Below are 56416 nucleotides of genomic sequence, written 5' to 3' on the forward strand. Positions count from 1 at the left end.
AGCGATTGAGAAATTATCAACAATAAATGCACCTAAGAATGCTGTCTCTGGCTCTCCATTCCATTGGAATGCCAACAAGAGTATTGAAGATCCTAGCCCTGCATAACATATAGGGGGCGACCATTTTGCTGCGGTTTCTTCCCCAGCAAGATCAACTAATAGCGTTCCAATTAACGCAAAAAGGACACAACCTTCTGGGAGGACTGCTTGGGCATTTAGTGAAAGGTTTAGTAAATCTCCAGGAGTTGCCATTACTTGGTTGGTTAAAAGAAGTGCACCCATGTAGGGCATTTTTTTTACAAGAGAAGACCAGCTTTTTCACTCTAGCGATGTTATGAATTATGCCTTAGTTATGACTATGGTCTATGCATTTTGGTGCTTGATGCGATAAAGATGAATAACAGTTATTTCTCCGCCTGTGGTGCAAACCTTGGTCATCGTAGAGAGTCCAACTAAGGCAAGAACTATAAAAAGCTTCTTGCCTAAAGACTTTCAAGTGATTGCTTCGATGGGGCATGTTCGAGATCTCCCTAAAGGGGCTAGTGAGATCCCAGCTGCTATGAAAAAAGAAAAATGGTCCAGAATTGGTGTTAATACTTCTGAAGACTTTGAGCCTTTATATGTTGTACCTAAGGATAAGAAGAAGGTGGTTAGAGAATTGAAGTCAGCTTTAAAAGATGCTAAAGAATTGCTGCTTGCGACTGATGAAGATAGAGAGGGTGAAAGTATTAGCTGGCATCTGCTGGAGTTGTTAAAGCCCAAGATACCAACTAAGAGAATGGTTTTTCATGAGATCACTAAGCAAGCAATAACTAAGGCTCTCAAAGAACCTAGAGATTTAGACATGGAGTTGGTTCATGCTCAAGAAACAAGAAGAATTCTCGATAGATTAGTTGGGTATACGTTATCCCCCTTGCTATGGAAGAAAGTTGCATGGGGACTGTCCGCAGGCAGGGTTCAATCTGTATCTGTAAGGCTTTTAGTTAAGCGTGAGAGGGAAAGAAGGGCCTTTAAGAGCGCAAGTTATTGGGACTTAAAAGTTCAGCTGCAAAAAAACAAGAGTGTCTTAGAAGCTCGTCTTATGACCGTTGCAGATCAAAAAATTGCAAAAGGGAGTGACTTTGACGAGAAAACAGGAAAGCTTAAAACTGGAAGCAAGGCAAACTTACTTAATGAGGCAGATGCAAAAGCCCTTGCTCAAGCTTTAGGGACCCAGAAGTGGAAAGTACTATCTGTAGATAAAAAACCAACTGTAAGGAAGCCTGTACCGCCTTTTACTACAAGTACTCTTCAACAGGATGCTAATCGAAAGCTCAGGCTTTCAGCACGTGAAACCATGAGATGTGCTCAAGGCTTATATGAGCGTGGATTTATTACATATATGAGAACTGATTCGGTTAATTTGTCTCAACAAGCAATCAGTGCTGCCCGCAAATGTGTTGAATTGCGTTATGGCAAAGAATATTTAAGTGAATCGCCAAGAAGGTTTGTTTCTAAGGCTAGGAATGCGCAAGAGGCTCATGAGGCGATTAGGCCTGCTGGAGAGACATTTAAGACACCAAGTGAATCGAATTTAACTGGAAGAGACTTGGCTTTATATGAGTTGATATGGAAACGAACTATTGCTAGCCAAATGGCGGAAGCCCGCTTAACAATGATGTCGGTTGATATAAGTGTTAGAGAAACTGTCTTCAGAGCATCCGGCAAAAATATTGACTTTCCAGGTTTCTTTCGAGCATATGTTGAAGGTAGCGATGATCCAGAGGCTGCGTTGGAAGGACAAGAGGTTTTGTTGCCGCCACTAGCAGTTGGGGATGATCTTATCCCTAAAACATTAGATGTGATTGGACACGAAACTAAACCACCTGCTCGATACAGTGAAGCCTCTTTAGTTAAAACTCTTGAGAAGGAAGGTATTGGCAGACCTTCTACTTATGCGAGCATTATTGGCACAATTGTTGATAGGGGATATGCCTCTTTAAATTCTAATTCTCTTGCTCCAACGTTTACAGCTTTCGCTGTTACGTCTCTTTTGGAAGAGCATTTTCCAGATTTAGTTGATACAACTTTCACTGCACGTATGGAATCGTCTTTGGATGAGATCTCTTCTGGTTCGATTCAATGGCTTCCTTATTTAGAATCTTTTTATAAAGGTCGCAAAGGGTTGGCTGCACAAGTTGATAAAAGAGAAGGAGATATTGATGGTAAGGCCTATAGGAAGGTTGATCTTGAAGGGATCCCTTGTACAGTCCGAATTGGCTCCAATGGACCGTGGCTAGAGGGCAAGAGGATTAATGAAAATGGCGAGGAAGTAGATGCCAAAGGTAATTTGCCAATTGATATTACTCCTGGAGATCTTGATGTAGATAAAGTCAAACAAATTCTTGATGGCCCTTCTGATTTAGGCATTCATCCAGAAACAGGGGAAAAGGTCTATCTTAGATTTGGCCCATGGGGACCTTTCCTTCAACTAGGGGAAGCTGTTGAGAAGAAAGATAAGCCTAGGAGAGCGTCTCTTCCAAAAGACGTCAGAACAGAAGAGATATCACTTGATTATGCTGTTAAGCTTTTAAGTTTGCCTCGAATATTGGGAGAACACCCAGATGGAGGAATAGTTGAAGCTCGAACTGGTCAGTTTGGACCTTATGTTGTATGGGATAAAGGTGATGGCGAAAAGCCAGATAATCGATCTTTAAAAAAAGAAGATGACGTCTATGAAATCAGTTTGAGAAGAGCTCTTGAATTGTTGTCAATACCTAAGCTTGGTAGAGGAGGACGAATGGCCCTTAAGGATCTAGGAAAGCCAAAAGGAGAAAAGGAAAATGTACACATTTATAATGGACCATATGGTTTATATGTAAAACAAGGTAAAACAAACGCCTCACTGCCTAAAGGTACGGAAGTAGATGAAGTTACGATTGAAGTGGCCATTAAATTATTAGAAGCTAAGAAATCAACTGGATCGAAGCCAAGAACAAAGAAAACAAGTAAAAAATCAATAACTAAAGGGAAAACCTCAAGTAAAACAAAAAAAAGTAATTTAACAGTACAGTCTCTTAAGAATAAAACAAAAAAATGAGAGGCTTTTATAGATATAGCCTAAACAAGAGCATGAAAATACTTTATTTATTGAGTTGCTTTATAATTGTCCAATCATGCTCAAACTCTCAATTAGGAAAGAAGCTAGCTAATAGTTTTGACTCATCTGAAACTCTAAGCTCTTTATCTATAGAAACAACTAACACTAGAATTAATAAAGATGATTTAACAATAGAAAATAATGAAAAATCAAATTCTCTTGTTAAGCAGATTTCCACTAAAAATAAAAAAACATACAATATTAGTAAAGAAAAACCTTCTCTATCGAAAACTAATAAAAATAAAAAAGTAAAAGCCACTTTTAATCGTAAAAAAACATTCAAGCCTCAGCCTTATAGAATAATCATTAGATTGTCTGGTGCAGACCCTTCTGCACCTTCTGAGTCAGTTACTAATGTATTAATAGAGGCGGGAGTGGATTTTGAGATTGAGAAAATAGAGCGTATTGATCAAAGGTCTTCTATTAAGGATTTATCTAAGAGGAGTTTCCTTTGAGGAATTTTAAAAAATCACTTCTTTCAAGACAATCAAAAGTACCTGTTTCACTTTCTAGAAAAGAAGCTATTCAATTAGTAGAAACTTCATATTTAACCGCAGCTTCTGCTTTGATTTGGATAGCACTTTATTATTTGCCAATAGGAGGCGCATTCTTTCGTCTTGCATTACCTTTGCCTTTGGCTTTATTGCAAGTACGGAGAGGTTCGTCTTGTGGCTTTGAAGGCACAGCTCTTTTGGTAATGCTTTTAATAGCTCTTATGGGACCGATAAGAGGACCTCTCGTGTTGTTCCCATATGGATTCCTCTCCCTTTGGCTTGGTTGGAGTTGGTATAGGAGAATTAATTGGTGGATTAGTTGGGGGGGCGGGGTGCTAATTGGGACGGTAGGTTTCTTTGTGAGAGTAGTTTTACTTTCTTTCTTGGTTGGAGAGAACCTTTGGGTTGTTATTACTAAAGCAGGCTTGCTTTTACTTGAAAGGATTATTGATATAGGCAATTTGAATTTGGTACCAAGTTTGTTTTTTGTGCAGATAGTTGCTTTGTTGTTAATTGTGTTTCAGGAATTGATTTTTGTTCTCACATTGCATGCTGTTGCTTACTGGATATTCCCAAAACTCAAAGCTTCTATCCCAACACCCCCTCGCCTCTTGGGCTTTTTAGTTTCATGGGAACCCATTTGAGTCAATTTGATTCTCAAGAGAAAGATTCCCCTTATTTAGGACTCCTCCCTAAAATGTGTATGGCATTTGGTTCAGGAGTATCGTTTCTAACATTGAAGAGATGGATGAATATATGGAGTACTTCAGCAAGTCGCATTAATAGTTTCTTAGTACTAGCTGGTTCAAAGACTGCAGAGATAGAAGGAATTTCAGCAGCTGGATCAACTAAGGAATCTAGACGTTATACAGCGCTAGCAGATGCAGAGCTTCTTCTTGAAGGACCATCAATCTCTAGGAAATGGCCACTGCCTCCTCTCCCTGCAGGGGTTTCCCCTGCTCTTATTACTCATGTTGCTTCACGCCTAATAGGTGTGAACACAGTTGTCCTTGGAGCAGGTCTTTCTCAAATTCCATCTTTTCATTATTTAGCAGCTGAGTCTCCTTCTCTTGGGCCTGCTGATTGCTTAACAACTGGCAAAGCAATGAATATCAACAGAGTGGAAACTCTTTGGGCAAAAGGGTTGAGTATTGGCTCACAATTGTCAAAGCCACTAGTGCTCTCAGAGTGTGTACCTGGTGGAACCACTACTGCACTTGCAGTATTGACCGGATTAGGTATTTCAGTAGGTGACCTTATTAGTGGTAGTAACCGCAACCCTCCAGTCCAATTAAAGAAAGAATTAGTTTCAAAAGGATTAAAAGCTGCAAATTTAGGAAACCAGCCATTCCCTAAATCCATACTTGCAGCGGTAGGCGATCCGTTTCAGCCTCTTTCGGTTGGGCTTTTATTGGGAGCAAGGCAGGCAGGTCAGCCTGTGTTGTTAGGAGGAGGAAGCCAGATGGTGGCTGTTTTAGCTGTTGCTTTAGCTGCACTTGACCCACTTTCAAGAGCAGAATTTATCCAAGATGTTTCTATTGCAACAACTTCTTGGCTTGTTAATGAATCGATTCCTGGAGATTCAAATCAAAGCTCTTTTCTTCAGTTAATTAAGCATATAGAAGATTTCTTTGAAGTTCCTCTTTTAGGACTTTCATCTGGTCTCCGATTTGACAGAAGCTCCAAGAAGGTTTTAAAAGATTATGAAGATGGCTTTGTAAAGGAAGGAGTTGGGGCAGGGGCATTTGCTCTTTTAGCTCAAATCAACGGGTTTAGTCGTGAAAAATTACTTGAAGAATGTGAATTAGCAGTTGATCAATTGCAGAATACTCATTAGATATATCTGTAATAGCTTTTGGGCCTAGATGGTGTCAGATATAACCCTAGGGAGAAGAGACTTTATCCGATTAAGTCTTTTAACTGCAGTATTGAGCTTAACTGGATGCTCTTTCTCTTCAGGCAGGCCGACTGTTGGCTTGGCTAAAGGCCTTTTGCCAAGAGAATTCTTACAGGCTTTGCCATCACCATGGAGATATGAACTTCTAGATGACTTCTCGGAAAATGATTTTCATAAATTAACTTTAAGAAAAAACCCAGATCTCATTGTTCTTGGAGACGGATGGCTTAGGAATTTTCCATATGAAAAATATCAGCCTATTCAGGCTGATATTTTATATAACAAGCTTAGCAATCAAGCGATTTCGTTCTTAGATAGTTTTAAGCCTACCGTCTCATCACGTCTCTTTCCAGTTGCCGTTTCGCCCTGGGTATTAATTTTCCGTGGCGGAGAGGAATTGCTTTCCAGAGCTGGGGAATCTTGGGAAACACTTTTGGACCCTTCTCTTAGAGGACAGGTAGTATTGCCAAGCAGTTCTAGGGTCATAATGGCTTTAGCTGAACGTATGGGGGATAAAGATGCATTGCGACGTTTAAGATCACAAGCTAAGAGTTTTGATGATAAAAATGGATTGAATTGGTTGCTTTCAGGTAGGGCAAAAGTTGCTGTATTACCCCTTCAGTTCTGTTTAAGCTCGCTTGCAAGTGATCCTCGCTTAACTATTGTTTTCCCAAAAGAAGGGAGCCCTTTGAATTGGACGTTGTTGATGCAATCGAATTCATCGCTTCAATCATTTCCATTGTCATGGATACAACAAACATGGAAAATGCCTTTATTACTTAAATTGCTATCGAGAGGCATTATGCCTCCAGTACCATATTCGGATTTGTCGATGGCTATCGAGTCTTTGCCAGAGAGATATCGGCTAATTTATCAGTCAGAAGAAAAGCTGAGTAATTGCTGGTCATTGAAACCGCTAACAAATGATGAAGAACAATTGCTTGAGACTCGTTGGCTAAACTCAGCCCCATAATCGCCGTTGTGGAACATCAGCTAATTGATTATGTGTTTCTTTCAGGAGCTCAGGTATCTTTAAGTTGTAAGGACATTTTGGCACGCATTCTCCACACTCCTCGCAAGAACGCGCATCATTTGCTTCCCACCAATGCCCCGCTCTGCCAATTAGATTATATCTTTCTTTAGCGAAGGTTCGCATATCAAGACCTATGGCGAGATTTCGTAGGCGTAAGATATCTGGTATTGGAACGTCGCTTGGACATGGGAGACATTTTCTGCATTGACCGCAAAATGTATTTCCCAATCGAAGCTTCTTGTTTTTATTTAAACGATCTATAGCTGCCTTTTCAGGCCCTTTTAGTGGGGTATTGGAATGGGTTAGCTTTTTGGCAAGGTGTAAGTCTTCCTTTCTCTTTGCTCCTAGAGTGAGAGTACTTATGCCTTTAGATAAAAGAAATCGATAAGCAAGTTGTAGAGGAGGATATGGAGAACAGTCCATAGTTAGAGTTTTACTAGGTGTATTTAAATACCCTCCCTTATCGGCAGGTGAAATAGCCATTACCCCCATGCCTTCTTTTAAGGCAGTACGTGCTAGTGGGATTCTTGTTTGGTCTAATAAATGTAGATGAAGACTGCAAAAATTAAATCTCTGACTTTCAATGGCTTTTCTGATGAGTGCATTGGAGCCATGAGAGCTAAAGCCTACTTGTCCTATAAAGCCTTCCCCTTGTGCCCATTTGAGTAATTCAGCTCCTTCCCCATTAAGTGCCCAGTCAAGATGCTCAAAAAGGTTTAGCCCATGAATTGCAAAATTATGAATTTTGGACATGCCTAACCGTGCCAAAATTCCGAGAAGTTCTTTTTTACCTTTTGAGAGTTGAATGCATGGAAGGATTTTGCTGGTTATTACCCAACCCCCTTCTGGGTGAATCCCTTGCTCGTTAAGTGCTTTTAGTGAGTCTCCTAATAAAGTCTCTGCTGGTCCATACGCAGGTGCCGTTTCTATATGGTTGATTCCTGCTAAGCATGCTTCTTTGAGGACATCATGCATTTGATCTAAAGAACCTAGAGCTCTCATAGTCCCCAATGTAAATAGGCTTACGTTGGGGCCTATACCAAATGAATTGCGCTTCATTTTTATTGTCTCTTCCATTAGCTGTAAATCAAATGATTCATACAAGAGAGGGCATGAATGGACTGCATATGACGTAGGATCTGTTAATTAATTATGACTAAGGATTCTTGTTTAGGTTTATTTAAATGTTTACAGGCCTGATTCAAGCAATAGGGACGATCCATCTTCATGGGAAGAGAGTATTGGTAAAAATACCTTCTGAATTTGATATGCCATCTCTTGGAGATAGCATATCGGTTGATGGAGTTTGCTTGACTGTATCAGCACTAACGAAGAACTCTTTCCTAGCTGATGTAAGTGAAGAGACTTTGGATAGAACTAGTCTTGGTAAAAAAGCCAATGAAAAAGCCTTTGTTAATTTGGAACCAGCACTTCGCCTTTCTGATCGATTGGGGGGGCATTTGGTAAGTGGTCACGTTGATGGCTTGGGTAGAGTTCTTTCCATCAAGGATTTACGTAATTCATGGGATTTGCAAATTTGCTGGGAGAATAATATTTTTGCAAAATATACTTGTGATAAAGCAAGTGTAGCTTTGAATGGTGTAAGTCTTACTGTTGCTAAAAGCAAAAAAGAAGATGATAGCTTTTCTATAGCTGTTATTCCTCATACTTGGGGGCATACTGCATTGCAATACTTAAAGGTAGGAGAAACTATTAACTTAGAAGCAGATCTTATGGCTAAGTATGCAGAAAGTATTTTAAATAAAGGTAATTATCTTTTTGACTCCTCTACTAAATCAAACGAGAAATACTCTGATATATCATCAGAGTGGCTGGTTGATAATGGGTTTTTATAACAAAACTTAGTTGAACAAAAGCCTCTTGCTACCTGATATAAATTTATTGGTTATTTAAGTTCAAGTTTTTTGCCACCAAGTGGAAGCAAACTTATTGCTCCGGAATCTTTTCTTATATCTATTCTAAATTCTTGACCAGGTTCTAATCCTAGTTTTTTTGTGTAGGCATGACCAATAAGCAGATTCCCATTTCCATGGACTTTGGTTCGAAACTCTGCCTGCCGTCCTCGGGATGATCTATTGCCTGGGCGGCCAGGACCATTTGAGCGAAGTTTAAATCCCTTTGCTTGAACTAATGCTCTATAGAAACTTTTGCGTAAAACCCTTCCGCTGGGCCCTACATAGCCACAACCTCTGGCTATCTCGTCCTCAGAGCATTTGCTTAATGATCTGGCTTTCTCGAGTAGTTCCTTGCCTACTAGCATTTAATAGATCTATTAACTTCTATTAATTCTGACGAATAAGTTCAATTGTGGCAATAAAGAAGATGATTTTCCTTCTTTTGTTATCAAGAATTCAAGATTAAAGTAGGTACAGGATTATGAATAAAACGACCCATATTCCATCAACGAAGTGCCAATACAGCTCGGCAGCCTCTAAAGGGAATCTATTTGAGTGGGTTATGCGACCAGCCGGAGAGCGAGCTTGCCACCAGACAATTAAAATCATTATTGTTCCTAGAGTTACATGTAAACCATGGAAGCCAGTTAATGCATAGAAAGTACTAGCGTAAAGATTATCGGTGAGTCCAAATGGAAGAGTGAAGTATTCCACCATTTGACTTGCTAGAAAAGCAAGCCCAAGGGCTGCCGTAACAAGAAGCCAAAATTGACATTTGTTTGCATTTTTACTTTCCAATGCTTTTCCAGCTCTATGAAAAGTTGCACTGCTTACTAATAACAAAATGGTGTTTAAGGTTGGTAGAGGTAGCTCCAGTTCATAAATGGCATCTGGTAATAGGGGGTTAACTGACTTGTAAGTTAAATAAGCTGCAAAGAAGCCAGCAAATGTCATCCCATCTGCAATTAGAAAAGAAATTAGACCAAATAATCTGTGATCGGAGTGTTCATGCTCTTGACCTTGTAGGGCTGATTTTTCTGATTCCTTGTTAGTTGGTGAAATAATTGTCATTGGTTTCAGCTTTCATTATTTGTATTAGAGGACAGCTTTCTCTTTTTACCGTAACCATATGGCTCATGTATGAGAGGGGCTTCGCCGATCCAGTTTTCAACTGGAGGAGGTGAACTAGTTAACCATTCTGGAGTTAATGCTTTCCAAGGATTATCTCCAGCATCTTTCCCTTTAAAAGCACTATAGATAACATTCCATAGAAATGGAATAGTACTTATTGCCATTAATAGAGCCCCAACACTGCTGATTTGATTTACAAAAGCAAACTGTGGGTCATACTCTGCTACACGTCTGGGCATGCCATTTAAACCGAGCCAATGCTGAGGAGCGAAGCAGAGATTAAACCCAATAAATGTAATTATAAAATGCACTCTTCCAAGATTCTCGTTAAGCATCTTCCCTGTGAATTTTGGATACCAATGATAGATAGAAGAAAATATTACAAATACTGAGCCTCCATAGACTATGTAATGAAAATGGGCGACGACAAAGTAGGTATCGTGAACATGTACGTCAAATGGCACTTGGGCCAAAGCTACCCCTGTAATTCCGCCTAAGACAAAATTTACAATAAAACCACATGAAAAGAGAATTGCACTGTTTAATGAAATACGTCCCCCCCAGAGAGTAGCTACCCAATTGAAAAATTTGATACCAGTCGGTACAGCAATAAATGCAGTCGCAATAGTGAAAAAGAGCCGCATCCATGGTGGAGTCCCACTGGTAAACATGTGGTGAGCCCAAACGACAAGCCCTAAAATTACAATCCCCATGATCGAATAGACCATTGTTGCATAGCCAAATAAAGGTTTTCGACAATGAACTGGAAGAATTTCACTTACTAATCCAAATGCGGGTAAAACCATAATGTAAACAGCTGGGTGGGAATAGAACCAAAAGAGATGCTGATAAACAATTACGTTTCCTCCGAGAGTTGGATTGAAAAAACCTGTGTTTGCAACAATATCGAAGCTGAGGAGAACAAGAGTCCCTGCTAAAACAGGAGTTGAGAGGACAACTAAAATGCTTGTTCCTAGCATTGCCCAGCAATACATAGGTAGTTGCATTAATTTCAATCCTGGTCTACGAAGCTTGAGAATAGTTGCTATAAAATTAATCCCACCAAAGATGGAGCTCCCTCCCAAGAGTAGAACGCTTATTATCCATATCATTTGACCAGCAGCTGGTGTTGTAATGCTTAGCGGTGGGTAGGCTGTCCACCCTGATTGAGCTGCTCCATTAATAAAGTAACTGCTGATTAGCAGCAATCCAGCGGGAGGTATCAGCCAAAAAGCAACAGCATTTAGTCGTGGAAAGGCCATGTCGCGTGCCCCTACATAGAAGGGGATTAAATAATTGCCAAAAGCCCCGTTAACGACTGGAACAATCCACAGGAAAATCATTATGGTTCCATGCAGAGTTAATACTTGGTTATATACATCCCTTGGCATGAAATCAGAAATAGGACTAGTTAGCTCTATTCGTATTGCTCCTGCAAATGCGCCCCCAATAAGATAAAAAAGAAAACCACAAACTAGATATTGCAGACCAATAACTTTATGGTCGAGACTAAAGCTAAAATAACGAAGCCAGCCAACTGGTTGAAGGCTTTGTGGGCTTTTGTTTGTGGATGGTGGCAGTGAAATACTCATAACTCCACCTCAGATTGTTTTGAGTTTTCTTTGAACCAAGCTTGATATTCTTCTGGCTCTTCCACAACAACGGTTGAACGCATCCCACCATGATAGGGACCACATAATTCAGCGCATATTATTGGATACCTTCCAGGTTTCGTTGGCGTGAAATTTAGGACTGTTGGTTGACCAGGTATGACATCTTGCTTTAAGCGAAACTCCGGAACCCAAAAAGCGTGAATTACATCTTTCGATTCCATTCTCATGCTCACAGGTTGACCTGCAGGAACATGAAGTTCTCCTGAAATAATCCCCCCCTCTGGGTAATTGAAGAGAAAAGCAAATTGCATCGCAGTTAACTCAACATTAACTAGAGATGAAGCTTTTGTATAAGCACTTTCTTTAGATGTTGTCCCAATTCCGCCCCATATTCTTTCTTCGGCGTGCATGGAATGTTGGCCATGTGCATCGCTTAGTGATTGCATGCCCCCCATCCTTTCATAGATGTCATAGCTGTAAAGACCGACAAATAAAACTACTATTGCAGGGATTGCTGTCCATAGAATTTCTAAAGGTAGATTGTCCTCTATAGGTAGACCATCTTCTGTTTCCCCTGGCTTTCGCCTAAACTGAATCAAGCTATATACGACCAAAGCTGTTATCCCAACAAATAATATTATCCCAATAACGAAAAGTACTTTAAATAGCTCGTCATAAATAGGAGCATTGGCACTAGCTACATCTGGTAAAAAATTGAAATTATCATTAGCCCATATGCTCGCAATAATCAGAGCAATACTAATCAATATTGTATATATAGCAGTTGGAGGCAGCAATAAAAGGGTCCATACATTCTTTTATTTAACTTATAGAAAATTACTCTTTTGCGCATCGACTTAAGCCTCTTGAAGAGCAATTCCTCATAATCACTTCTTTTTGCTATGTTTTCGATATTTTGCAAATATAGGCGAGTTGATTTGTGTCAGGAATGGGAGATTTTCTTAATTGAATTTATCTTGTACTTCAAAAAATATCGTGCCGTATTTTTTTTAACGGCTACGTTAATTACTAGGGTTCTTTTGAAATCTGGCTGAAACTTCTACTGGTTTTAATCCAAGCCTGCTTAAAAAACGTCTTGGGAAGTTGGCTGCTCATATTGTTGTAGCTCTAATTGCTCTTGTTGCCATTGGAGGAGCTACCCGAGTTATGGAAGCAGGCCTAGCCTGCCCTGACTGGCCACTTTGTTATGGCTCTTTTTTGCCTATGGGTAAAATGAATATAAAAGTTTTTCTAGAATGGTTTCACCGTTTAGATGCTTTTTTTGTTGGCCTAGCTATTTTGTTGCAATTTCTATTTTCGTTGATTTATAGATCATTTTTACCAAAATGGTTGCCATGGATAAATGGCTTGATTCTCTTATTAGTTGTTTTGCAAGGTGCTTTAGGGGCTGTTACGGTTTTTGACCTGTTGCCTTCCACCGTTGTTATGGGACATATGCTTCTTGCGTTAATTCTTGTGGGTTTAATGAGTGCATTGACTCAAAGATTACTCTCGGATTCTCGAAGGGAACCGCCTTCTTGGTGGAAACTTCTCAGTGGATGTTCTCTTATTGCAACGATTGCACAGTGTTTGATAGGAAGCCGAATCGCAACCACATGGACAGCTCAAAAATGTATTGCTAGTGGTGAGTATTGTTATTGGCTTGATTTTCATAGGGCATCAGCAATCCCAGTAGCCTTAGGTGTCATCTCATTTGCATCGATATCTATTTTTTTAGGAGGTTGGTTTCGTGCTCAATTGCCATTGAGTCTTTCCCTTTTATTCCTTTTGTCGATGCAAATATTTTTAGGAGTCTCTTCCCTTTCTTCAGGATTAACAGAGCCTTTGCTTAGAGTTTTACATCAAGTCATTGCTTCTCTGATGATTGCTTGTTTGGCAGCTCTTGGTTCTCGCATGCAAACTTCTCCACTTTCTATGCTCTCTGAAACACTTGAGGATTCTCCCTTGGAGGCCGTCTGTCATGGTTAGTTCAACTTCTCCAGTCTTATCAGTTTCACCTGATCGTAATCAAATAGTTCCTTCTAGAAAAAAAATAAAGCTACCTCCTTGGCTCGAGGTCGCTAAGCCTAGGCTGATTCCATTGCTTTTAGCTACGACTCTTGGGGGCATGGCCTTGAGCGAGGGTTGGCCTTTGCCTTCACCAAGGCTCGTATGCACTCTTGGAGGAGGAGCTCTCGCCGCTGCCGCTGCAGGGGCGCTTAACTGCCTTTGGGAACAAGAGCTTGATGGTCGGATGCAAAGGACAAGCTCAAGAGCATTGCCTTCAGGAAGATTGTCTTCTTCAGCTGTTTTTGCCGGAGCAATTTCCTGTACTTTGGCAGCTGCAGCATTGTTGGTTGGCGGTGTAAATTGCTTGGCAGCAGGCTTGTCATTACTTGGTTTATGTAGTTATGTGCTGCTTTATACAGCGTTCTTAAAACCCCGCACCTCTCAAAATATTGTTATAGGTGGAGTCGCTGGAGCAATTCCACCTTTGGTTGGCGCAGCTGCAGCAACAGGACATATAGGACTTAGTGGTTGGTGGCTATTTGCACTGGTGATGGTATGGACCCCCGCGCATTTTTGGTCTTTGGCAATACTCTTAAAGGATGACTATCAATCTGTAGGAATACCTATGTTGCCTGTAGTTAAAGGCGCTGTCTTTACTGCTAAAGCTATTTCCCGATATGGCTGGGCAACCGTTCTATTGAGTTGGCTTGGAATCTTTGCTTTGCCTGCAGGAGGACTTCTATATGGAATCTTGTTGATTCCTTTCAATATCAGACTACTCCAAATGGTTCAAAGATTGGCTGAAGACCCAGAAGATTTAAATCGAGCAAAGGGCCTTTTCAGGTGGTCTATTCTTTATATGTTTGGGATTTGTCTTTTACTCGTGCTTAGCCGCTTTTCATTGGCTGATCAGTTTCAAAATCAAGCAATTTATCTTTTTTCTAATATGAATGGAATTTTATCAATGCCTTAAAAAACAAATATTAATAGCATTTAAAATCGCTTTATTTGAATTTATTCTCTAGATTCTAAGTAGATTTAACTGGTCCCTTTTTTAATGTTCTTGGTTGAACTTCAGGATCTAGAGAAGTCGTATGGATCTGTACAGGCTCTCCAAAAGTTGTCTCTTGCAATTCCTCAAGGTTCACTTTTTGGTCTTCTTGGTCCTAACGGATCTGGCAAAAGTACTACTCTGAGAATTCTTTGCACTCTTTTAGAACCTGACGCTGGTGAAGTTACCGTGGCTGGTCATAATGTTTTGGTAAATCCTCGGAATGTCAGGAGTGAAATTGGTTACGTAGCACAAGAAGTAGCAATAGATAAGATTCTTACTGGAAGAGAATTGCTTCAACTTCATGGCGATCTTTACCATTTAACTAGATCTTATAGAGATAGTCGCATTAATGAGTTAATCAAAAGGCTTGATATGGAGGATTGGATTGATAGACGTTCAGGCTCTTATTCTGGGGGGATGAGAAGACGACTTGATCTTGCTTGTGGCTTAATGCATGAGCCTCAACTATTGGTTTTGGATGAACCGACTGTTGGTCTCGATATAGAAAGTCGCTCTACAGTTTGGTCGTTATTAAAAGATCTAAATGCTGAAGGTACAACAATTCTTTTGAGTAGTCATTATCTTGAAGAGGTTGATGAGCTTGCTGATCAGATGGCAATTATTGATTCAGGCAAAGTTATTGCAACAGGATCACCAGATGACCTTAAAAGCAAATTGGGTAATAACAGAGTTACATTGAAAGTCCAAGAATTTAGTAATCAAGTTGAAGGTGAAAGTGTCAAGGAATTAATTCAAAAGATAAAAGGTGTTAAAAATGTAGTTCTTAATAAAGCACAAGGGTATTCTTTAAATTTCTTTATTGACGATGCTGCATCTTTGCCCTCACTGCGTATTCAGTTGGCTGAAGCAGGCTTCGAGATCTTTGCATTATCAGAGAGTCGTCCAAGTCTGGATGATGTTTATTTGCAGGCTACAGGCAAGACACTTATGGACACAGAACTTGAAGTTGCGACTAAAAGAGATTTAAAGAAAGAGGCAAAACAAGCAATGAGATGAAGCCCTTTTGATTACCTCGGTAAGCAATTCCTACAAATTTTAGTTATTTTGCAATTCATGAAAACAACTCTTTCTGTCTCACAATCTTCAAAGAATCAAAAATCTAAATTTTTACAATTTTGTCAGGAAGTTTTTGCTCTGACTAGAAGGCTTTTTTTACAGTTGTTTAGAAGGCCTTCTACCTTGATTGCAGGGATATTGCAGCCATTAATATGGCTTATTTTATTTGGGGCTTTATTCTCTAATGCACCCATAGAGTTTCTTCCAGGAGAAATGGCTTATGGAAGATTCTTAGGGGCTGGAATAATCGTATTCACTGCATTTAGTGGTGCTCTTAATGCTGGGTTGCCAGTAATGTTTGACAGGGAATTTGGATTCCTAAACCGTTTGTTGGTTGCCCCTTTGCAAAGTAGAAGTTCAATAGTTGTTTCATCAGTAATTTATATATCTACAATTACTCTTTTACAGAGCTTCGCAATTATGCTTGCTGCCTTTTTCCTAGGCTATGGCTGGCCTGGTTATAGTGGAACTCTTTTGGTTTTCCTGACTCTTGTTATATTAGTTTTTGCTGTTACAGCAATAAGTCTTGGTTTGGCATTCCTTTTGCCAGGGCATATAGAATTGATTGCGGTGATATTTATAGCAAACCTCCCTTTGCTATTTGCAAGTACTGCTTTAGTTCCAATTTCTTTCATGCCGGGTTGGTTGGGCTGGCTAGCTGCAATAAATCCCCTTACCTTTGCTATAGAACCTATTCGAGCTGCTTATAGTAGTTCTTTTGAATTAGGCAGTGTTCTTATTCAAGCTCCTTATGGAGACATAACTGGCTATGAATGCTTGCTCTTTTTAATAGTTCTAACAATCGGATTATTTATTGTTATTCGTCCAATCTTAAATCGAAAACTAATTTAATCCTATGACTTCTACTAATACCAATGGAACTTCTTTCATTTCGTAAAAAGCAGCTTCGAAAACAGATTTCTGAAGCAAAAGAACTTGGTGAGCAAGATAAGTTCTTTGGGTTAAGAGCTCAATGGGTTCATCGTTATGGAATAGAAACTCTGGAAGAGCCTGAGCACTTAATTAAGATTCAAGAGATTCAGCCTTTAGAAAAGGAGCAGTCTTATGAGATTGAAACTTGTGATGAATACCAAATTCCAGAAGGAGATAATCAGTGTTTTGACTCAGTTGAAGAGGATTGCTTTGAGGGACTTACTTGCTTAAATAGTTCTCTAAATGAGCGGACTGTTTCTGATCAAAAATTAGATGATGTATTTACCAAACCTTCTTCTGATGCTTTGCCCCCTCCAATACCATCTTTAAATCATTTTCGAAGATGGCTGCCATCTGTAGAAGACGAAATGCCTAAGGCCTCTTAAATAAGGCTTACGCATTTTGAAAGTCTTTAAATCTTATTGATTTGGGTTGAAAATATTTACATCATTCCTGGCATGCCCATGCCACCCATGCCACCCATGCCAGGCATGCCCATGCCACCCATACCACCCATACCACCCATACCACCCATGGGATCTCCGCCACCATCGCCTCCAGCGGATGGTGGCTCAGGTTTGTCAGCAATGACCACTTCAGTTGTAATTAGTAGAGAGGCGATTGAGACGGCATCTTGAAGAGCTAGTCGGATCACTTTTACTGCATCAATAATTCCAGCAGACATTAAGTCTTCATATTCCCCCGTAGCGGCATTAAATCCTTTACCGAGCCTTTGAATTTCAGATACAACAACCTCACCATTTTCGCCAGCATTAATGGCAATTTGTTTTGCGGGTGCAGAAAGAGCTTTCTTTATTATCTCCACTCCTGTTGATTGATCACCACTTAATTTGCTTGCAAGTGTACTTAACCCTTCAGCTAAATTAATTAGAGTTGTTCCTCCTCCAGCAACAATCCCCTCTTCTACTGCTGCTCTTGTTGCATTAAGGGCATCTTCGATTCTTAATTTACGGTTTTTTAACTCCGTTTCCGTTGGGGCCCCCACTTTGATTACTGCTACTCCTCCTGCAAGCTTCGCAATACGTTCATTTAATTTTTCTTTATCGTAATCAGAGTCTGTTTGATCAAGTTCTCTCTTGATAGAGGCAACTCTAGAAGCTACTTCTTTTTCAGTGTCATCACTAGCCACTATTGTTGTTGAGTCTTTAGTAATGGTGATTTTTCTTGCTTTTCCTAAGTCTGATAAAGAAACCTTGTCTAAGCTCATGGCTTTGTCTTCGCTTATTAATGTCCCATTAGTTAAAACTGCTATATCAGCTAAAGCGGCTTTTCTCCTTTCACCAAATGATGGTGCTCGTACTGCAGCAACTTGAAGAACCCCACGATTTTTATTAACCACTAAAGTTGCCAATGCTTCCCCATCAACTTCTTCAGCCAAAATCACAAGAGGAGAAGAACTCTTCTGGACAGTTTCTAAAACAGGTACAAGATCACTGATGGAACTTATTTTTCTATCAGTAATTAGAAGTAAGGGATTCTCAAACTCGCAAATTTGTCTTTCTAAATCAGTAACAAAGTAAGGAGAGCTATAGCCTCTATCGAAGGCCATCCCTTCTGTTATTTCTAATTCTGTATTTAATGATTTTGATTCTTCAACTGTAATTACTCCATCTACGCTTACTTTGTCCATCGCTTCCGAAACCATTCTTCCTATTTCCTCATCTCCACCGGCACTAACTGTTGCAACTTGAAGGACCTTGTCCCCACTGATTTTCTTACTTTGCTTTTGAAGATTATCAACTATATGAGATACGGCTTTTTCCATCCCTCGACGGATTTCTATAGGGCTAGCTCCAGCTGCAGTATTTTTTAAACCTTCGTGAACCATTACCTGAGCTAATACTGTGGCAGTGGTTGTTCCGTCACCAGCTTTGTCTTTTGTTTTTGAAGCAACTTGTTCAATTAGCTTTGCACCTAGATTCTCAAAGGGGTTTTCAAGTTCAATATCCTTAGCAATAGTCACCCCATCATTAACAATGTCTGGAGCACCAAACTTCTTCTCCAGGACTACATTCCTGCCTTTTGGACCAATGGTTACTCTTACAGCATCAGCTAGAGTGTTAACGCCATTTTCTAGAGCGCCTCTGGATTCATCTGAAGATCTGATGATTTTGGACATTTTTCTCTGAACCTATTCACAATTTCCATTAACACTCTTACGAAAAGTTAGTTGTTAATAAGTGGGGAAATCCGAATCCTTTGATTTTTAGATTCAAATAGTGCTTTATGCGACTGGGCCGCTTAAGGTTTCAAGTATGAATGATTCAGGATCATTATTTTTCATATTGATGGCTGGCCTTGCAGCTACTATGACTTTGATTTATTTCCCTATGCGTTTATTTTTAACAGCAACTGCTAGAAGCAGGCGCTTAAAGCTTTTGCAACGTATCAGGCGGTTGCGAGATGAGCTAGGTCAGCCTATTGAGTGATAGATGGTGAACTGGTTTTAACACTTGAGAGAATTATGCTTTGGGGTGAGAAATTAGAGGTTGGTTTTATTTTTCTCGCTATGAGAATGACTTTGATAGAGCTTCAAAACTAAGTAAAATTTAAAACTTTTTATTCCTGAAATGTTTTGAGTTCCTTTGAAAAATAGAGATTTGCTTTAGGGTTGTCATCATCTTCTAACTAGCAAAATTCATCTCAAAGGATTGATGCAATGTGATTAGAAAGAAAATAATTGGTATTGGATTCGATGAATGTTTAGTTGGATTAGGCAAAACCTTACGAGCTTGCTTTTCAATAATAATGAGGTTTTCAAACGAGAAAGTTACATCTATAGAATATTATCTTCCTGAGACTTATTGGTATTACTATATGCTTAGCGTATTTCGCTTGGTGTGCAGACCAAAAACTAACCCATCACCATTCCCCCATCAACTTGTAATACCTGCCCTGTTATATAACTCGCTGCAGGATCTGCTGCTAGAAAAGCAACTGTTCCAGCAATATGCTCAGGAGTCCCAAATTTTCCTAAGGGAATTGCTGAAAGTATTTTTTCGGCGTCTAAGTCTTTTGTCATATCTGTCTCAATAAACCCAGGAGCGACTGCATTTACAGTTATTCCTCTGCTTGCAAACTCCTTAGCAGAACTCTTTGTTAAGCCTATTACTCCTGCTTTTGCAGAGGCATAATTGGCTTGGCCTGCATTTCCCATAAGCCCGACGACGGATGTGATATTGATAATTCTCCCTTTCTTGGCTTTCAGCATTGATCGTGAAACTGCTTTGGTGCATAAAAATACTCCAGTCAAATTTAAATCTATAACTGATTGCCAGTCTTCAGTTTTCATTCTCATTAATAGACCGTCTTTTGTGATTCCAGCATTGTTAATTAAAAGGTCTATTTGGCTACTTTTTTTTAAAATCGTTTCGACCAATTCATTAACAGCATCTTCATTTGCCACATTTGCTTGCAATGAATATGCTTCCCCACCATTTCTTTTTATTGATTCCACTACTTCTTCAGCTTTCTCTGGCGAGCTTGAATAGTTCACTACGACTTTAGCTCCTAAACTGGCTAGCTTTAGGGCAATTGATTTGCCGATACCTCGACTGGAGCCTGTGACAAGAGCGGTTTGACCCTTAAGGAGCGATGAAGAAGTCATGCGATGTTTTGTTTCCTTGATTGTGAAGATCAAAGTAGTTTGTACTTAACCTAATAAATTAGTTCAGTGTTGATTAACTTGAAAGGTTTTGCTGCCTTTCTTTAAAAGGAGCTAGTTTTGCATTTATTAATTGCTGCAGCTGGAAGTGGTAAAAGAATGGGAGCCAATTGCAACAAGCTGTTCTTGCAGGTAGCAGGCCGAGCAGTGTTGGCATGGACTCTTGATGCGGCCAAGCAAGCAGAATCAATCAAATGGATTGGTATTGTTGGTCAGCCTTCTGATAAGGATTTCATAAATTCCATTGTAAAAGAATGCTCTGTAGAAACTCATTGGATAGATGGTGGACAAACACGCCAAGAATCAGTACAGAGAGGATTAGCCGGTTTGCCTTTAGATGCGCAATATGTTCTTATTCATGATGGAGCAAGGTGTTTGGTAGAGCCTCAATTACTTGATAAATGTGCTCAGCTTGTTAAAGAGGGAGTCTCTGTAATTGCTGCAACTCCTGTGACAGATACTATTAAGAAAGTTTCTAAAGATGGTTTTATTTCCAATACACCTGATAGATCAAAACTATGGGCCGCACAAACTCCCCAAGCTTTTTCAGTTGATCAATTAAAGAGAGGGCATAAAAAAGCTCTTGAAAATCATTGGACGGTTACTGATGATGCCTCGCTGTTTGAGAAACTTGAATGGCCTGTCAAGGTCTTAGAGTCAAGTCCGTCTAATATTAAAGTCACCACTCAATTTGACCTTGTCATTGCGGAAGCGTTGATTTGCAAGAGGGTTCAAGACTAAGACGACCTTTGAAACCATCGAGTGTAGCTTCCCAACCCAGTGGTAAAGCTGCATTTCCACAGCAATGACCTACTGGTAAGTTTGCTATCACTGGAATATTGAGATCAAGAGAACGCTCTTTAAGAATTTCTGTGAGGGCAAAGTTTTGAGATGTATCAGTTCCTTCTTCTGTACAGTTTAGAAAATTCCCAAAAGCAAGTCCGGCAAGCTGTTGAAGCAGACCATTTACACGCCATTGAGTAAGCATTCTGTCGATTCGGTATGGAGCCTCTTCAACATCTTCGAGTATTAATATTGCGCCTTTTAAATCAGGCATAAATTGACTTCCTATTAAATGCGATGCGACGGTAAGGTTTGTAGCTATTAAAGGACCTTTGGATATCCCTTGGCTCCAAGGTTCTCCATAAAGATCAGGTACTGACTTGTTGAACAAAAGCGATCGCAATCGCTCTTTGCTCCATTCAGGTTCCTTTGCAATCGAATTCACTAATGGACCGTGTATTGCGCCATCAAACCCTGCTGATAGTCTTGCAAGAAGAACCGATGACAAGTCAGAGTACCCAAGGACCCAGCCTTTATCCCATGGCTGATTCCGTTCTAATAATCTTGCCGACCCCCAGCCTCCTTTCGCAAATGCAAGTAAAGGAGGAGTATTTGCGGAGTGAAGGTCATTGTATCTAACGTCATCTTCCCCAGCTAGATAGCCCCAATGCTTCCCAGCCTTAACTCTGTTTACACAGCTTAACCCCCAGCTTTTAAAGATGTCAAGACCTTCAAGTAGACGATCTTCTTCATTCACAGGGGAACTTATAGATATTGTATGTACCTCGTCTCCTGGTTGTAGACGCTTTGTGATTGTCTTTGGATTAATTCTAATCATTCACTAAAGACTTCCTAGAATCAAACCTGATAATATTAAACTACCAAGAAGTGTTTGATTCTTAAAATGCCTGCCGAAGCCTTTTGTAGCTGGTATTGATGCTTTTAATGAAAGAACTTCTCGTTGCATCCCCACACTTGCCAAAAGCCAGATAGGCCAAAAGACTAGATTTATTCCTTTGGTTAATGCACTAAGGCCAATTAGGATTGATGTGAGGGCATAGCATATTGCAACTGCTTTGAAAGCCTTTGGGCCAAGTGCAAGTGCACTACTATTAAGCCCTAATCTGTCGTCATCCTCTTTGTCGGCCATTGCATAGATGGTGTCAAAACCAAAAGTCCAAATCATTGTTGCCATCCAGCATGTTATAAGGGGAACCCCTCCGTTTAAAGAAGAATTGCTTGCAGCCCAAGGAATTAACACTGCAAATCCCCAACAGATGGCAAGGAGAGCTTGTGGGTATTTAAACCATCTTTTAGAAGATGGATAAAGAAGGATCGGCAGTAAAGAAATTGCTGATAGCTTTAAACATAGAGCTTGACTAGAGGGTGGTAGCAAGAATATGACTTGAAAGCTTGCGAAAAGCAGAACAGCCATAGCTATTAATGCAGTTGCTGTTGTTAAACTCCCATTGGCAAGGGGCCTGCTTTTTGTACGACTGACTTGAGAATCGATATTTTTGTCCCAAAGGTCATTAGCAATGCAACCAGAGCCACTAACGAGTATTCCCCCGAGGATTATCAGCCCAACTAAAGTATTGCTAGGCGGGGCTGATGGGTTTAACCACAGAGCCCATCCTGCCGGTATCAGCAGGATTATTCTGCCAGTAGGTTTATTCCATCTAAGAAGATTAACTAAAGATGAGAGAGTTTGATTAAGAGGGAAGTTTTTCACTTGCGAGTTGTTTTTAGAAAGGTTAATCAATAACTGCTAGATTCCTATTGATCCTGTTAGACCTGTTGTGTCCAAGAGCACTGTTGGAGTTACAGGTTTTACATCGCCTTCGCTTAATCAAGGTGAAAGTTTTCAAAGCAAGGATTCTCGTTTTAGGAATAATGAAAAAATTCGTAGAGTAGCAGCTATAGATATAGGTACCAACTCAACTCATTTAGTTATTGCATCTGTAGATCCTAGTTTGCATACATTTAGCATTGATTTAGCAGAGAAAGCTACGACCAGATTGGGGAATCGAGATAAAGACAATGGAGAACTAACTTTTAGAGCGAAAACAAGGGTTTTCGAGGCTCTAAAAAGGTTTAAAGAACTTGCTATCAGTCATAGAGTTGATGATATTCTTTTGGCCGCAACTAGTGCGGTTAGAGAAGCGCCTAATGGCAGAGAATTTTTGATTCAGATAAAAGAAGAGCTTGCTTTAACAGTAGAACTAATTAGTGGCATTGAAGAAGCCAGGCTTATTTATTTAGGTGTCCTGTCAGGGATGACCTTTGGTAAGCAACCTCATATTTTGATTGACATAGGTGGTGGTTCTACAGAGTTAATACTTGCAGATGATCAAGACGCAAGAGCATTGTCTAGTACTAGGATTGGAGCAGTTAGTCTTCAAAGGGATTTTGTAAGGCATGGTTCTCTTTCGATCTCTAGATTGAATTTCTTAAAAACTTTTATTCAGGGATCTTTAGAACCTGCTGTCAACAAAATTTCTTCTCGTTTGAAATCAAAGGAGTCTGCAGTATTAGTTGCCACTAGTGGAACAGCCTTGTCTATTGGAGCCTTGGCAGCATCGCAAGAACAAGATTTTGTATTAAGAAAACATGGTTACAAGATTTCCAAAGAAAAATTAGATGATTTGATTGAGAAGTTGTTAGGTATGACTATTGAGCAGAGAAGAAAGTTGCCTTGTTTAAGTGATCGGAGGGCTGAGATTATTATTCCAGGTGCTTTGATAATGCAGAAAGCCATGCAAATGTTGGACATAGAAGAGGTAGTCCTTAGTGAGAGAGCACTTAGAGAGGGTCTGGTTGTTGATTGGATGTTGCGAAGAGGCTTGCTTAAAGATCGATATAGCTTACAAGGAAGTATTCGTAAGAGAACTGTTATTCATCAAGTAGAAAGGTTTTCTGTTAATAGGGAACGTTCTGCACGAATTGCAAATAATGCACTTTCTATTTATGAAAACACACAAGGATCTTTACATAATGATTCTGGGATTGGGAAGGATTTGCTTTGGGCTGCAGCAATGCTGCATTTGTGCGGTCAGCATATTAATTTGAGCTCTTATCACAAGCATTCTTGGTATTTAATTCGTCATTGCGAATTGTTGGGATATTCTCAAGCGGAACATTTAATGGTTGCTGCAATTGCTCGCTATCACAGAAAAAGCCTTCCTAAGAAAAAGCACGATGTTTGGCAACTCTTGGAAAACAAGGAGGATCGGAAAATTGTTTCTGAAATGTCTTTAATTTTGCGGTTAGCATCTGCAATGGATAAGCGCCCTGAATCAGTTATTTCATCATTAAAAGTAAAGCAATCATCCCTTGAGATTATTTTTGAACTTACTCCCAAAAAAGAAAGTGACACTCTAGACCTTGAATCTTGGAGCTTAAACAATTGCAGCTCAATTGTTAAGGAATTAACAGGATTTGAATTGCTAGTTATAATTAAAACTCCAATTGCCTAGAATATATAATGCTTTAATGCTTATAGGAAAAGTCTTAAAGGTGAAATATTCTGTGGCATTAGTATTTCTATTCTCCTTTTTAATTCAATTTATCAGAGACTAATTCTCTACCATAACTCTTTGATTAACAGTTTTATAAAATTATTTATTTCTAAATAAATGTTTATGTTTATGATGATAAAGCTTTGATCTTTGATTATTGGATCTTAATGCTGGGCTGATTATATAAAGAGTAGTCCTAATCAACTTTTTCTTTCTAGATGTTAACGCCAAATCTTTTAAGGCAACTACTTTTATCCATTGATCTTCCCAAGTAACTCTATGAGCAATAGCGACTGGAGTATCTTCTGGGTAATACATCAATAGTTTCTCTTGTACTTCTTCTACATGTCTTGCACTTAGGTAAAGGCATATAGAGGCACCTGTTTTAGCAAGATTCTCAAGTTTTTCCTTTTGAGGAATACCGGTTCGCCCACTTATCCGGCTAAGTACAATTGTTTGTACGATCCCTGGAATTGTAAGTTCTTTTTTTAATTCTGATGCAGTCGCTTGATATGCACTTATGCCTGGTATTACTTCAACTTCTATTCCTTCTTCTGCTAAGCCACATATTTGTTCTGATATAGCACCATATAAGCAAGGGTCTCCATCGTGTAGGCGAACTACCTTTTTTCCTTGATTAGCTTTTCTAATAAGGAGTGAAAGGATTTCCTCAAGCGTTAAGGCACTGGTTTTAAATTTCTCGCAGTTTGAAGAGGTTAATTCTGCAATTTCAGGAGAAATTAGTGAGTCTGTCCAGATCAGCACCTCTGCTTCTTTAAGTCTATTTAAGGCTCTTAAAGTTAATAGATCAGGGGCTCCTGGACCAGCGCCAACTATTGATATTGGATTCATTTTCTTCTGCTGTTGATTTTACCCAGGATTGGCATTTTCCTTTTGCTTTTATATATCCACCAAAGGCCAAGACTGCCTAGGCAAATCATAAGAAAACTTATAAGTTGGGCAATCCGAATCCCTCCTTCGCAAAAAGGAGGGATTGAGCCTAGACAAAGCGGATCAGTCCTTAATCCCTCAATGTAAATACGGCCAATGCTATAGGCAAGTAGATATATGCAACTCAAAGCTCCTGAAGGTAGCTTAAGCAAGCCCTTTATGTTTAATCTGAAAAGAGAGATTAATAGAAAGAAAACTCCTAGATTCCAAATGGATTCATAAAGAAAAGTCGGATGAAAATAGATTTCATTAGAAAAAATTTCCGGCCTTGAACCATAGGGAATAAATAATTTCCAAGGTAGATTGGTTGGAATTCCAAAAGCTTCATTATTGAAAAAGTTACCCCAACGACCTATTGCTTGGCCCAGGGCTAGAGAAGGTACGAGAACATCTAGAGCATCCCAAAAAAATTCATTTTTAATTCTGCAGAAAATTAATAAGCATAGTGCGCCCATTATTAATGCTCCATGAATAGCAATCCCGCCATTCCATATTTCAAGAAAGGCCGGTATTGGAATATTTAAGCTAAATAGATTTATTGAACTCCAAAAGTTCAAGCCGCTATAATTTCTCCATTCAAAAGCAACATAATAAATTCTTGCTCCAATTACAGCACTTAAAATTAATACCGGCATTAAATCATTAAAAAAATCTTTGCGCAGATTTCGGTAATTTGCAAGATAGCTTGAAAGATTTAGCCCAATAAAAACAGCTATAGCTATAAGTATTCCATACCACCTAAAGATCAAAGGTCCAACCTTTATAAGGTCAGTACCTGGAGACCTTAAGGTCAATAGAATAGGTTCCATCTATATATGTTAATTTAACTTCAAATTCCTTTTGCGGCTTGAACTTTTTCTACTTGCTTTTTCTTAAGTACTAGAAGGATTTGAGTCAATGCAACTCCAGCAAAAAACACCATTAAGCCAATAACTCTAGCTGGACTTTGAAGCACTATTTCTGTGTCTAGTTGTCCAAAACCACCCACATTTGGGTCTGTAGTAAGAGCTGAACCTGCATTTATTGCTTCTCCCTCTTTTACTATTATGTTCGAACCAGTAGGGATTGTTTCGGTTATGGAGTCGCCTTCTTCTGTTTGAATAGTTATATTGGTAGACCCATCTTCTTCACTTTTAATTGATGATATGGTCCCTGAATTTGATGAAGTAAAAATTGTGTTATTACTTTTTTCGCCTGTGGGATAAACCTGCCCTCTACCTCTATTTCCACCTACGTTAATAGAATATTTTCCAAAGTGAATATCTTTATTTGTTGCGGGATCAGGTGAAAGAATTGGAAAAACTATTTCTTTATTTTGATCACCAGGTAAAGGTCCTACTAAGATAATGTTTTCTTTCTCTTCACTATATTGAGTGAAATATACACCTTTAGTTTCTTCTTTTATATTATCAGTCCATCGATCTTGTGGAGCGAGTTTAAAGCCATCTGGGAGCATAACTACCGCTCCTACTTGAAGAGGTACTTTGCTTCCATCAGCACCTATCTCTTCAGTCCCAGGTTTATAAGGAATCTTTACAGCGGCTTTGAAAACGCTATCTGCACCAACTGATTGAGGAACCTCGACTTGGGTTGTCATTTTTGCAAGATGACAATTTGCGCAAACTAATTTCCCTGTCGCCTCTCTTGGATTTTCATAATTTTGTTGCGCCCAAAAAGGATAAGCCCAGCTTTGAGATGGTGAGATAAGTAAGGTAAGCCCTATGATTATTGAGCTTAGAAAAAGAGAAAGTATGCTACTCATGATTTGGTTTTAATTAATGACTTAAAATGTAAGAGTTTGGCTAGAAGTTTTTATATCCACCATGGCTTCTCTCCTGTTCTGAAGTCTGTTTCTGTCCATTGATTTACAAATACGTTGTCTTCTTCAATTTCTATATGGGTTAAGGCTAATGAAAGCGGTGCAGGGCCTCTTACTACTTTCCCATTCGCATCATATTGGCTGCCATGACATGGGCAAATATATTTGTTTGCTCCACTATTCCATGGGACAACACATCCAAGATGAGTACAGATTGCATTGATTCCAAAATTCCCAATCGCTTCATCTCCTTCCACTATTAAATAAGTGGGATCACCTTTCAGGCCCTGAACAAGACTTCTGTCACCGGCTGGATGCTTTGCAAGCCAACTGCTAGCTGTTACTGCATTGCCAAGTTCATCTTTGGCTGTTGTTCCTCCGGTACCTCCTCCTGCTCTGAGAGGCATGAAAAAATTAGCCACAGGATATAAAGCACCTAATGCAACTCCTGTTGCTGTACCAAATGTAAGGAGATTCATGAACTGTCTCCTCCCCATTGAGGGCACATCGCTAGGACTCATTTGTGTCATGCCAGATGTTCAATCAGCTCATAATTGATTCCATTATGACCTGTAAAGGTACTTAAATGCTTTATAAAGAAGTTGATTTAAATATGATTGAGTTGATTTTGTGCACAATGATTTGCCAAAAAGTTCTTGTAATCCTTTGGAAGTAGAGGAGGTTATCAATTTCTTATTGAATAGATGGGGTGTTTTATATGAGTTCAAGCTGGTCGTAAAAGGTAAAAGTCTTTACCTGCAAATTATGTGGGGTTTTCTAGAACAACAATCTTTTCCTTTAAGCGAGGCAGAGTATCGAGAAAATCTTAGCAATACCCTTGAGATTATTAATAGGCTTGATTACATCTCTGAAGTCAGGCAATGGTTAATTAATTTGGAAGGTAAACCTCGAGTTGGTAGAGCTCTTAGTTTGCCTTTGAGGGGGGGGAAGTTTTTGGAGGAATTTGTTCTTTGAATTTTTCTGTAATTGCAACAAGCAAAACTCCTATAAGGAATAAAAATAAGATTGAACTCGCCAGTAACAACATAGTTATAGGATCAGTTGATGGGGTAATAACTGCACCTGCAATAGCAGATGAAATAAGAACCCATCTCCAAGCGGAAAGCATTTGTTTCCATTTCACAAGACCTAGAATGCCTAATAAGAACTGAAGTATTGGGACTTGAAAAGATAACCCTGTACCGAGCATTAGAAGCAAAACAAAATCCAAATACTTTTCAATTGACCACTGTGGCTCAACAACATCTGCTCCATAGTTGACTAGGAAATTCAAAGCTGCAGGTACAAGAGTTCTCCAAGAAAAAAATATTCCTAATATGAACAAAATTGCTGAGCAAGCTACTGCTGGTGCAATTAGCTTTTGCTCGTTTTTGGTAAGGCCTGGTAAAACAAAAGAGAGAATTTGAAAAACTATATAAGGCAATGCAATTATTAGCCCAGCATATCCAGCTACTTTTATTGATACAAATAGGAATTCACCTGGGGCAAGTTGAAGAAAACGAATTGAACCTGCAGGAGCTTCTAAAGCTTTAACTAAAGGCTTTATTAGTAAAAGAGATGAAAATGCGCAAAGAATAATGGCTATAAAACTTCTTAAAACTCTTTGCCGGAGCTCTTCTAAGTGACTAAAAAAGGACATTTGCTTGCCCTGGGGCGGCTCATTTATCATTTGTGAGCAGATTAAGTAAAATTAGCAAAGAAATCTTTTAATAAAAATAAATACTTAGAATAATCATATTTTCAAAAACCCCTTGATATTTTTTTAGCATATATATTTATCTGTTGATTTAGATAATTTTTTCCCATCATTAACAAAATATATTTTGACTTTTAAAGATCTCAATTTCTATTCAATGATGCTGGGGTTTTAGTAGGGTCGGGAAGAATAAAAGGAGGGCAGTCATTTAAAGAAGATTTGCCATAGTTGGCATACTCTTTATATCCACCCATTTTCCCATTTGTTTTCATTAGTGCACTAATGAAAACAAGTAGAAGAAATACAGTAGGTGCGCCTACAATTAAAGCAGCTCCGAAAATGTAGCCAACTAAAAACTCAGCAAAACTATGATTCCCTAGAAATTGATGAGAGCCAAGAATAAATTCAAACATTTAAAGTCCAGGATATGCATAAAATGATAAGTCATTTTATGCATTTTTTGTGAACTGCTCAAGATACTTTTCTCCGTTGGATGGTTCAGCCCATAAAACCTTGCCTTCTCTATGAGTTACCATCCCCGGCGCAGCTCCTTTGGGCTTGTTCAGCTTTGATGTAGGCACCATTAGTACTGATACTTTATTGTTTTGCTTTGCTTTGCTAAAGAAGGCAGCTAAATCAGCACAGATTTTTAAATCAGGTTCTTTTATAGTCCCATTGACTGCTTTTATAACCACATGGCTGCCAGGAGATTCTTGAGCATGGAACCAAACGTCTCCTTTATTGGCATTTTTGAGGCTAATTAATTCGTTTTGTCGATGGTTTTTCCCTATTTGAATTGTTAAACCACTTGGGCTTTTGAGCTGAAGTAAATTTGTAGAAGCATTATTGGATTTGTATTTCCTTTTGACGATTTGTTGCTTTGACAAAATGAATCCTTCTATATCTTCTTTGAGACTTTTAATGCTTTCTATCTTCTCACTCTGACTCTCATTTTTATTTTTGATAATATAATCCAAAAATAAATCTGTTTCATTGATAAATCTAAGCATCTCTTTATGATGATTAATTCTTTCCTTTAAAATTAATTTTGATCGTTTGAACTTTTTCGCTTGTGAATATAATTTTTGAGCCTCTTTTACTTTTTCTTTACTTGGCTTGCTTAAACAAAGTATTTCATCAGCTTTTGTATATAAAGATTTGATTTGATTAGTTTGGGAGTATAGCTTTACTTGTTCGATTAAGTTTTTTTCTTCGGCTTCTTTTTTTTTGCATAGAGCTTTTGAGAGAGTCTTAAATATTTGCTTGAGGGCCTTTGCCTCTAAATGATTTTTATAGTATTTGCCAAGTGATATACCTATTTTCTCGTTGGAAGAAGCACATAATGTTTCTTGACTCCATACTCGATAAGGACTAGGACCATGAAAAGATATGCAAAAGTTCTCTTCCTCTAAATCTTTCAACCACTTGTTCCAGCTGGAAAATAAATCCTCCCAATTTTTATCTGTTAAATCATTAATTTTTAGATTGATTAATTTTTCTGCAGAATATTTATCATTACTTGCTAATTGAAGTAATAGATTGGGACTAATTCCTTGATAAGTTTCTTGAAATGCTTCTTTTACTGTTATTGGAAGAAGTGTGAGTTGTGTTTTCCATTCTTTAAATGAATAACTTCTTTTAGGCTCTAAGCCTTGCAATGGAGGAGGAGGGAAATATAGATCCCCTGTGCTTATTGGCCTTAAACGAGATTGGGTCGCTCTTATTTGTTTTCCTATTGTGATAACTTTCTTTTTCTTATCTAAAAACAATAAATTACTATGACGGCCCATTAACTCTAATACTAGAAACTTTTCAAAGCTTCCTTTTGGACGAATAGCGAACCCAAACTCTACTGTTCGATCAAATCCATCTTGCTTTAATTGAATTAAAGCTAGACCACGGCCCCCACATTGAATTTGTTTGCTTAGAGTACTTTCGCCAATTTTTCTAGGAGGAGCTTCTATTTCTACAATCCTTGGAGACTCTGCATGCCAACTCAGCTCGATCCAAGTTAAGCCTTTTAAAGTCCTAAATGCGATTTGGATGCTATGTGTATCAGATTGCTGAACTTTCTCTAAACGACTTGGAATTACTTTCTTTCTTAATTCTGAGAGAACAGCCTTCAGACTGGTTATATCCATCATTTGAAGACGTAAATCACTCATATGATTATCTTGATAGTTGTTCGCAGATGTCATTGTCACTTCTACCTGAATTAAATCAAAACTATGACTGATAACAATGGGTTAACAGTAATTACTGGACCTAGTGGTGTAGGTAAAGGAACTCTAGTAAAGAAATTGCTTAATAGTAGCAATAATATTTGGCTCTCAGTTTCTGCTACTACACGAGCGCCTAGGTTGGGAGAGAAGGAAGGGACGGATTATTTCTTTTTAAAAAAGAAGGATTTTAAGAATTTAGTAGAAGCCGGAGGTTTCCTTGAATGGGCCGAGTTTGCAGGGAATTTTTATGGGACACCTAGAGAAGAAGTTCAGAAAAAACTTTCTAAAGGGAAAAAGGTTTTATTGGAAATTGAATTAGATGGAGCAAGACAGGTTCGAAATAGTTTTCCTGATGGATTCCAATTGTTTATTGCACCTCCAAGCTTTAAGGAGCTAGAAACTCGCATTAGAGCTAGAGGAACTGATTCGGAAGATGCTATTAGACGCCGCCTAAAAAGGGCATCAGAGGAAATTGATGCCCAAAATGAATTTGATGCAGTAGTAATAAATGATGATATAGATATTGCTTTTCTAGAAATTAAAAGGTTAATAGGTCTTTAAAGCTTTGATTGAAAAGTTTATAGTCCAGGGTGGAAAAGGAGATCTGGAACAAAACGATTCCATTCAACGAGAATGCCTGCAGTGATTACTATCCAAATGGTTGCAACCACAGGTGCCGATCTAAACCATTTTGTTGAAAAGATTTTAAACATAAGTAGCTGGTAGTTAGAAGATTAAGTTAATAGGATTAAGTATTCATAGTTGTTTTATCTAGGTCCATTTAAAGAAATGTTTTCATCCTTTTCGCGGAGGTCACCATTTCTTCCTTGTTTATTTGCCTCAAAAGGCCAAGCGGCACCTTTGATTAAACACTTTCTTGCTAGAGCAAAGTCAATGAAAATTTCGTTTTCTGAAGGATTCTTGTTTTGTTTTGATGCTCTTAAGTACTCCCTGCCAGACCATCCAATTATTCCAGCAATATAAATAAAGATATGACCAGGAATTAAAACATCTCCTTCATGATGCCTACTTGCTAAGGCTCCAAAAGGTTCAATAGTGGGAGTAATTACTAAGTGGGGCAGACCGTCATCTCCACAGGATGCTTTGCTATAACGCTCAAACCTGGCGATGTCTTTTGGCGTAGAAGCTCCAGCAGCTCGCTCTTGAAAGCGAGCATTGTCAGAACATGGTGTAAGCCCTGAGGCTATGAAATCAGTGCTGGGTCTGTCACGATTGACTGCTTCTCCAGCTGCATTAGCTAATGGAGCCAAGCCTAAAACTAGGAAGGCAGATAGAAGAATTGAGAAGAGACGACGCATTAGTTCGAATCCTTATTTAACCTGTCTTAAGTAGAACAGGATTAACTGTATCTAAGTTAAATGAGATACGCCTAAATGATGCATACTGTACTCGCCCTCGAAACAAGTTGTGACGAGACTGCGGCAGCTGTCGTTCAATTTCAGACCGATAGGTTTCGTGTTTTGGCAAACTTTATTGCTTCCCAAGCTAATGAGCATGCTCAGTGGGGAGGGGTTGTGCCGGAAATAGCATCAAGAAGACATCTTGAAAATATGCCCTTTTTGATAGAAAAGGCATTGGATAGATCTGAAATAAGTATTTCAAAATTAGATGCTATTGCCGCAACAGTTACACCAGGATTGACAGGAGCTTTGCTCGTTGGATCTGTAACAGCAAGGACATTAGCTTGCCTTCATGGGCTTCCTTTTTTAGGTATTCATCATTTAGAAGGGCATCTTGCATCAGCGCTTCTTTCGGAAACACCTCCAATCCCTCCCTATTTGGTCCTCTTGGTAAGTGGAGGTCACACAGAGTTAATCCAAGTTGATAAAAATTTTATATACTCCAGAGTTGGAATGAGTCACGATGATGCAGCAGGAGAAGCCTTTGATAAGGTCGCTAGATTATTAGGACTTTCATACCCTGGAGGGCCTGCTATCGAGAAGGTTGGGAAGAATGGCGACCCCTACAGCTTTTCGTTGCCAAAATGCAGGGTGTCAAAACCTGATGGGGGTTTTTATCCATATGATTTTTCATTTAGCGGTCTCAAAACAGCTGTCTTGCGAAAGGTGGAAGCTATTAAATCCTTAGAAAAAGATATACCTGTAGCTGATCTCGCCGCTAGTTTTGAGAATGTAGTTGCAGAAGTTTTGGTTGAAAGAAGCTTGAAATATGCTCTTGATAATGGCATTTCGTCTTTGGTAATGGTTGGAGGAGTAGCTGCTAATAATCGATTAAGAAAGATGATGTTTGCAGAAGCCCGAAAAAAATCTATAAATGTTTATATGGCTCCAAAATCCTTTTGTACTGATAATGCCGCAATGATCGGCACGGCAGCTTTATTACGGTTATTATCAGGTACAAGTCCTAGTTCCATAGGCCTTGGTGTTTCAGCAAGGTGTCGGATGGATCAATCTGATCTTTTGTATGAAAACAATCATCCATTCTGAATCATCATTTATAACTTTTCCTTCCCATTGGCATTAAGTTATGAATTCTTCTGAAAAAGATAAAGAAAAGGCTGCTTCACCCGTTAGTAAAACCGAACTTAATTCTTGGAAAAGAGGTTTTACTCCTCAAGCGGAAATATGGAATGGTCGAATGGCTTCTATTGGATTGATTATAGGGTTGTTTTCTTTGATTTTGATCAATAATTTATTTGGAGGGAAATAGTAGATTTATCTTTGTAAGTTAGTTTTAATGGAATCATCTTTGCCTTTTGGATTTTGAGCCTAATTATTCCAGTAATTTTCTTTGCATGTATTCAGTGATTTTATTTAATCTACGAATTCCATTTGAGATTTTTTGGAAAATACTCAATTTAAATTTTTACCAGATTTTTCATTTACATGACTTTAGTGGCTCAAGTTTATGTATTGAAGAAGTTGATACTGTTCAGCCATCATATGCTTCCCTATGACTCCTGAGCGGCTAGGACTGCTTTGGGGGGTGACAGTTTTTGCCGGAGCCGGGGCAAGACTTTTGTCTGCCCTTACTGGCTTCCCTGGTGTCGTCCTATTACTCCTTTCTGGGCTGTTAATAGGTCGTTCTGGCTTGGGACTTGTTGAGCCTCTTGATTTAGGACAGGGGCTGGAAATTATCGTGGGATTACTTGTAAGCCTTGTCTTATTTGATGGTGGATTAAATCTTCGTCTTCCTGGAGACACGATAAAAACAACTGTTATTAGAATTTCGTTAATACGACTTTTTGTTTCTTTAGCAGCTATTTGGATTGCAGCTCATTTGCTTGCTGGACTGGCTTGGAATGTAGCTGCTGTATATAGTGCGATAGTTTTGGCGACTGGCCCTACTGTTGTAACACCATTAATTCAACAGATTCGATTGGCTTCACCTTTGGGAGATGTTCTTGAAGCAGAAGGATTAGTTCTTGAGCCAATAGGGGCAGTTTTAGCCCTGCTTCTTCTTGAATTATTAGTTGGTGATCTTCATGGATGGAAGGAATTGTTTTTTAGCCTATTAGCGCGATTAGGTGGGGGGGTTCTTATTGGTTTATTTGCTGGATGGATTCTTTCTGAAGCGCTAAGAAGAATAAAAACAGAATCTGCTGTGGGAATTAGATTGCAAATAACGTTGGGAGTATTGTTTTTGCTGTATGGCATTTGTGAATGGATTTTGCCTGAATCAGGTTTGCCTGCTTCAGTTGCTGCAGGCTTTATTGTTGGGCGAAGTCCTTCTATTGAGGTTGATAAATTAGATGAATTAATAAGAGAGTTGGCTCAGCTTGCAATAACAATGCTTTTCCCACTACTTGCTGCAGATGTTTCTTGGAGTGAATTAAGTCCACTGGGTTGGGGTGGAATTAGTTGTGTTTTTGTTCTAATGGTTGTAGTTAGACCATTGGCTGTAAGCCTTGCCACTATTGGACTCCCATTGGATATAAGGCAACGTTTATTCCTTGGATGGTTAGCCCCTAGAGGCATTGTTACTGCAGCTGTTGCTTCTCTTTTCTCTATTCGTTTAGAACAAGCCGGAGTCCTTGGTGCTGGACGACTCCAAGGATTGGTCTTCTTAACGATTCTAATGACTGTAGGGATCCAAGGATTAACAGCAAAACCCTTGGCAAAGAAATTAGGGTTACTTGCGGAAGATCAGACAAGTTGAAGGATCATTACTTATAGATGTTTTTTGATCCTGCTGATATCTTCAGCTTTCATTGCAAGTAGGCTCCAAGATGCAATCAAGTCAGGACCTTGAATGCTCCCAAGTAAAGCTGCTCGAAGCGTTTTCATTATTAATCCTTTTTTGACCCCTAAGGATTTTGAACATTCAGATATGATTGATTTTGCGATTGCATGATCGATACCATCCCAGGGCGTTTTATCTAACTTTTCAGATATTTTGAGTAGGATTTTTTTTGCGTCTTCAATCTCTAATTGTTTTATTCCATCATCTTTTAGGCAAGGTTCCTCAAAGAAAACGCGGCTATGTTCGATGCCATCTTTTATAACTGTCATTGATGGGCCAATAAGTTGAGTGAGTTTTAGTCCCCAGTCTTTTGTTAGCAACTCCCATCCTTCTTCAATCCATAAAGGACTTAAGCACTCCAATAGTTTTTCAGGAGACCAACTATGAATTTCTTGAGCATTTAGCCAATTTAGTTTTTCCCAGTCAAATTTTGCACCTGCTTTGTTTACTCGATCAAAATCAAATGCTTGAGATGATTCTTTTAAATTGAATCTTTCTCCCATCCCTTCAGGCGGAGACCACCCAAGAAGTGTCATGTAATTTGTCATAGCCTTTGAGGTGTAACCCATTTCCCTGAAATCACTAATAGAGGTGACTCCATCACGCTTTGATAACTTGCGACCGTTGGGATTAAGGATTAATGGAGTGTGTCCAAAAGTTGGTTGTTTTAGCTCTAGTGCTTTATAAAGGAGTATTTGCTTGGCTGTATTGGCAAGGTGGTCTTCACCACGGATTACATGTGTAATAGACATCTCAGCATCGTCTATTACAACAACTAAGTTATACAGAGGATCCCCAATTTCATTGGCAGGCGCTCTACGCGAAATAACCATATCTCCCCCAAGGTCTTTGCAGCTCCACTGCATTAATCCTCTAACCATGTCATTCCAATAAACTGATTCTTCATTCTCAATACGGAAACGTATTACTGAACTTCTACCTTCTTGAATGAATTGTGATTCTTGAGAGGGAGTGAGATCTCTATGACGGTTGTCATACTTAGGAGCCTGCCCAGCTTCTTTTTGAGCATCTCGCATTTCTTGAAGTTCTTTTTCAGTGGTGTAACACCTATATGCCATTCCTTTATCAAGTAACGAAATGATTGCTTTGCGATGGTCATCAATTCGATTGCTTTGAAAAATAGGTTCCTCATCCCATTTCAATCCAAGCCATTTAAGTCCTTCAAAGATATTCGAAGTAAATTTATCTTTGGACCTTTCTTTGTCTGTATCTTCTATTCGTATTAAAAACGAGCCATTGTTTTTACGTGCATATAACCAATTAAATAAAGCGGTGCGTGCTGTGCCTATATGAAAAAAACCTGTGGGACTTGGGGCTAGCCTTACTCTAACTTTCAAGTGTTTTAATTGGTTTGGATACGGGACCGACGGGATTCGAACCCGCAACTTCCGCCGTGACAGGGCGGTGCTCTAACCAGTTGAACTACGGTCCCAGGATTTAGAAGACTTCCTTTAAAGCTTCCTGGATGGTCAATGCCTTATGTCTGGCAAGAGAACTATCAACCTATCACTTTACTGGCGCCAACCTTTAAAGAAAAAACAAGATCAAAGGTTCTTATTCTCTTTTAAAAATTTAATTTTTTATAAAGAGAATGAATTCTTTGAAATTATGGACGGAACCCAGCAGGCTCAATGAGACGTACTTGATTCCCTCTAGCTGTGAATTCTCGGCCTTGATCACTTTGGACTACAACTCGACCACCAGATTTGACTCGTATTACACGTGCCCTAACCCAGCCAAGAGCGGCAGACTCAAGGACTTTTACTACATCGCCAGGTTGAAGATCTAACTCCATTCGTAAAAGGAAGAAACTGCTGAAAGGGTTGTAGAACGCGCCGTGGAGGACTTGAACCCCCGACATCAGGTTTTGGAGACCTGCGTTCTACCAACTGAACTAACGGCGCATTATAGATGCCCTAGTACCAATTTGTGATATTGGTATTTGGATTGAACGAGGTCGAAACCTCAGCGATCGAAGCGCTGCTTTACTCGAGTCGCTTTACCAACTCGATCTCGCAGATAAAAGAGCTTCGCTCTTCTTACTTTACCTCGACGCTCAACTTTTATAGAAGCAACTTGGGGGCTATGAACCATAAAGACTCTTTCAACACCTACTCCTTGGAAAATGCGACGAACAGTAATAGTTTGATTTACACCCCCGTGGCGTTTAGAAATAACCACACCCTCATAAGGTTGAACCCTTTCTTTGTTCCCTTCACTTATGCGAACTCCAACACGTACTGTGTCCCCCACATAGACTTCAGGAACCTTCTTTTTTTGTTGAGATTTCTCAAACATATCAATGAGTCCTTGAGGGGTCAATATTTGCTTTTTATTAGACCCAGATGACTTTTTGTCATTGACTTTTTCTGCAATGGCAGTGGAGGCATCATTACTCATTTTGTTGTTTTCTCCTTCTCCAGGAGGATTATTCTTTAAGTCTTCTGTCATCCCAAATTAGATTTACTTGTCGAAGGTTTATTGTAACTGTTCATAAATCATTTTTAGATGATTTTTGCTTTTTGTTTTAGGAAAGGGCTTTTTAAAAGCCTTTTCAAGTTTGATTAGGAGAGGCGAGATTCGAATCACTTTGTATGTAAGTCAGGAATGGAAGGTTTAAAGCCATTTTGCCTTTCTAAAAATTATGAAACTCTGATTTTTGTTGAAGTCAGCTTTGTCTTTCTCTTGTTAACAAGCAGTAATTTTTATTGACCTCACAATAAAAATAAAGTGATTATCCATTGCCAATAGAGAGAAAATTGATTAAGCCTTTGAGGTGATCTCATCTTGGTAAGTTGATGTAAATTTCAATATTGATAGTTTGGCCTTACAGTTATAAGCAAATTCTAATGAGGAGCTTCTAGCTCATTAGATCTGTTTTTATTTTTTCTCGGCATGAACAAACTTTTCGCCGATTTGCTTGCATCATCTTCACAACCTTCCAAAAATGATGGTCCTCGCATCCAACAAAGAAGAGGTGTTGAAATTAAATCTTCTAGAGAAATTCAAATCATGCGTAAGTCCAGTCAGATTGTTGCGACAGTGCTTCGTGAAATAAATGAAATGGTTCAACCAGGTATGACCACAGGGGATCTTGATAAATTTGCTGAGCTGAGAATAAAAGATATGGGAGCAATTCCAAGTTTTAAGGGGTATCATGGCTTCCCTGCAAGCATCTGTGCCAGTATTAATAATGAGGTTGTACATGGCATCCCTAATTCCAGAAGAGTTATTAAATCAGGCGATTTATTGAAGGTTGATACTGGTGCTTTTTATGAGGGTTATCATGGTGATAGCTGCATAACTATTTGTGTTGGTGATGTTTCTGATGAGGCAAAGAAATTAAGTCGAGTTGCACAAGAATCACTTATGTTGGGCTTATCGCAAATAAAAGCTAAAAATACCTTGTTAGATATCGCTGCAGCAATAGAAGATAATGTAAAAAAGAATGGATTTAGTGTTGTCGAAGATTACACAGGACATGGTGTAGGTAAAAATCTTCATGAAGAACCTTCAGTGTTTAATTTCCGTACGAATGATTTGCCAAATGTTACTTTGAGATCAGGGATGACGTTAGCTGTAGAGCCAATACTTAACTCTGGGAGTAAGCGTTGTAGAACGCTTCGTGATAGATGGACTGTTGTAACTGTAGATGGCAGTTTGTCCGCTCAATGGGAACATACTATTTTAGTAACTAATGATGGTTGCGAAATATTGACTGACCGAGGTTGAAATTAAAGAAAATTAATTCTTCATTGATCTTATTCTTTTTCTTTAAACAGTTGAAAGTATAAACTTCTTAAAAGTTCAACCATTGGCATTATTAAATAAGTCAAAGGGTTAGGACTAATGATAATTAACCTATTTGAAATTGATGTTGCCTTTTGTATGATTTGACCAGCAACCGTATTTGCATTCATTATCCCAATAGGATTTAATTGTGATTTAAAAGGGCCTAATATTATTTTTCTAATTATTAATCTTTTTTTTTGTTTATTTGTTAGGGAATTGTTCTTAAAGCTAACTAATTGGCCAATTAATCTTTTGCTGATTTCATAGGAAGGGCTTAAGGCTGGTTGGATTTCGGCTTCAGAAGTGTTTATCCAAATTTCTCTTGCAGTGCTATCGATAGTCTGACTTGATAGTGCCTTTTCAAAATATTCAATTAATCGCCAATTGCTTAAAGCATTTACTTCTATTGCTTTATTCAGTCCATCTAAATCTAGGTTCCCACCAGGGTTGATTCCATGATTCAGTATGAGGACATCTAAACCTTTGAAAACCTCCTCTAGTTTCCTCTCTTCACCACATTCCCATTGGATCCATTTATTTGGACCTTTAGCAGAATCAAATGTTTGAGTTGTTGATCCATGTGTAAGCCCAATTACAAAAGATCCTTTAGATCTGAGTTCTGTTGACAAGGCCATGCCCAGACTTCCTGAAGCCCCTGTGATTCCTATTCGACGATTCTTCCAAATACTCTTAGTTGGTTCTACTTGGATCATTTTGGTCTAATTACAGATAATCCATTGGAAAAATTTTATATTTTGATGTGATTGAACCTATGGGAAATCAACATTAGGTAATTTAATTCATTTAATCTCAAATTATTTTGCCAAATACTATTCATAAGTCTCAATATAAGATTAAGATTAGCCAGGTCTGATAAAAGGAGTCAGCTCATGGCTAAGACCTTAATGATTGGGTCTTGCGAGCCATTCAGTGGTAAGTCAGCTTTGACATTGGGAATTGCTAGGCATTTAAAGTCTTGCAATATCCCAGTACGCTTTGGGAAGCCTTTGGCTACTAGCCTTGAGTTTGATAGTGAAAACAATTTATCTCCTCCATTCATAGACGATGATGTGCGTTTTATTGGCTCAATTATTGGCTTAAGCGAAGATAATTTGATTCCTTCTGTTGATTTTATAGCCCCAATAAGTGCAGAAAAACGTCTTGCAGAATCTTGTCTTGATCCTCTAGATGGATTCACTCTTCTGAAAAACAAACTTAACGACTCTTTTAAAGGATTAAATATTCTTGAAGCAGCTGGCACTATTAATGAAGGATTGCTTTATGGATTAAGCCTTGCTCAACTTGCTAAAGATTTTGATGCAAAGGTTTTGTTGGTTCATTTATGGAAAGATTCTCGAAGTGTTGATTCTTTATTGGCAGCTAAGAAAGAACTTGGAGAAACTCTTTTGGGAGTTGTGTTAAATGCTGTTACACCAGATGAAGTGAAAGATCTTGAACATAACGTTGTCCCAGCGTTGCGAAAACTTGGAGTGGATGTTTTTGGCGTCATGCCAAGATCGCCTCTCCTTCGAAGTGTCACCGTGGAAGAATTAGTAAGACGTCTTGATGCACGAGTTATTTGTTGCTCAGAGAGGCTTGAGTTAATGGTTGAAACTTTAAGTATTGGAGCAATGAGTGTAAACTCTGCAATGGAATTTTTCCGTAAAAGGAGGAATATGGCTGTTGTAACAGGTGCTGATAGAACTGATATTCAACTAGCAGCTTTAGAAGCTTCGACCCAGTGCCTTATCCTTACAGGAGCTGGCGAGCCATTGCCCCAACTAATTAATAGAGCTGAAGAGCTGGAGGTCCCTTTATTAAAGGTTGATACAGATACTCTCTCAACAGTTGAAGTAATTGAGCATGCTTTTGGACATGTTCGCTTGCATGAATCTGTCAAAGCTTCTTATGCATTTCGTCTGGTTGATGAGCATTGTGACTTGGAAAGATTATTTGGGTTTTTTAGCATTCCTTCCAAATCCGCTGATCATTGCTAATTTCAAATTAATCATGAGAGAATCTCTTTGAGACGTAGTCAATCTCTAGATCTACCTCAAATAGGTCGTATAGATACTTTGGCTAAAGAATTAGCCTTGTTACAAGATAATGGTAAAAGGAGAATAGCCTTCTTGGGCAGCAGGCATGTGCCTGTGGTGACAATCCATTTGGTGGAATTGATTGCGAGGTCATTGGCTCAAGAAGGTCATTCTTTGGTTACATCCGGTTCACAAGGTGTAAATGCTGCTGTGATTAGAGCTGTTTTGGAAGTAGACCCCTCGTTGATAACTGTTTTGTTGCCACAAAGTCTAAATCGTCAGCCTCCTGAAATCTGCAACTTACTTGAAAAGGTTTTACATCTAATAGAGAAGCCTGATAATGATGACTTGTCATTGCCAATGGCCAGTAGCCTATGCAACCAAGAAATAATAAATCGTTCTGATCAACTTATTTGTTTTGCTTTTCATGATAGTGAAACTTTATTAAGCAGCTGCCATAGTGCTGAAGATATGGGCAAAGTGGTTAGTTTATTGTTCTTTGATTAGATCCTTTTACTAAAAAGATAATGATATGAGAGAAACTATTCTTTTTATCAGAATTTTTGATTGAAAGTTGTGTAATTCTTTTATACTTAAAAAAATAATTACTTTCTCTTTTTATGCCAGCATCTTATTCGTTTGACGTTGTCTCTGATTTTGATCGTCAAGAGCTGGTTAATGCAATTGATCAAATTCAAAGAGAAATTTCTCAAAGATATGACCTAAAAGATTCAAGTACGGAAATCAGTCTTGAGGATGAGGAGATTATTATTGTGACCTCTAGTGATATGACATTAAAGGCTGTGGGGGATATCCTTTTACAAAAGGCTACTAAAAGAAAACTCTCGTTAAAGATTTTTGATTTTCATGAACCTGAAAAATCTTCGGGTAATAGGGTTAAGCAGAGAATTATCTTACGGAAAGGTCTTAGTCAAGATCTGGCAAAGAATTTGAGTAAAGCTATTCGTGATGAGCTTAAAAAAGTTAGTGCTTCAATACAAGGCAACAGTATAAGAATTACCGGAAAGAGTAAAGATGAATTACAGTTGGCAATTGCAATACTTAAGAAAAAAGAGGATGAGCTTGAAATTCCATTACAGTTTGAAAACTATAGGTAAATTGTTTAATCTCTATGTATTCTTTAGCTGATATTAATTTATCATTTAGCCATAATTTATTCATTAGGCTAAATGATCTCTATTAATGAAGATATAGCTAATAAACTTGCTTCGAAAATTATTGAAATCTTAGATAAATCTAATGATGATATTGATAAAGTATGTTGGATGGTTGTTCATGAGCATGTTCATGGGTTTATGCCTGTTGAATATGACATCAGAGAAATTGATGAAAAGCTTTATCTTTTGCTTCTGAAAAAGGTTCGAAGCAGATTAGGACATTGATTTTATTTTGATTACATAATCAAATCAATTCAAATAATCACAAACTTATCAATATAAAGATATGCTTTAAAAGTTAAAGGAATCTAATGACTACACCTATTCGAAATGTTACCCCTGGAGGTTCTGGCGGAGGCGCTGCAACTATGGCGCTTATAGTTTCTTTTACAGGGATATTACTGCTTACTCAAGCTTTATTTATAGTCCCGGCTGGCCAGGTCGCTGTAGTTACAACCTTAGGGAAAGTAAGCGGAGGAGCAAGGCGTCCTGGACTAAATTTTAAAGTGCCTTTTATACAATCGACATATCCTTTTAATGTGCAGACGCAAGTTAGGCCAGAGGAGTTTGAATCTTTAACTAAAGATCTGCAGGTAATTGCAGCAACTGCAACAGTTAAATATGCACTTAAGCCAAGTGAAGCTGGACGAGTCTTTAGAACTATTTCTTATAACGATAGAGAAATTTATAATCGAATAATTAAACCTTCTTTGCTTAAGGCGCTAAAGTCTGTTTTTTCTAAATATGAATTAGTCACAATAGCTAGCTCTTGGAGTGATATTTCTACAATAGTTGAAAAAACTGTTGCAGAGGAAATTAGTCAATTTGATTATGTTGATATTCAAGGACTTGACTTAACAGGTTTAGAGATTGCTGAGGAGTATCGAGCCGCCATTGAGCAAAAGCAGATTGCCGAACAGCAGTTATTAAAGGCTCAAACTGAAGTTAAGATTGCTGAGCAGGAAGCAAAGAGATATGACACTCTTAATAGGAGTCTTGATGATCAGGTTCTATTTAAGTTGTTTTTAGATAAGTGGGATGGTCAAACTCAGGTTGTGCCTGCATTGCCTGGATCAAGTGGTTCAAGTACTCCAGTAATCGTTGGTGGGCGAAGAAATTAATAAATATATCAAGCCTTTCATCTACTATTCTTAGTAAAATATTTAATTACTCTAAAGGTTATCTTTTAGAGTGATTAAATATTACTTTTTATCTTTAATTTAGCTCGTTAAAACTTTCATTAAATGCTTTTAAAGTTGCATCTATATCTTCCTCTGAGTGAGCTAGAGATGTAAACCCTGCCTCAAAGGCACTTGGAGCAAGGTAAATACCTTTTTGAAGCATTGATCTGTGAAGCCTGCCGAAATAATCGGAATTTGCTTGTTTTGCTTCTTGAAAGTTTCTTACTGGTCCTTGGCAAAGGTAAAAACCAAACATGCCACTAATACTTGAACCAGTTATTGATAAGCCAGCTTGCTTAGCTGATTCGCATATCCCACTGATAAGCCTTTTGGTAATAGTTTCTAGTCGCTCATAGGATCCCTCCTGTTTAAGAATCTCTAGAGTTTTTATGCCTGCTGTCATTGCAAGAGGGTTGCCACTTAATGTACCGGCTTGATAAACAGGCCCAGATGGTGCAACCATTTCCATAATCTCTTTTCTTCCACCGTATGCTCCAACTGGAAGTCCACCGCCTATTACTTTGCCCATTGTTGTTAGGTCAGGTGTTACTCCAAAACGAGCTTGAGCTCCTCCATAACTAATCCTGAAGCCAGTCATAACTTCATCAAAAACAAGTAAAGCCCCATTCTCTTTAGTTAATTCTCTAAGCCCTTCCAAGAATCCAGGTTCAGGAGTAATGAAGCCAGCATTCCCTACAACTGGTTCAAGGATTACCCCAGATATTGCATCAGGGTTTTCAGCAAAAAGCTCTTTTACTGCTTCTAAATCGTTGTATGGAGCTGTAAGGGTATTTGAGGTAGTGCTTCTAGGCACTCCAGGTGAGTCTGGTAAGCCAAGAGTTGCCACACCTGAACCTGCTTGTACAAGGAACATGTCCGCATGGCCGTGATAACAGCCTTCAAACTTGATGAGCTTGTCTCGCCCTGTATAAGCCCTCATTAAGCGAAGGACGGCCATGCAAGCTTCTGTGCCGCTGTTAACGAAACGGACCATCTCTACGCTTGGTACAGCGTCTATTACCATCTCTGCAAGTTTGTTTTCAAGCTCGCAAGGTGCTCCAAAACTCGTGCCTTTTTCTAAAGCTTCTTGAAGAGCCGCAGTTACTTCAGGATGAGAGTGACCACATATTGCTGGTCCCCAACTGCCTACATAATCAATAAAGCGATTCCCGTCTATATCCCATGCGTAAGCTCCTTTAACACGGTCAAAAACAATGGGGTCGCCATTGACAGACTTGAACGCTCGAACAGGAGAGCTCACGCCACCAGGCATAAGATTTTGCGCAGCTGCAAAAACATTTTGGGAATTAGTTGTGTTGAAGGCGTTTGTCACGACAGCTGATCAATTGACTGATAACACAGTTCGCCATAATGGCCTAAAAGTGTCGAAAAAGTCTAAAACTTCTTTTATTTTCTTTACCTCAAGTGAATAGAAAGTGTTTTCCCTGACATTACTCTCATCATATATTTATCTTCAAATGACTTGGAGTCAATGGGTTTTGAGGGATTTCTCTGGGCTATAGAACGCTTTGAAAACTCATGATATTATTCTGTGATGATTTGACAATAGATCTAAATAATTGATTGGAATAACGAATTTAAGCACGTTTTTTTTTAATACTCAAATTCTTTACTTGAATTAAGCTCTTTCAGTTAACTGCCTAACTAAAAAGGGAATAGATCGATATCTTCAGAAGGCGGCCAATTTATATCGACTAAAACAGGAGCATGATCGCTGGGTTGAGGATTGCCTCGAACTTTTTTATGAATTAAGCAGCTTTTGGAATTTCTAATCAAATCTTCAGTTAGATAAATATGATCAATTCTCCAACCTTGGTCTTTTTGCCAAGCTCCACTTCTATAGTCCCACCAGCTCCAGTGCCCACTGCTTTGTTCAAAAAGCCTAAAAACGTCTTCTAACCGATTGCCTAAGAGCTTTTCAAGAGATTCTCTCTCTTTTGAGCTGGCCATAATCCCGTTATTAAAACGATTTGGATTGTGTATATCTTTTGAATCAAGTGCAATATTAAAATCTCCCAAGAGACAAACTGGCTCATTCCTTCTTGCCTGGTTATTTAAGTAATCAGTTAAACAATTAAGCCACTGTATTTTATATTCATACTTATCTGAATCTAATGAAGATCCATTTGGAACATATACGTTTATGACTCTTATATTATCAACTAATGCACTTATGACCCTCTTTTGTTGATCAAAATAAAGAGCATTTGGATCTTCATTTAGTTCTCCATTAAGGCCTGATTTCACATCCTCAAGATTTAGCTTGCTTATTAATGCGACACCGTTGTAACCTTTTTGACCGAATGTACTCACCTGGTAACCTTTGTCTTGAAGAGTTTCCCTGGGGAATAAATTATCTTCTACTTTGGTTTCTTGTAAGCACAATAAATCAGGTTGAATCTCTTCGAGAAAATCTTCAACTTGACTAATCCTAGTTCTGATTGAGTTGACGTTCCAAGTAGCAATTAACACAGTTCGACTTTTTAGGTTGGAGTTGGTTTAGAATCTAAAAGCTTTATTTTGTAGTTTAGATGAAGGCTCAAGCATTTTTCTATCTAAAATATATCTTTTGCATAATGTTTGTAACCCCAGCTTTTTTTCTTCTTCTGTTTCAAATCCCTATTTTAAAAAAGGATATTGGACTTTTGGCAGGTCTAAATACACTAGATCAAGAAAAAGATATACATTCTTCTTTTGATGACTCAACTGATGCTTATTTCCCTACAAATCCAATGGAATTAATGAATGTATTGAAAAGCATAGAATCAATGACAGATAGGACTTCTCCTACAGATGCAATTGACGAGGCTTTAAAAGCATTTGAGAATGAAGATCAGTTAGATTCTTCTTTTAATGCTGGAAATAATTGAGCATTTAAAAAAAGAAGCTAGATTTTGAATTCTCCAAGGTTAGGTTTTACAACTAATGCGAGACCATCCCATTCAGCCAGTTACTGAATTATTGCAATACAGAGCAATAGGCTTAGTAAGGGGAGTATATGTCCCTGAAGATCCTGAGCATTTCTCTAGGGGGGTAATAGTTGATGGAAATGGAGAGAAAATAGAGTCTGTAGTCCTTGGGAGAGCTCTTGGCTTAATAAAAAAACGATTATCAGCTGAGGATCCTCACTTATGGGTTGTTTATCCTAGGTGCCGTGATTCTGAACATTTACATTTACAAATAAGTGGTATTTGGGAGCCAAGCACTTTGGATAGATCTGCTAAAAATAATTTAAAAGAAGACTCTAATAAGAACAAAACTGTTGATGAAGTTAAGGAAGGGGACGATTACTTTTCTATTCGTGGTGAATTGATTTTCACAAAGCCTGAAGCTAAAGAGATTGTCTTAAAAATCAGACAGAAACGAAAAAAGAAAGGCAAGAAATCTTCGCCATTTAAATTAAGCTTAAAGGGCGAAGTATCTATCGAGTATTTGAGGAATTTCGTAAGCTTAGATGTAAGAAGATCTGGTCAAATGCTATGTATAGAGGATGCAGAAATCATTGCTCCAATACAGTATAAAAGGAAAGGAAAGTAGATTCAGAATGACATCTATTGTTTATATTTATATATTTCAAGTTTATAGTGCTAAAACTATACTTACAAATTTAATATCCCATATGATTTAATGAAGGATCTTTTTATTGATTGTTCTAATGGTGTTTCAGGCGATATGCTGCTTTCAAGTTTACTGGATTTAGGCGTTCCACTTGAGGTAATTCATAAGCCACTTGAATTACTAGGACTTGATGATTTGTATTCTTTACGGGTTGAAGAATCTAGTAGTTTTCAACTAAGAGGTTTAAAACTTTTTGTAGAAGATAATGATAAATCCGGAAAACATAGAACTTGGATTGAAATTAGAACTCTAATAGATAAATCGAAATTAAATAAATCTTTGAAGAAAAAAATCATAAAGGTTTTTGAGATGCTTGCAGAAGCAGAATCCATTGTTCATGGAGTCGATATTGATAAAGTTCATTTTCATGAACTTGGTTCAATTGATTCTTTGGTAGATATTATAGGTGTTTGCTCTTTAGTCGAGTATTTAAAACTCAAATCTATCTTCTGTAATTTCCCTCCTGCTGGCTCAGGCTTTGTTGAAACGTCCCATGGGATATTGCCTGTACCTGTTCCTGCTGTTTTAGAACTTGCAAAAAAATATAACTTGAAACTTAAAACAAGCGATTTTTCATCTGGAGAGGTTACAACTCCTACAGGATTTGCATTGATAATTGCTTTGTCAGATTTTTTCAAACAGCCAAATTATTTTAATATTAATTCAGTTGGCATCGGATTAGGACATAGGGAAATTGATCGACCAAATTTTTTAAGAGTTTATTTATTAGAAAACTATGATTCTGAATTAGTTTCTAATAGCCTAAATTGTGCAAGATATGAAGAGGTAATTCTGCAAGAGTCATGGATAGACGATTCTTCTGCAGAAGACACCTCTACTCTTATTGATGAATTAAGGAATTCAGGTGCACTTGAAGTGAGTTCACATTCTATTCAAATGAAGAAAGGAAGAATGGGTTTAGCTATAACTGCTATATCAAAGAAGGAAGATGCAGCTAACTTGCGTTTGATTTGGTTTAAGTTTGGTACAACGATTGGTTTTAGGGAAAGAATAGAAGGGCGATGGGTCCTATTACGCAGGGATGGAATTTGTTCTACTCGTTTTGGTGATGTAAGAGTCAAACAAGTTCAACGACCATATGGACAGTTCTCGATAAAGATTGAGCATGATGAATTATTGAGAATAAGTCTTAAAGAAGAAATCTCTTTGGAAGATGCTCGTAAAGAAATTATTTTAAATACAGATACTTTTTCACCAATCGAAGAATGGAACTGATCAATTTTTATTTTAAAAAGTATCAATGAAATTCAATATATTTCTTAAACTAAAATTTTTAATAGCTTCTTTAAAGCAATCCTTAGCATTTCTAAGTATTGGATTTGTGGGATTTATAGCTTTTACTAATTTTGATGAGCTCAGAAAGAATTCATTGAATCGAGAAATGATAATTATTCTCATAATTGCTTTTTTAATAAGTATCATAAGCTTATTTGTTAATGCTTGTGCATGGAAATTATTGATTAATTGGTTGGGATATAAGAAAAGAGATGATGAATTAATTGACTTATATTTGAGAACAAACTTGCTTAAATATCTCCCCGGTGGAATATGGCATTTTGTAGAAAGATTTAGGTCTTTGAAATCATCTATTCCTTCTAGCCAGGCATTTTCTTTTGTTTTGTTAGAACCATTCTTAATGTTATCTGCAGCATTATCTTTAACAGCTATTTGCAATCTTAGTAGGACCCCTTTTCTTTTATTCTTTATCCCATTATTTTTCCTAGCAAGGCGTTGGCGAGCTTATCTTATTATGCAGTTAGGAGCAGTGAAGTTATTAGAATTTAAGAAACTTGGTGAAAAACTTTCATTCACTAGAGAATCCATAAGGTCTTGGAATCCAATTTCCCCATACCCTATACATGCAGTATTAGTTGAGTTGTTATTTATACTTTTTCGTTTTGCTGGTTTTTGGTTTTGCCTTAAAGCATTCTCTATAGAAAATATCTTTGGAGTCTTTGAATGGATATCATTATTCTCTCTTTCTTGGTCTATAGGCTTGGTTGTGCCTTCTGCACCAGGTGGAATAGGTGTCTTTGAATCATTTCTATTATTAATCACTAGAGGCGAAGTTCCTGAAGATTATATTTTATTAGCATTACTATCTTATAGATTAATTGTAAGCTTGGCCGATATATTTGTTCACTTACCTTTTCAATTTAAGACTAAATTAATATAAAAATACACTTTTCATTGGTCTAAAATGTTTTATTTTTAGAATCAAGGCTTGGCATTAAGGCAACTGATGCAACCAATCCTAACGTAAGAACTATTACCCCAGGTATAATAGATTCTGCCATTCTTTCATCACCAGCATATTGGAAGATTCTTACTGAAAGAGTATCAAAATCAAAAGGTCTTAATATAAATGTAAGAGGAAGCTCCTTAAGAGTATCTACAAAGATTAACAGTGAACCTACTATTAATGGCCCTCTAAGGAGGGGTAAATGTATCTTCTTAAAAATCCCCTGCCACCTTTCACCAAGTGTCATTGCGGCTTCATCAATATTTGGATTAATTCTTTCAAATGCTGCATCTAATCCTCCTTTAGATACAGCAAGGAATCTAACTGAATATCCCCATAGCAAGAGTATTAAGGCTGGAATGCTCCAAGCAGATCCAGAAAAAGATAGCAGGGCCAATGCTATTACAGCGCCTGGTATTGCATAACCAATCCCTGATAGAAATATCATTATTCCTATCAATTTGCTTCCACTCCACCTTTTACAAATGCTTATGAAGAGGGATACAAATATTGTTAAAGCGGATGCAATTATTCCTAGCATTAGGCTTCTTAGTGTAAGGGCTAAAAGTTCTATATCTAAACCTTGTTTGATTTGATCTGCATTGATAATTGCCCAATAAAAAGGTATTCCTAGTGTGAATAAAGGTGGGAAAATTGTAACTATTTGAGCAAGTATTGCTCTGACCCCTGTGAGCTCCCATTTAGGGGATTCCATGCCAGTGATGCCTTCACTCCATCTTTTGCTGCGTCTTCTTAAACTTTTTTCGTACGCAATGAGAATAAAAACAATTAGTAAAGCAATAAATGCAAGTGCTATTGCGCCTGATGGATTTCCTTGGATTATCCAATTTTCAACTATGCCGGCAGATATGCTTGGAATGTTAAGTAGTTGGACTGCCCCAAGCTCATTGATGACTTCCATCCCCATGAGAGCTATTCCTGCCCCTATAGCAGGGGCGGCCATTGGTAAAGCTATTCTTCTAAAGCTATTCCAAGGCCCTATGCCTAGGCTTCGACAGGCCTCAAGTTGGCGTTTCCCACATTTTGCAAAACTTTCTGAGCTTAGAAGAAATACATAAGGGTATGAAGTTAATGACATTATTGCTACTCCCCAACTCATTCCATGAACTCTTATCCCATAAATACTTCCTAGATCTATCAATATTGCTGATAAAAGATATGCCGGAGTTGCTAGAGGTAGAAGTTGCGCCAACCTTAAGTACTTTCTACCCGCAAATCTACAATTGGCTAGAAGCCAACCATTTAATGTCCCAAGGGTTCCACCAGTTAAGGTACTAAAAATAACTAATATCAACGTTCCTTTTATTTGTGTAAAACCATCTGAGCCAAGGCTTACAGCGCCTGTTTTGAATCCAACTATTCCTTCTAGTAGAAGACTGATTATTGGCCACAGAAGGAATAGACAAAGGAAAATAGAACTGCTATTTAGCAACCATCTATCAGTCTTCCATTTCATCTTTGGCAAGATTGGGTCAACCAAATCCTTCTCCTGAACTGAACAAACTAGTTAGGCTTGCAACTGGTTTGAAAGGACTTTGCTTGATCAAGCTATTCTCTCCTTTTGAGCTATTCATTTAGGATTGCGTGATTTTAGTGTGTTTAGAAAGTAATACTCTAATTTTCTTTAAGGTCATTAATTGCTTCTGCAAGTTTTAAATCAAGCGTACTTATTCCACCTAAATCGTGTGTAGTTAGCATTATAGTTAAATCAGAATAAACATTGCTCCATTCAGGATGGTGAGCCATGGCTTCAGCAACGATTGCAACTTGACTCATGAAGTCGAACGCCTCAACGAAGTTCTTAAATTTTAATTTTCTTACCAGCTTGTCACCAGACACTTCCCATTCTGGTATTAGTTGAGATAATTCTTTGATCTCTCTTCTAGATAAAAGTTTTCCCTTCATCCTCTTAACTTACAATATTTCAATTATTTTCGCCAGTTATTTCATGTATTCTATCAATTATTAAATCCATCTCAGTCCCTTGATCTCCATCGTCTTTTTGACTTATATTCTCTTGCTTATGCATCACAATTCTATTTAATTTTGATGCATTTGTTTTTGCTAAAATGGAATTAATATTCTCAATATTTCTTAATGGCTCTACTTTTATTTTTTCTGCTATGGCATGAAGATTAACTTTTCTATTGTTATCTGAGTATCGATGTTCCCAGAGATAAACTGCTTGCCATGTACCAAGATCCAGCCTTGAATTAATGATGCTAAGTGTCAAGCTTGTCGAAGTAAGGATTGTTCTAATATGAGCAGGCATATCATCTATGCCTTCTTCTTTGTGAAGATATCTTTTCATCTCTCCTTCTCCTGAAATAGATTTAAAACCTATCTCTGGAACAATTGCTTTAAAATAAGAAGATAGATCTTGTAGAACTCTTGGGTCTGCGTTCTCATTTATTATTAGACTGCAGCTTGTATGTTTGGAAGTTATTACTAATAAGCCTGTTTGAATTTCATTTTCTTTTATCCAGTGATTAATTCGATCTGTGATATTGATAAAGCCTTCGCCTTCGGTTCGAATGGTAAGTTCAGTAAGAAATTGCTCCACTTATTCTATTGAAATACCTTTGTTCATAATCTATATTAGCTAAGGCATTCAATTTAAGGGAAAAACTCTTTGATTACTGTTAGAAAAGATCAATGTCCTTCTATAGTAAGTAAAAAAAAAGAATATTTTGATAATTCGATTGTTGTAAGTCTAATTTGTTTTATAAAGATCTGTTCTGATAGATAGTTCCCCTTGAACCTTATAAAAAGGAAGTGATTATTTAATGGCAGGCAATTTAAAAGGTTGACAACTGTTTAGTTACTATGTATTGCATCGTGAAAAAACAATGCTTTTTAGAACTTATGAATACTAACAGTTGAACTTTTTTCTTCGATATCACATTAGGCTTAGCTAAATAATTACATAAATCATTGGCTAATTCAGCTTGGCTCCAATTGGGTAAATATCTTCGCGAGACACAATTGCTTGGATCTATTCATAGCTGTCTTTATTGGGATCAAAATGCTTCTATGCCCAAGCGAGGAGCTTCATGGCGAGGAGAACAATTAGGTTTGATTGCTAAGTTTTTACATGCTCGACAAAGTAGTAATGAGTTTGAAGACTTAATAGAGGGCGCGAAAGATGAACTAAGAGAATCAACTCATTTGGAGGGAAAGGATTCTTTCGAGAAAAAAAGAAATTTAGATTTATTGGATTTGGAGTTAACACGACAAAAGAAGCTTGATTCCGAATTGGTTGTTCATTTAGCTGCTGCTCAAACAGAGGGGTACTCACTTTGGCAAGAAGCAAGATCTAGCAATGATTACGCAAGGTTTGCTCCTGCATTGAAGAAGTTAATACATCTCAGAAAAGAACAATCTAGCCAATTGGATGAGCCTCGTAGTTGTTGGGAAACACTTGCTCAACCTTATGAGCCTGATTTAACAATCAACCGATTAAATGAATTATTTGAACCACTTAGGCATCGCTTGCCTGATTTAATAGCTGAAGTTAAAAACTCTTCTCAGCCAAATTCTTTGAATTGGGACTTAGAAGAAAAATCCCAACATAAGCTCTGTGAACGCTTGCTGGATGAATGGGGAAGAGATGAAAATATAACTCGTGTAGCTCGTTCTCCTCATCCATTCTCTATAACTCTTGGGCCAAAAGACTTTAGACTCACAACTCGGGTAGTAACGGGTCAGCCATTTTCCTGTTTTTTAGCTACTGCACATGAATGGGGACATTCCCTGTATGAACAAGGCTTGCCTTCTCATTCTCATCAGTGGTTCTCATGGCCTTTAGGCCAAGCCACCTCTATGGCTGTTCATGAAAGTCAGTCGCTCTTTTGGGAAAATAGAGTTGCAAGAAGTAGAGAATTTTCAGAACGTTTTTGGAAGTATTTTCATGCTGAGGGAGCCCCTTTAAATAGTGGATTTGATCTTTGGAGGGCAATGAATCCACTTGCTCCAGGCCTAAATCGTGTTGAGGCCGATGAGCTTAGTTATGGCATACATATATTGATTAGGACTGATCTTGAGATTGCTTTGCTTGAAGAAGGACTAGATGTTTGGGATTTACCTAATGAATGGAATAAGAGATATAAAGATCTGCTTGGAATAACTCCTTTAAATGATTCAGAGGGATGTTTGCAAGATGTTCATTGGAGTGAAGGCTCTTTTGGCTATTTCCCTTCTTATTTGCTTGGTCACTTAATAAGCGCTCAACTTTCTGAAGCAATGTCTGTTTCTCTTAATGATGAAGGAATAGAAGGCAAAGATCCTCTTGGTGAATGTATTCGAGAAGGTAATGAAATTAAGCTTTTAGAATGGTTAAGAAGAGAAGTTCATCACTATGGCAGACAGGTTAACGCTGAAGGACTTGTTGAGAAAGTAACAGGAAAGCCTCTTTCAAGTGAAGCATTTTTGAATTATTTAGAGAAAAAATTAGAGATGCTTACTTGTACCTCTTAAGATGCCACTTGTAAATAATCTTCCTTTATGGCCAATCTTGATCAACCACCTAGTCGCAGCATGAGCAATTTGCTGCATGTTTTGCCTGCTTTTGCCGATGAAGTAACCCTTAGAGTTAATACTATTGTTGAATTGAATTCTAATACTATTAATAAATATGAGTTGATTACCGAAACAGGACATTTAAAGCTTGACCGAGTCGGCTTTTCCTCTTTGGCTTATCCATTTGCTTATGGATGTATACCTCGTACTTGGGATGAAGATGGGGATCCTTTAGATATTGAAATTGTTGGCGTGACTGAACCATTGGTTCCTGGTTCTATTGTTGAAGCAAGAATAATTGGTGTTATGACCTTTGATGATGGTGGAGAGGTTGATGACAAGGTTATTGCTGTGATTGCTGACGATAAACGTATGGACCATATAACTAATTACAAGATGCTGGGTGAGCATTGGATTAAAGAAACTACTTATTATTGGGAGCATTATAAAGATCTTAAAAAACCAGGTACTTGCAGGGTCAATGGTTTTTTTGGAATTGAAAAAGCTATCGAAATTATTAAAACTTGTGAGAGGCGATATCTTGCAGAAATTGACCCGAAGTTAATAAATTAGCCTCTTGCTTCTTTGAAGATAATTTCTAATATCTCCATAGCTCCTTGCGATTTAAGAGTATTAGCTAACTCTACTCCTATCTTTTCTGGTTGGGATGCAATCCCTTTGGCACTATCTCTTATCAGTTGTTTCCCATCAAGGCTTGCAACCATTCCTGTAAGGATTAACTGGTTGCCCTCTAGCTTGCTATTGACTCCAATCGGAACTTGACACCCGCCTTCAAGTTCTTTTAGAAATGCTCTTTCCGCAATGCATCTTTGAGCAGTTTCTTTGTGCTCAAGGATTTTGATAGTTTCAAGAACCTCTTGATTATCTTTTAGACATTCAATGCCTAAAGCCCCTTGACCTACAGCATGTAGCGAGATTTCGCTGGGGATTAATTGGTGTATTCGGTCCCCAAATCCTAGTCTTGTCAAGCCAGCTGCGGCAAGGATCAAGCAGTCGTAAGAACCTGAATCGAGCTTTTCGAGTCTGGTAATAACATTGCCACGAACATCTTTAAAAATAAGATCAGGGTAGTGATGCCTAAGTTGTGCTAAACGTCTTAATGAGCTTGTTCCTATTATTGAACCTGGAGGGAGCTCGCTCAGTTGGTATTTCTGGAATTTTTTGTTTACGACCAATGCATCCGCAGGGTCTTCTCTTTTTGTAATACAACCAAGCATTAATCCTTCTGGAAGTTCAGTTGGTAAATCTTTTAAGGAATGAACAGCAATATCGGCTCGTCCAACAAGCATTTGAGCTTCAAGCTCTTTAGTGAAAAGTCCTTTGTCTCCAATTTTTGCTAGAGCCACGTCTAGAATCTTGTCACCTTGGGTGGCCATAGCCTCTATTGAGATATCAATGCTGGGGCAGGCTTTTTGAAGCTCTTCTTTTACCCAGTTTGTTTGGACCATGGCTAGTTGGCTGCGTCGTGAGGCAATACGCAATTGTTCTAGAGCCATTAGTAATTTTTATTATTTTATTACCTTACTCATGAGAGCAGCCTTCTGTAAGCCTATTGGACATACGTTATTAGTCTGATGTTTGCTTTCTCAGCTTTTATTCACTTTCAGTTATCGATTTAAGTATTCTTTTGATTTTTAATTATTTATTTCAGGGCGTATATGACCACAAGGCTTTTACTTGATGTATTCCTTGAGGACGCCATTCCGATTTGGGTGACGTAGCTTTCGTAGTGCTTTTGCTTCAATCTGTCGGATTCTTTCTCGAGTTACATCAAAGATTTGTCCAATCTCTTCGAGAGTTTTCATGCGCCCGTCATCAAGTCCATAACGTAATCTCAATACATCTCTTTCTCTAGGGCTAAGAGTTGCAAGAACCCCCTCTAGATCTTCTCTGAGGAGGGTTTTTGCTACGTCTAATTCAGGATTTTCTGAATCGGACTCAATAAAGTCGCCCAGGCGTGAATCTTCTTCCTTCCCAATAGGAGTCTCAAGTGATATGGGTAGTTGTGCGCTTTTGGCTATGAATCGAAGCTTTTCTATTGTCATTTCCATGCTTTCTGCAATTTCTTCTTCACTTGGTTTCCTTCCAAACTCTTGGCTAAGAACTTTTGTGGTTTTTTTGATTCTTGAAATCGTTTCATATAGGTGTACAGGAAGTCTTATTGTGCGACTTTGATCTGCAATGGCTCTCGTGATTGCCTGACGAATCCACCAAGTTGCATAAGTGGAAAATTTATAGCCTTTTTCATGATCAAATTTCTCAGCAGCACGAATTAATCCCAAGCTTCCTTCTTGAATTAGATCTTGGAAAGAAAGGCCTCTATTCATATATTTTTTTGCTATAGACACTACTAATCTGAGGTTTGATTGCACCATCTTTTCTTTTGCGCGTCTGGCAAGCATTAACCTTCGACGGAATCTGGCCATTGGCATGTTTACTAAGGCTGCCCATTCCTTTTTAGTTGGATAATGGCCATGCTCACTTTCAAATTGAATAGCAAGTTCTTCTAAATGCAAAAGATCCGCAATTT

Annotated in this window: 61 protein-coding genes and 2 tRNA genes (2 of these 63 only partly in view); 31 read left to right on the forward strand and 32 right to left on the reverse strand. The window is 38.3% G+C overall.

Features of this window, described 5'->3' with window-relative positions; genetic code table 11:
• A protein-coding gene (locus tag EV07_RS02045; RefSeq protein ID WP_036916938.1) for an NAD(P)H-quinone oxidoreductase subunit N crosses the window boundary here: on the reverse strand, window positions 1–291 show its 5' portion. The gene continues 1284 nt to the left of window position 1, outside the view; 291 of the gene's 1575 nt are visible here — the first part of the coding sequence; its start codon is at window positions 289–291; its stop codon lies beyond the left edge, outside the window.
• 127 nt (window positions 292–418) lie between these two features.
• Here EV07_RS02045 and topA point away from each other — a divergent pair, with 127 nt between their 5' ends.
• The 5 genes from topA to EV07_RS02070 all read left to right on the forward strand — a co-directional run bounded on the left by topA (window position 419) and on the right by EV07_RS02070 (window position 6503).
• On the forward strand, window positions 419–3079 hold the full coding sequence (topA, locus tag EV07_RS02050; protein WP_081936925.1) for a type I DNA topoisomerase: 2661 nt from the start codon (window positions 419–421) through the stop codon (window positions 3077–3079).
• Window positions 3080–3111: 32 nt separating this feature from the next.
• Window positions 3112–3594: a hypothetical protein gene (locus EV07_RS02055; protein WP_152557493.1), complete on the forward strand. Its 483-nt coding sequence runs from the start codon at window positions 3112–3114 to the stop codon at window positions 3592–3594.
• Window positions 3595–3662: 68 nt separating this feature from the next.
• On the forward strand, window positions 3663–4277 hold the full coding sequence (locus EV07_RS02060; protein ID WP_036918121.1) for a DUF2232 domain-containing protein: 615 nt from the start codon (window positions 3663–3665) through the stop codon (window positions 4275–4277).
• Complete coding sequence (gene cobT, locus EV07_RS02065) at window positions 4262–5470, forward strand: nicotinate mononucleotide-dependent phosphoribosyltransferase CobT (protein WP_052043780.1); 1209 nt, start codon at window positions 4262–4264, stop codon at window positions 5468–5470. The genes EV07_RS02060 and cobT overlap by 16 nt, the downstream gene beginning before the upstream one ends.
• Before the next feature lie 28 nt (window positions 5471–5498).
• Window positions 5499–6503: an ABC transporter substrate-binding protein gene (locus EV07_RS02070; protein WP_036916942.1), complete on the forward strand. Its 1005-nt coding sequence runs from the start codon at window positions 5499–5501 to the stop codon at window positions 6501–6503.
• On the opposite strand, the gene EV07_RS02075 is transcribed toward EV07_RS02070, so the two are convergent.
• A complete protein-coding gene (locus EV07_RS02075; protein WP_036918123.1) occupies window positions 6492–7622 on the reverse strand; it encodes an aldo/keto reductase in 1131 nt (376 codons plus the stop codon). The genes EV07_RS02070 and EV07_RS02075 overlap by 12 nt on opposite strands.
• 125 nt (window positions 7623–7747) lie before the next feature.
• On the opposite strand from EV07_RS02075, the gene EV07_RS02080 reads away from it, so the two are divergent.
• Window positions 7748–8419 (forward strand): riboflavin synthase, encoded by a 672-nt coding sequence (locus tag EV07_RS02080; RefSeq protein ID WP_036916945.1) that lies wholly within the window; start codon window positions 7748–7750, stop codon window positions 8417–8419.
• Between the two features lie 50 nt (window positions 8420–8469).
• Here the strand turns inward: EV07_RS02080 and EV07_RS02085 are convergent, their stop codons facing one another.
• The 4 genes from EV07_RS02085 to coxB all read right to left on the reverse strand — a co-directional run bounded on the left by EV07_RS02085 (window position 8470) and on the right by coxB (window position 12020).
• Complete coding sequence (locus EV07_RS02085) at window positions 8470–8844, reverse strand: AbrB family transcriptional regulator (RefSeq protein ID WP_036916947.1); 375 nt, start codon at window positions 8842–8844, stop codon at window positions 8470–8472.
• A gap of 97 nt (window positions 8845–8941) precedes the next feature.
• Entirely contained in the window at window positions 8942–9550 is a 609-nt protein-coding gene (locus tag EV07_RS02090; protein WP_036916949.1) for a cytochrome c oxidase subunit 3, read from the reverse strand.
• A gap of 5 nt (window positions 9551–9555) precedes the next feature.
• Window positions 9556–11202, reverse strand: coding sequence for a cytochrome c oxidase subunit I (gene ctaD, locus EV07_RS02095; protein WP_036916951.1), 1647 nt, complete (start codon window positions 11200–11202; stop codon window positions 9556–9558).
• The gene (gene coxB, locus EV07_RS02100; protein ID WP_152557492.1) at window positions 11199–12020 is read right to left on the reverse strand and encodes a cytochrome c oxidase subunit II; all 822 of its coding nucleotides are present in this window, start codon (window positions 12018–12020) and stop codon (window positions 11199–11201) included. Before coxB ends, ctaD begins: the two co-directional genes overlap by 4 nt.
• A gap of 307 nt (window positions 12021–12327) precedes the next feature.
• Between coxB and EV07_RS02105 the strand changes: the two genes are divergently transcribed.
• The 5 genes from EV07_RS02105 to EV07_RS02125 all read left to right on the forward strand — a co-directional run bounded on the left by EV07_RS02105 (window position 12328) and on the right by EV07_RS02125 (window position 16683).
• Window positions 12328–13212, forward strand: a complete 885-nt coding sequence (locus tag EV07_RS02105; RefSeq protein ID WP_241433979.1) for a COX15/CtaA family protein — start codon at window positions 12328–12330, stop codon at window positions 13210–13212.
• On the forward strand, window positions 13205–14206 hold the full coding sequence (locus EV07_RS02110; RefSeq protein WP_036916956.1) for a heme o synthase: 1002 nt from the start codon (window positions 13205–13207) through the stop codon (window positions 14204–14206). Before EV07_RS02105 ends, EV07_RS02110 begins: the two co-directional genes overlap by 8 nt.
• An 84-nt stretch (window positions 14207–14290) precedes the next feature.
• Window positions 14291–15304, forward strand: a complete 1014-nt coding sequence (locus tag EV07_RS02115) for a daunorubicin resistance protein DrrA family ABC transporter ATP-binding protein (protein ID WP_036916959.1) — start codon at window positions 14291–14293, stop codon at window positions 15302–15304.
• A 57-nt stretch (window positions 15305–15361) separates the two neighbouring features.
• A complete protein-coding gene (locus EV07_RS02120) occupies window positions 15362–16216 on the forward strand; it encodes an ABC transporter permease (RefSeq protein WP_036916961.1) in 855 nt (284 codons plus the stop codon).
• Between the two features lie 23 nt (window positions 16217–16239).
• Complete coding sequence (locus EV07_RS02125; protein WP_036916963.1) at window positions 16240–16683, forward strand: hypothetical protein; 444 nt, start codon at window positions 16240–16242, stop codon at window positions 16681–16683.
• Window positions 16684–16739: 56 nt separating this feature from the next.
• On the opposite strand, the gene groL is transcribed toward EV07_RS02125, so the two are convergent.
• On the reverse strand, window positions 16740–18437 hold the full coding sequence (gene groL / locus EV07_RS02130; RefSeq protein ID WP_036916965.1) for a chaperonin GroEL: 1698 nt from the start codon (window positions 18435–18437) through the stop codon (window positions 16740–16742).
• A 136-nt stretch (window positions 18438–18573) separates the two neighbouring features.
• On the opposite strand from groL, the gene EV07_RS09540 reads away from it, so the two are divergent.
• A complete protein-coding gene (locus EV07_RS09540) occupies window positions 18574–18747 on the forward strand; it encodes a hypothetical protein (protein WP_152557491.1) in 174 nt (57 codons plus the stop codon).
• A gap of 425 nt (window positions 18748–19172) precedes the next feature.
• Here the strand turns inward: EV07_RS09540 and fabG are convergent, their stop codons facing one another.
• Entirely contained in the window at window positions 19173–19925 is a 753-nt protein-coding gene (gene fabG / locus EV07_RS02135; RefSeq protein ID WP_036916967.1) for a 3-oxoacyl-[acyl-carrier-protein] reductase, read from the reverse strand.
• Between the two features lie 117 nt (window positions 19926–20042).
• Here fabG and ispD point away from each other — a divergent pair, with 117 nt between their 5' ends.
• Entirely contained in the window at window positions 20043–20723 is a 681-nt protein-coding gene (gene ispD, locus EV07_RS02140; protein WP_036916969.1) for a 2-C-methyl-D-erythritol 4-phosphate cytidylyltransferase, read from the forward strand.
• Here ispD and EV07_RS02145 read toward each other — a convergent pair.
• Together EV07_RS02145 and EV07_RS02150 are read right to left on the reverse strand one after the other, a co-directional pair.
• The gene (locus EV07_RS02145; protein ID WP_052043779.1) at window positions 20683–21603 is read right to left on the reverse strand and encodes a S66 peptidase family protein; all 921 of its coding nucleotides are present in this window, start codon (window positions 21601–21603) and stop codon (window positions 20683–20685) included. The two genes, ispD and EV07_RS02145, sit on opposite strands and share 41 nt — an antisense overlap.
• Window positions 21604–21606: 3 nt before the next feature.
• Window positions 21607–22497, reverse strand: a complete 891-nt coding sequence (locus tag EV07_RS02150) for a 4-hydroxybenzoate polyprenyltransferase (protein ID WP_036916972.1) — start codon at window positions 22495–22497, stop codon at window positions 21607–21609.
• 67 nt (window positions 22498–22564) lie between these two features.
• Here EV07_RS02150 and EV07_RS02155 point away from each other — a divergent pair, with 67 nt between their 5' ends.
• Window positions 22565–24241 (forward strand): Ppx/GppA phosphatase family protein, encoded by a 1677-nt coding sequence (locus EV07_RS02155; protein WP_052043778.1) that lies wholly within the window; start codon window positions 22565–22567, stop codon window positions 24239–24241.
• A gap of 141 nt (window positions 24242–24382) precedes the next feature.
• On the opposite strand, the gene cobM is transcribed toward EV07_RS02155, so the two are convergent.
• From cobM to petC, 4 genes are read right to left on the reverse strand one after another with little or no spacing between them, the layout of a single operon-like run.
• Window positions 24383–25135 carry a precorrin-4 C(11)-methyltransferase gene (gene cobM, locus EV07_RS02160; RefSeq protein ID WP_036916975.1) on the reverse strand — a complete coding sequence of 251 codons (753 nt, stop codon included), beginning with the start codon at window positions 25133–25135 and terminating at the stop codon, window positions 24383–24385.
• On the reverse strand, window positions 25132–26043 hold the full coding sequence (gene lgt, locus EV07_RS02165; RefSeq protein ID WP_036916977.1) for a prolipoprotein diacylglyceryl transferase: 912 nt from the start codon (window positions 26041–26043) through the stop codon (window positions 25132–25134). Before lgt ends, cobM begins: the two co-directional genes overlap by 4 nt.
• Before the next feature lie 20 nt (window positions 26044–26063).
• Window positions 26064–26996, reverse strand: a complete 933-nt coding sequence (petA, locus tag EV07_RS02170; protein ID WP_036916979.1) for a cytochrome f — start codon at window positions 26994–26996, stop codon at window positions 26064–26066.
• A 50-nt stretch (window positions 26997–27046) separates the two neighbouring features.
• Entirely contained in the window at window positions 27047–27583 is a 537-nt protein-coding gene (petC, locus tag EV07_RS02175) for a cytochrome b6-f complex iron-sulfur subunit (RefSeq protein ID WP_036916981.1), read from the reverse strand.
• Window positions 27584–27683: 100 nt separating this feature from the next.
• Between petC and EV07_RS02180 the strand changes: the two genes are divergently transcribed.
• Window positions 27684–28028 carry a DUF3067 family protein gene (locus EV07_RS02180; protein WP_036916983.1) on the forward strand — a complete coding sequence of 115 codons (345 nt, stop codon included), beginning with the start codon at window positions 27684–27686 and terminating at the stop codon, window positions 28026–28028.
• Here the strand turns inward: EV07_RS02180 and tatC are convergent.
• The 3 genes from tatC to EV07_RS02195 form a co-directional block, all read right to left on the reverse strand.
• Entirely contained in the window at window positions 27979–28713 is a 735-nt protein-coding gene (tatC, locus tag EV07_RS02185) for a twin-arginine translocase subunit TatC (protein WP_036916985.1), read from the reverse strand. The two genes, EV07_RS02180 and tatC, sit on opposite strands and share 50 nt — an antisense overlap.
• 200 nt (window positions 28714–28913) lie before the next feature.
• Window positions 28914–29183 carry a hypothetical protein gene (locus EV07_RS02190; RefSeq protein WP_036916987.1) on the reverse strand — a complete coding sequence of 90 codons (270 nt, stop codon included), beginning with the start codon at window positions 29181–29183 and terminating at the stop codon, window positions 28914–28916.
• A gap of 36 nt (window positions 29184–29219) precedes the next feature.
• Complete coding sequence (locus EV07_RS02195; RefSeq protein WP_241433980.1) at window positions 29220–30968, reverse strand: Rqc2 family fibronectin-binding protein; 1749 nt, start codon at window positions 30966–30968, stop codon at window positions 29220–29222.
• A gap of 30 nt (window positions 30969–30998) precedes the next feature.
• On the opposite strand from EV07_RS02195, the gene gmk reads away from it, so the two are divergent.
• Entirely contained in the window at window positions 30999–31553 is a 555-nt protein-coding gene (gene gmk / locus EV07_RS02200; protein WP_036916991.1) for a guanylate kinase, read from the forward strand.
• Between the two features lie 17 nt (window positions 31554–31570).
• Here gmk and psaJ read toward each other — a convergent pair whose 3' ends face one another.
• Both psaJ and EV07_RS02210 read right to left on the reverse strand, forming a co-directional pair.
• Window positions 31571–31705: a photosystem I reaction center subunit IX gene (gene psaJ, locus EV07_RS02205; RefSeq protein ID WP_011124621.1), complete on the reverse strand. Its 135-nt coding sequence runs from the start codon at window positions 31703–31705 to the stop codon at window positions 31571–31573.
• A gap of 54 nt (window positions 31706–31759) precedes the next feature.
• The gene (locus tag EV07_RS02210) at window positions 31760–32311 is read right to left on the reverse strand and encodes a photosystem I reaction center subunit III (RefSeq protein WP_036916992.1); all 552 of its coding nucleotides are present in this window, start codon (window positions 32309–32311) and stop codon (window positions 31760–31762) included.
• A 78-nt stretch (window positions 32312–32389) separates the two neighbouring features.
• Here EV07_RS02210 and tsaD point away from each other — a divergent pair, with 78 nt between their 5' ends.
• The 3 genes from tsaD to EV07_RS02225 all read left to right on the forward strand — a co-directional run bounded on the left by tsaD (window position 32390) and on the right by EV07_RS02225 (window position 35132).
• Complete coding sequence (gene tsaD / locus EV07_RS02215; protein WP_036918127.1) at window positions 32390–33460, forward strand: tRNA (adenosine(37)-N6)-threonylcarbamoyltransferase complex transferase subunit TsaD; 1071 nt, start codon at window positions 32390–32392, stop codon at window positions 33458–33460.
• 40 nt (window positions 33461–33500) lie between these two features.
• The gene (locus tag EV07_RS02220; RefSeq protein ID WP_036916995.1) at window positions 33501–33683 is read left to right on the forward strand and encodes a high light inducible protein; all 183 of its coding nucleotides are present in this window, start codon (window positions 33501–33503) and stop codon (window positions 33681–33683) included.
• Window positions 33684–33926: 243 nt separating this feature from the next.
• A complete protein-coding gene (locus EV07_RS02225) occupies window positions 33927–35132 on the forward strand; it encodes a cation:proton antiporter (protein WP_036916997.1) in 1206 nt (401 codons plus the stop codon).
• Window positions 35133–35143: 11 nt separating this feature from the next.
• Here EV07_RS02225 and gltX read toward each other — a convergent pair whose 3' ends face one another.
• From gltX to rplS, 5 genes are all read right to left on the reverse strand, one after another.
• Window positions 35144–36574 carry a glutamate--tRNA ligase gene (gene gltX / locus EV07_RS02230; RefSeq protein WP_036916999.1) on the reverse strand — a complete coding sequence of 477 codons (1431 nt, stop codon included), beginning with the start codon at window positions 36572–36574 and terminating at the stop codon, window positions 35144–35146.
• A gap of 21 nt (window positions 36575–36595) precedes the next feature.
• A tRNA-Asp gene (locus EV07_RS02235) sits at window positions 36596–36669 on the reverse strand.
• Window positions 36670–36843: 174 nt separating this feature from the next.
• Window positions 36844–37032: a hyperconserved protein Hcp gene (locus tag EV07_RS02240; protein ID WP_006043540.1), complete on the reverse strand. Its 189-nt coding sequence runs from the start codon at window positions 37030–37032 to the stop codon at window positions 36844–36846.
• A 36-nt stretch (window positions 37033–37068) separates the two neighbouring features.
• Window positions 37069–37141: transfer RNA gene (locus EV07_RS02245), tRNA-Trp, on the reverse strand.
• 61 nt (window positions 37142–37202) lie between these two features.
• The gene (rplS, locus tag EV07_RS02250) at window positions 37203–37637 is read right to left on the reverse strand and encodes a 50S ribosomal protein L19 (RefSeq protein WP_342626384.1); all 435 of its coding nucleotides are present in this window, start codon (window positions 37635–37637) and stop codon (window positions 37203–37205) included.
• A gap of 495 nt (window positions 37638–38132) precedes the next feature.
• Here rplS and map point away from each other — a divergent pair, with 495 nt between their 5' ends.
• The gene (gene map / locus EV07_RS02255) at window positions 38133–38969 is read left to right on the forward strand and encodes a type I methionyl aminopeptidase (protein ID WP_036917002.1); all 837 of its coding nucleotides are present in this window, start codon (window positions 38133–38135) and stop codon (window positions 38967–38969) included.
• Between the two features lie 29 nt (window positions 38970–38998).
• Here map and EV07_RS02260 read toward each other — a convergent pair whose 3' ends face one another.
• Window positions 38999–39742, reverse strand: coding sequence for an SDR family oxidoreductase (locus tag EV07_RS02260; protein WP_036917003.1), 744 nt, complete (start codon window positions 39740–39742; stop codon window positions 38999–39001).
• Window positions 39743–39919: 177 nt separating this feature from the next.
• On the opposite strand from EV07_RS02260, the gene EV07_RS02265 reads away from it, so the two are divergent.
• The 5 genes from EV07_RS02265 (at window position 39920) to EV07_RS02285 (ending at window position 43364) form a co-directional block, all read left to right on the forward strand.
• Window positions 39920–41026, forward strand: coding sequence for a phosphotransacetylase family protein (locus EV07_RS02265; RefSeq protein ID WP_036917004.1), 1107 nt, complete (start codon window positions 39920–39922; stop codon window positions 41024–41026).
• Window positions 41027–41053: 27 nt separating this feature from the next.
• On the forward strand, window positions 41054–41572 hold the full coding sequence (locus EV07_RS02270; protein WP_036917005.1) for a DNA recombination-mediator protein A: 519 nt from the start codon (window positions 41054–41056) through the stop codon (window positions 41570–41572).
• Between the two features lie 113 nt (window positions 41573–41685).
• The gene (locus tag EV07_RS02275; RefSeq protein WP_036917006.1) at window positions 41686–42183 is read left to right on the forward strand and encodes a YajQ family cyclic di-GMP-binding protein; all 498 of its coding nucleotides are present in this window, start codon (window positions 41686–41688) and stop codon (window positions 42181–42183) included.
• Window positions 42184–42255: 72 nt separating this feature from the next.
• The gene (locus tag EV07_RS02280) at window positions 42256–42468 is read left to right on the forward strand and encodes a hypothetical protein (RefSeq protein WP_036917008.1); all 213 of its coding nucleotides are present in this window, start codon (window positions 42256–42258) and stop codon (window positions 42466–42468) included.
• Between the two features lie 86 nt (window positions 42469–42554).
• Window positions 42555–43364 carry a prohibitin family protein gene (locus EV07_RS02285; protein WP_036917011.1) on the forward strand — a complete coding sequence of 270 codons (810 nt, stop codon included), beginning with the start codon at window positions 42555–42557 and terminating at the stop codon, window positions 43362–43364.
• Between the two features lie 94 nt (window positions 43365–43458).
• Here EV07_RS02285 and hemL read toward each other — a convergent pair whose 3' ends face one another.
• Window positions 43459–44757 (reverse strand): glutamate-1-semialdehyde 2,1-aminomutase, encoded by a 1299-nt coding sequence (gene hemL / locus EV07_RS02290; protein WP_036917013.1) that lies wholly within the window; start codon window positions 44755–44757, stop codon window positions 43459–43461.
• Between the two features lie 332 nt (window positions 44758–45089).
• Window positions 45090–45917: an exodeoxyribonuclease III gene (xth, locus tag EV07_RS02295; protein WP_036917014.1), complete on the reverse strand. Its 828-nt coding sequence runs from the start codon at window positions 45915–45917 to the stop codon at window positions 45090–45092.
• 104 nt (window positions 45918–46021) lie between these two features.
• Here xth and EV07_RS02300 point away from each other — a divergent pair, with 104 nt between their 5' ends.
• The 4 genes from EV07_RS02300 (at window position 46022) to EV07_RS02315 (ending at window position 49260) form a co-directional block, all read left to right on the forward strand.
• A complete protein-coding gene (locus tag EV07_RS02300) occupies window positions 46022–46315 on the forward strand; it encodes a hypothetical protein (RefSeq protein ID WP_036917015.1) in 294 nt (97 codons plus the stop codon).
• A gap of 55 nt (window positions 46316–46370) precedes the next feature.
• Window positions 46371–46982, forward strand: coding sequence for a hypothetical protein (locus EV07_RS02305; RefSeq protein ID WP_036917016.1), 612 nt, complete (start codon window positions 46371–46373; stop codon window positions 46980–46982).
• Between the two features lie 90 nt (window positions 46983–47072).
• A complete protein-coding gene (gene larC, locus EV07_RS02310) occupies window positions 47073–48299 on the forward strand; it encodes a nickel pincer cofactor biosynthesis protein LarC (protein ID WP_036917017.1) in 1227 nt (408 codons plus the stop codon).
• A 25-nt stretch (window positions 48300–48324) separates the two neighbouring features.
• Window positions 48325–49260, forward strand: a complete 936-nt coding sequence (locus EV07_RS02315) for a lysylphosphatidylglycerol synthase domain-containing protein (RefSeq protein WP_052043777.1) — start codon at window positions 48325–48327, stop codon at window positions 49258–49260.
• A 19-nt stretch (window positions 49261–49279) separates the two neighbouring features.
• Here the strand turns inward: EV07_RS02315 and EV07_RS02320 are convergent, their stop codons facing one another.
• From EV07_RS02320 to EV07_RS02330, 3 genes are all read right to left on the reverse strand, one after another.
• Window positions 49280–50803, reverse strand: coding sequence for an ABC transporter permease (locus EV07_RS02320; protein WP_052043826.1), 1524 nt, complete (start codon window positions 50801–50803; stop codon window positions 49280–49282).
• Between the two features lie 158 nt (window positions 50804–50961).
• Window positions 50962–51252, reverse strand: a complete 291-nt coding sequence (locus EV07_RS02325) for a 4a-hydroxytetrahydrobiopterin dehydratase (protein WP_036917019.1) — start codon at window positions 51250–51252, stop codon at window positions 50962–50964.
• Window positions 51253–51271: 19 nt separating this feature from the next.
• On the reverse strand, window positions 51272–51910 hold the full coding sequence (locus tag EV07_RS02330) for a secondary thiamine-phosphate synthase enzyme YjbQ (RefSeq protein ID WP_036917020.1): 639 nt from the start codon (window positions 51908–51910) through the stop codon (window positions 51272–51274).
• Window positions 51911–52281: 371 nt separating this feature from the next.
• On the opposite strand from EV07_RS02330, the gene EV07_RS02335 reads away from it, so the two are divergent.
• Together EV07_RS02335 and EV07_RS02340 are read left to right on the forward strand one after the other, a co-directional pair.
• Entirely contained in the window at window positions 52282–53823 is a 1542-nt protein-coding gene (locus EV07_RS02335; protein ID WP_036917021.1) for a carboxypeptidase M32, read from the forward strand.
• Window positions 53824–53850: 27 nt separating this feature from the next.
• Window positions 53851–54438: an inorganic diphosphatase gene (locus tag EV07_RS02340; protein ID WP_036917022.1), complete on the forward strand. Its 588-nt coding sequence runs from the start codon at window positions 53851–53853 to the stop codon at window positions 54436–54438.
• Here EV07_RS02340 and hemC read toward each other — a convergent pair.
• On the reverse strand, window positions 54435–55382 hold the full coding sequence (gene hemC / locus EV07_RS02345; RefSeq protein ID WP_036917023.1) for a hydroxymethylbilane synthase: 948 nt from the start codon (window positions 55380–55382) through the stop codon (window positions 54435–54437). The genes EV07_RS02340 and hemC overlap by 4 nt on opposite strands.
• A gap of 177 nt (window positions 55383–55559) precedes the next feature.
• A protein-coding gene (gene rpoD, locus EV07_RS02350) for an RNA polymerase sigma factor RpoD (protein WP_036917025.1) crosses the window boundary here: on the reverse strand, window positions 55560–56416 show its 3' portion. It continues 415 nt past the right edge of the window; the window shows 857 of its 1272 coding nt (coding positions 416–1272); its start codon lies beyond the right edge, outside the window; its stop codon occupies window positions 55560–55562.

The organism is Prochlorococcus sp. MIT 0603, assembly GCF_000760215.1.
Classification (GTDB): domain Bacteria; phylum Cyanobacteriota; class Cyanobacteriia; order PCC-6307; family Cyanobiaceae; genus Prochlorococcus_E.

What these genes read in the sequence shown, in the direction of transcription:
- EV07_RS02055 (WP_152557493.1), top strand. Translation starts at nt 3,112, where the DNA reads ATGAAAATACTTTATTTATTGAGTTGCTTTATAATTGTCCAATCATGC.
- cobT (WP_052043780.1), top strand. Translation starts at nt 4,262, where the DNA reads ATGGGAACCCATTTGAGTCAATTTGATTCTCAAGAGAAAGATTCCCCT.
- EV07_RS02070 (WP_036916942.1), top strand. Translation starts at nt 5,499, where the DNA reads ATGGTGTCAGATATAACCCTAGGGAGAAGAGACTTTATCCGATTAAGT.
- EV07_RS02075 (WP_036918123.1), bottom strand. Translation starts at nt 7,622, where the DNA reads ATGAAGCGCAATTCATTTGGTATAGGCCCCAACGTAAGCCTATTTACA.
- EV07_RS02080 (WP_036916945.1), top strand. Translation starts at nt 7,748, where the DNA reads ATGTTTACAGGCCTGATTCAAGCAATAGGGACGATCCATCTTCATGGG.
- EV07_RS02085 (WP_036916947.1), bottom strand. Translation starts at nt 8,844, where the DNA reads ATGCTAGTAGGCAAGGAACTACTCGAGAAAGCCAGATCATTAAGCAAA.
- EV07_RS02090 (WP_036916949.1), bottom strand. Translation starts at nt 9,550, where the DNA reads ATGACAATTATTTCACCAACTAACAAGGAATCAGAAAAATCAGCCCTA.
- ctaD (WP_036916951.1), bottom strand. Translation starts at nt 11,202, where the DNA reads ATGAGTATTTCACTGCCACCATCCACAAACAAAAGCCCACAAAGCCTT.
- EV07_RS02110 (WP_036916956.1), top strand. Translation starts at nt 13,205, where the DNA reads ATGGTTAGTTCAACTTCTCCAGTCTTATCAGTTTCACCTGATCGTAAT.
- EV07_RS02115 (WP_036916959.1), top strand. Translation starts at nt 14,291, where the DNA reads ATGTTCTTGGTTGAACTTCAGGATCTAGAGAAGTCGTATGGATCTGTA.
- EV07_RS02120 (WP_036916961.1), top strand. Translation starts at nt 15,362, where the DNA reads ATGAAAACAACTCTTTCTGTCTCACAATCTTCAAAGAATCAAAAATCT.
- EV07_RS02125 (WP_036916963.1), top strand. Translation starts at nt 16,240, where the DNA reads ATGGAACTTCTTTCATTTCGTAAAAAGCAGCTTCGAAAACAGATTTCT.
- groL (WP_036916965.1), bottom strand. Translation starts at nt 18,437, where the DNA reads ATGTCCAAAATCATCAGATCTTCAGATGAATCCAGAGGCGCTCTAGAA.
- EV07_RS09540 (WP_152557491.1), top strand. Translation starts at nt 18,574, where the DNA reads ATGAATGATTCAGGATCATTATTTTTCATATTGATGGCTGGCCTTGCA.
- fabG (WP_036916967.1), bottom strand. Translation starts at nt 19,925, where the DNA reads ATGACTTCTTCATCGCTCCTTAAGGGTCAAACCGCTCTTGTCACAGGC.
- EV07_RS02145 (WP_052043779.1), bottom strand. Translation starts at nt 21,603, where the DNA reads ATGATTAGAATTAATCCAAAGACAATCACAAAGCGTCTACAACCAGGA.
- cobM (WP_036916975.1), bottom strand. Translation starts at nt 25,135, where the DNA reads ATGAATCCAATATCAATAGTTGGCGCTGGTCCAGGAGCCCCTGATCTA.
- lgt (WP_036916977.1), bottom strand. Translation starts at nt 26,043, where the DNA reads ATGGAACCTATTCTATTGACCTTAAGGTCTCCAGGTACTGACCTTATA.
- petA (WP_036916979.1), bottom strand. Translation starts at nt 26,996, where the DNA reads ATGAGTAGCATACTTTCTCTTTTTCTAAGCTCAATAATCATAGGGCTT.
- petC (WP_036916981.1), bottom strand. Translation starts at nt 27,583, where the DNA reads ATGACACAAATGAGTCCTAGCGATGTGCCCTCAATGGGGAGGAGACAG.
- tatC (WP_036916985.1), bottom strand. Translation starts at nt 28,713, where the DNA reads ATGTCCTTTTTTAGTCACTTAGAAGAGCTCCGGCAAAGAGTTTTAAGA.
- EV07_RS02190 (WP_036916987.1), bottom strand. Translation starts at nt 29,183, where the DNA reads ATGTTTGAATTTATTCTTGGCTCTCATCAATTTCTAGGGAATCATAGT.
- EV07_RS02195 (WP_241433980.1), bottom strand. Translation starts at nt 30,968, where the DNA reads ATGACATCTGCGAACAACTATCAAGATAATCATATGAGTGATTTACGT.
- gmk (WP_036916991.1), top strand. Translation starts at nt 30,999, where the DNA reads ATGACTGATAACAATGGGTTAACAGTAATTACTGGACCTAGTGGTGTA.
- psaJ (WP_011124621.1), bottom strand. Translation starts at nt 31,705, where the DNA reads ATGTTTAAAATCTTTTCAACAAAATGGTTTAGATCGGCACCTGTGGTT.
- EV07_RS02210 (WP_036916992.1), bottom strand. Translation starts at nt 32,311, where the DNA reads ATGCGTCGTCTCTTCTCAATTCTTCTATCTGCCTTCCTAGTTTTAGGC.
- tsaD (WP_036918127.1), top strand. Translation starts at nt 32,390, where the DNA reads ATGCATACTGTACTCGCCCTCGAAACAAGTTGTGACGAGACTGCGGCA.
- EV07_RS02220 (WP_036916995.1), top strand. Translation starts at nt 33,501, where the DNA reads ATGAATTCTTCTGAAAAAGATAAAGAAAAGGCTGCTTCACCCGTTAGT.
- EV07_RS02225 (WP_036916997.1), top strand. Translation starts at nt 33,927, where the DNA reads ATGACTCCTGAGCGGCTAGGACTGCTTTGGGGGGTGACAGTTTTTGCC.
- EV07_RS02240 (WP_006043540.1), bottom strand. Translation starts at nt 37,032, where the DNA reads ATGGAGTTAGATCTTCAACCTGGCGATGTAGTAAAAGTCCTTGAGTCT.
- rplS (WP_342626384.1), bottom strand. Translation starts at nt 37,637, where the DNA reads ATGAGTAATGATGCCTCCACTGCCATTGCAGAAAAAGTCAATGACAAA.
- map (WP_036917002.1), top strand. Translation starts at nt 38,133, where the DNA reads ATGAACAAACTTTTCGCCGATTTGCTTGCATCATCTTCACAACCTTCC.
- EV07_RS02260 (WP_036917003.1), bottom strand. Translation starts at nt 39,742, where the DNA reads ATGATCCAAGTAGAACCAACTAAGAGTATTTGGAAGAATCGTCGAATA.
- EV07_RS02265 (WP_036917004.1), top strand. Translation starts at nt 39,920, where the DNA reads ATGGCTAAGACCTTAATGATTGGGTCTTGCGAGCCATTCAGTGGTAAG.
- EV07_RS02275 (WP_036917006.1), top strand. Translation starts at nt 41,686, where the DNA reads ATGCCAGCATCTTATTCGTTTGACGTTGTCTCTGATTTTGATCGTCAA.
- EV07_RS02280 (WP_036917008.1), top strand. Translation starts at nt 42,256, where the DNA reads ATGATCTCTATTAATGAAGATATAGCTAATAAACTTGCTTCGAAAATT.
- EV07_RS02285 (WP_036917011.1), top strand. Translation starts at nt 42,555, where the DNA reads ATGACTACACCTATTCGAAATGTTACCCCTGGAGGTTCTGGCGGAGGC.
- EV07_RS02300 (WP_036917015.1), top strand. Translation starts at nt 46,022, where the DNA reads ATGTTTGTAACCCCAGCTTTTTTTCTTCTTCTGTTTCAAATCCCTATT.
- EV07_RS02305 (WP_036917016.1), top strand. Translation starts at nt 46,371, where the DNA reads ATGCGAGACCATCCCATTCAGCCAGTTACTGAATTATTGCAATACAGA.
- larC (WP_036917017.1), top strand. Translation starts at nt 47,073, where the DNA reads ATGAAGGATCTTTTTATTGATTGTTCTAATGGTGTTTCAGGCGATATG.
- EV07_RS02315 (WP_052043777.1), top strand. Translation starts at nt 48,325, where the DNA reads ATGAAATTCAATATATTTCTTAAACTAAAATTTTTAATAGCTTCTTTA.
- EV07_RS02320 (WP_052043826.1), bottom strand. Translation starts at nt 50,803, where the DNA reads ATGAAATGGAAGACTGATAGATGGTTGCTAAATAGCAGTTCTATTTTC.
- EV07_RS02325 (WP_036917019.1), bottom strand. Translation starts at nt 51,252, where the DNA reads ATGAAGGGAAAACTTTTATCTAGAAGAGAGATCAAAGAATTATCTCAA.
- EV07_RS02340 (WP_036917022.1), top strand. Translation starts at nt 53,851, where the DNA reads ATGGCCAATCTTGATCAACCACCTAGTCGCAGCATGAGCAATTTGCTG.
- hemC (WP_036917023.1), bottom strand. Translation starts at nt 55,382, where the DNA reads ATGGCTCTAGAACAATTGCGTATTGCCTCACGACGCAGCCAACTAGCC.